The following is a 57,671-nucleotide window of genomic DNA, read 5'->3' as shown; positions in this document are numbered from 1 at the left end:
GCTGGTGTATTTCGATATCGTCAGCGAAAAGGAAACCTGTCTGGTCGAGTCCTTCAGCGCCGGGCAACTGCAAGTGTTCTTCGAGCAGCATTGCCGACTGTTTCTACACTGGGCTGAACAGGAAGAGGCTCATCGCGAAGCACGTAATGGCGCCGCCCAGCAATTGCAATTCCCCCATGCCGGTTTCCGCCCGGGCCAGCGACATCTTGCCGAGTCCGTGTTCAAGGCAGTCAGCACCGGCCGTTGCCTGATGGCCCAGGCACCGACAGGGATCGGCAAGACCGTCGGCACTTTGTTTCCGATGCTCAAGGCCCTGGCGCCGCAGCAACTGGACAAAGTGTTCTTCCTGACGGCAAAAACGCCGGGGCGCAAACTGGCCCTGGATGCCGCGCAGGTGATTCTCGACAGCGCCGATGCGCCACCCTTGCGCGTCCTGGAAATGATCGCCCGGGACAAGGCTTGTGAGCATCCAGGCAGCGCCTGTCACGGCGAATCCTGTCCGCTGGCACGGGGTTTTTATGATCGCCTGCCCGCGGCACGGCAAGCTGCCAGAGAGTTGCGTCTGCTGGATCAGAATGCGCTGCGTGAGGTCGCCCTGGCGCACCAGGTGTGTCCTTACTACTTGAGCCAGGAAATGGCGCGCTGGGCCGACGTCGTGGTGGCCGACTACAACTATTACTTCGATTTCAGCGCGTTGTTGTTCGGGCTATGCCAGGCCAACCAATTGAACGTCGCGGTATTGGTGGACGAAGCCCACAACCTGGTGGAGCGCGGTCGTCAGATGTACAGCGCCAGCCTCGACCAGGCGACGCTCAATGGCGTGCGTAAAACCGCCCCCGAGGCATTGAAAAAGCCATTGCAACGGGTCAACCGCGAATGGAATGCTCTGCACAACCAGCAACTTGGTGCTTATCAGGCTTATGACAAACCTCCGGAAAAGTTGCTCCAGGCGTTGTCATCCTGCAGCGCAAGTATCGGCGACTTTCTGAACGATCACCCGCAGGGGCTGGACAGCGCGCTACAGAGCTTTTACTTCGACATGCTGCAGTTTTGCCGTGTGGGCGAACTCTTTGACGAGCAGTACCTGTTCGACATCAGCAAGCGTGATCTCGATCGCAAACGCAACCTCTCGCAACTCTGTCTGCGCAACGTGGTGCCGGCGGGGTTCATCGGCCCCCGTTTGACGGCAGCGCGTAGCACCGTGCTGTTTTCCGCGACGCTCAGCCCCAGGCACTATTACGCCGACTTGCTGGGAACACCGGCGAGCACCGTGTGCATTGATGTTGAATCGCCGTTTCATGCCGACCAATTGCAGGTGCACATCGTCAACCGCATCTCCACCCGTTTTGTTCATCGTCAGGCGTCACTCGCACCGATCGTTGAATTGATTGCCCGGCAGTTCAGCCAGCGCCCGGGCAATTACCTGGCTTTTTTCAGCAGCTTCGATTACCTGCAGCAAGTTGCACAGCTATTGGCCGAACGCCATCCGCAGATCAATCTGTGGTCGCAATCGCGCGGGATGACAGAGGAACAACGCCAGCAATTTCTCGATCAATTCACCGCCGATGGCCAGGGTGTCGGCTTTGCCGTACTGGGCGGGGCGTTTGGCGAGGGCATCGATTTGCCGGGGGCACGCCTGATCGGCGCGTTCATCGCCACCCTTGGGCTGGCACAGCTCAATCCCGTCAATGAGCAAATGAAACGGCGCATGGCGGCGATATTTGGTGCCGGTTACGACTACACGTACCTGTTTCCCGGCGTACAAAAAGTGGTCCAGGCCGCAGGCCGGGTGATTCGCACACAACAGGATCAAGGCGTGGTGATGTTGATCGATGACCGCTTTGGCGAGGGCAAGGTCAAGCAATTGCTGCCGCGATGGTGGTCTGTGGAACCAACGCTTTTTCACCCCGGCCAGTAGGATTTTTTACCTTTAAAAACATTGACATACCTTGAAGCAAACGACGATTTGAACAATCACCGAAAGCACACTTTATTGAAATGACCGGGTATCACTCTCACCCGGTTCTTTGATAAGGAAATCAAGCCATGTCAGAAACACCAAAGTACGCCCATACGCCTGCAGACGTGTCCAAAGCACTCAACGAAATCACGGCCACACTGTTCGCCGGTAAAACCGCCGAAACCCCGCCCAAACTGTTGGTCACCGCAGGATTACAGGGCTCAGGTAAAACCTATCTGCTTGAAAAGGAACTGCTGCCTTCAGGGCAATACGCCAATTATGTTCGGCTTTACTTGCCCGAGTATCGAGAAAAGCACCCTCAATACGCGGACATGATCAAGGAAGGGGTCCTGCATGCGTATGCCCACACAGAGAAGTTTGTTCGAGAACTCAGCGGCAAAATCTTTATCGAGGCACTCACACGCAAATACAACCTCATCATGGAATGCGCCTTCGATGACATCCGCTTTTCCGATTTGTCGTCCATCGCTAATGGCTATCGTCTGGAAGCCCATGTCGTCGGTTGCAACCAGGCGTTTGCGCACGTGTCCAGCATCAAGAGGGCACTCAAAAGTCTTGAAAACAAGGAGCTGGAACGCTTTGTCAGCTATTCGGCCCTCACGGCCAGCATGAGTAACGCGCAGGCCATCCTTCTTGCGTTTGAGGCCATCGCCAAAGTGCATAGCGGTTCACAGATCCTTTTGTATGAACGCGGATTGGGGACCTTGAACGAGCGCACTTTGCGGGCTCACAGTACCTACACTAGAGATGCCAGGGACAATCTCAACGTCAGCGAGTCGACAAAGGCATACACCTACAGCGAGTACCAAGCCATCATCGACAAGAAGGTCTACACCATGGCGGAGCGTAACGAAATGGTGAAAGACTGCCATTTGGCATTGCTCAAGACTGGAGCCCACGCCAGGCAAGTGCCGGATTTTGTATATAACGACCTGTATACCTATATCGAAAAGTACGTGTACCGGTAAAATCCGCGTGGCGTCTATATGACGCAAATACTGGAGCTTTCCAATCCTGCGGTTTGTCGCATACTTCAAAGCAAGCATAAACGGGTGAGGGGTCAATGAGCGAAGATCGAACCAATACCGACGGATTCGAGGACAAGCGACTTCGTTTGTTGATCGATGCGGTGGTTGATTATGCGATCTACATGATTGATCCCGAAGGCATCATCACCAGCTGGAACGCCGGTGCCAGGCGTTTCAAGGGGTATGACGAAGACGAAATTCTTGGTCAGCACTTCTCGCGTTTTTACACCGAAGAGGATCGCCGTGCCGGGTTGCCGCAAAAGGCCCTTGATACGGCGATTCGAGAAGGGCGTTTCGAAGGTGAAGGCTGGCGCGTACGCAAGGACGGCACGTATTTCTGGTCTCACGTGGTGATCGATCCGATTCTCGATCCAACAGGCAAGTTACTGGGGTTCGCCAAGATCACCCGCGACCTGACCGATCGCAAAATGGCTGAAGAAACCCTCAAGCAAAGCGAACAGCAATTCCGCTTGCTGGTGCAAAGTGTCACCGATTACGCCATCTACATGCTCGATCCCCGCGGCCATGTGACCAACTGGAACCTGGGGGCCCAGCGCATCAAGGGCTATTTGCCGGAAGAAGTCATCGGCCAGCACTTTTCAATGTTCTACACGCCCGAAGACCGCGAGGCTGGCGAACCGCTACGCACGCTGAGCATCGCTACGAATGAAGGGCGATTCGAAAACAAGGGTTGGCGCGTTCGCAAGGACGGCACGCGTTTTCTGGCCCACGTGGTGGTCGATCCGATTTGGGGAGAAACCGGCACCTTGCTCGGTTTCGCCAAGATTACCCGTGACATCACTGAAGTCACCCAGGCGCAACAAGCCCTGGAGCAAACCCGCGAGGCATTGTTCCAGGCGCAGAAAATGCAAGCCATTGGTCAGCTCAGCGGCGGGATTGCCCATGACTTCAACAATTTGCTCACGGTGATTCTTGGCAATCTGGAGATTGTGCGCAAACGCCTGGCCAATGATCCGAAAATCGTTCGCCTGCTGGACAATGCGACCCAGGGCGCGCAGCGCGGTGTTTCACTGACTCAAAGGATGCTGGCATTTGCCAGACGCCAGGAACTGAAATCCGAGCCGGTCGAAATTCCCGTGCTGGTGCAAGGCATTTCCGGCTTGCTGCGCAGTTCGCTCGGGCCGTCAGTGGTTCTGCAAACCCGCTTTCCTCCAGAGATCGAACCGGTCATGGCGGATGTCAATCAGCTGGAACTGGCGGTGCTCAACCTGGTCACCAATGCCCGTGATGCAATGCCAAACGGCGGCACGATCATCATCAGCGCCCGTAAAGCCGATGCCCGGGATGAGCCCCGGCCTTTACCCGATGACGGGCGCTATGTCTGCCTGAGCATCAGCGACACCGGGGACGGCATGGATGAGGCAACACTGGGATCGGCGATGGATCCGTTTTTCACCACCAAAGGGCTTGGCAAAGGCACCGGGCTGGGTTTGTCGATGGTCCATGGATTTGTCGAGCAACTGGGCGGGCGGTTCATTCTCAAAAGCCAAAAGAATCACGGCACCACAGCCGAACTGTGGTTACCCGTCGCATCGGAGGGAGCGGTAGCGGTTCAGATTACCGACCCAGCCAAAACGCCAGAGACCCATCGGTTGTGTGTGTTGGTGGTCGATGACGACAGCCTGGTACTGACCAGCACGTGCCTGCTGCTCGAAGACCTCGGTCATCGGGTTATCACCGCGACGTCAGGTGCTCAGGGGCTTGAATTGTTTGAGGTCAATCCCACCATTGATCTGGTGATCACCGACATGGCAATGCCAGAAATGAACGGTGCACAACTGGCGGATGCGATCCGCGCTGTGAAACCCGACATACCGATCATTCTCGCTACCGGCTACGCCGAGCGACTGGAAGGCTTCGCTGCCAGGCTGCCACGGCTCTCAAAGCCGTTCACCCAGCTCAATCTGGTGAAATCGATTGCCTCGGCAATGAAATAACTGCGCAAAAAAAGGCCTGACGAAAGCCAGGCCTGTGTGTGTCGTTGCTCATCAGGCAGCCATGTGCGATTCGCTGAATTGCTTTTTGAGCTGGGTTTTCAGGGTTTCCATTTGTGTTCCGAGTTCTTCCAGTTCAGCTTTGCCGAGCAATTTCTTCGCTTGAGGAAACATTTCAGTCTCTTCCTCTTCAATGTGGTGCTCCAGCAACTCCTTGACCACTTTGACGCGACCGGCGAATTCAGGGGTCGACGGGTCGGTGTGTTTCAGATCCGGCAAAACCAGTGAATCAACGGTGCGGTGTTCTTCCTTGGCTTCGTAATACATGACGTCCTGTTCTTTGCCGCCGGCTTTTTTGTACGCCGGATACAGAATTTCTTCTTCGAGACGGGTGTGAATGGAAATCTCCATTTCCAGTTTGGTAAGCAGCTCTGTGCGTTTCTTTACGCCGCGCTCGGTGGATTCGCTCAATTGGCTCAAAATGCCCTTTACGCGTTCATGGTCGGCTTTCAACAGGTCGATGGCATTCATGGTCAGGTCTCTCAAATCGTCACGGATGGGGTAGGGCGCAAACGGTCTCGATGCCGAAGGTCGCTCATGGGAATGGAGCATTTGTCGTGCCGTTTCTGACTGATTTATAAAAACCTGAAACATCAGAGACATAGGATTGAGTGCTGGCAAATGGAAGTCATGCAGTGTGCATGAGTTCGAAGATTGACTCATGCAGTTCGCGGTCCTGCCACTGGCTTTTTGCGCTGCTCATAACGGGCAAGGACCGGCTGGGTGCTGATGCCGTGGATCAAAATGCTAAGCGCGACCACGGACAATGTCAGGTCAGTGCATAGCGTCGCCACCGCTGGGTTCAGCCCGTGATTGAGGACATAGAACAGGTAATAAAAGCTGCCGATCCCGCGTATGCCGAACCAGCCGATCAGCAGTCGTTGCCGACCGTCGAGCAGGTTCCCCCAAGGTATGAGCGCGACACTCATGGGACGAATCAGGCAAAACAACACCCCTGCGATGGCCAGTGCGCGCCAATCCCAATGCGCCATCAACACCACGCCGAGCAGCGTCACCAAAAAAACTTCCATGGCACGTTCCACCAGACTGCCGAAGGACAGCATGTCGCCGATCATGATCCCGGCCGCGACTTGCGTTTCCTCCAGATGCTCCACGTCGCCATGCACCGCGGCGTCAGGCTCGACGTTCTGATGGCCGACCACCGCTTGGACTAGATGCTCTGCCGGTGGTTGGGAATCTCCCGTGGATTTGACCTCCGCACCACGCAGGCCGAGGCCCGCAGCGAATACCGATAGGAACCCATAGCCGTGAATCGACTCGGCGGCGACATAAGCCAGTGCAATCAGGGCAAAAGTCAGGTAATCATTGGGGGAAACTGTGCTGTCGGCGTTTCTGATGCGCATCGACAAGGTCAGCCGGCCGATGCCACGGCCCATGCAATAACCGATCAGCAAACCGGCGGGAACTGCCCACAACAGTCGTTTGAGCGCCCATTCATCGAGCCAGGCCGCCGATGAGGCCTCACCCTGTTGAATAAACAGCAGGCCGAGGATCACAAACGGAAACGCGATCCCGTCGTTCAACCCGGCTTCGCCGGAAAGCCCGAAGCGGACAGGATCGTCATCCTTGGCATCATTGACTTGAACCAGCGATGCCAATACCGGGTCGGTCGGCGCCAGTATTGCGCCGATCAGCAGCGAAGGTCCCCACGCCAGATCGAAAACAAAATGCAGCATCAGGCAGACGCCGGTGATGCTCAGGAGCATCACCGGTCCCGCCAGCCCATAGGCCACGCGCCATTTGCGATCCTTGAGGGGCAGCCGCAACTTGAGCCCGCAGACGAACAAAGAAAAGAGCACCGCGACTTCCGTCAGGTGCTCCATCCAGAACGACGCGTCCTTGATATCCAGCCTGAGCCAACCGAGGCCTGCCGGCCCGATGGCCACGCCCAACAGCAGGCACACTGCCGATGTGGTCACCGGCATCCACCGCAGGTACGACGAGGTGAGTGCCAATGTCAGCAGCACGGCCCCCAGCACGGCGACCCAGATGATGAAGCTCATGGCTTCGGTGTTCAACCGACAGTAGCGCGCAAATACTCAGGCGTAAGCACGTTGAACCACAGCAGGATCATTTCCACCAGGATGGTCACCAGCACCAACAGCCCGACGCCCCAGACGCAAGCGGAGTTGAGCAGGCCTTGTTCCTTGCGCTCATGCATGAACGTCGGCAAGCCAACGAACAGCAGGAAGGTCGAGTAGACCGACGCCGCGCCTAACACCAGGATGGCCAGCCAGCGGCTCGGGTACAGCCCCGCAATACCGGCGAGGAAAAACGGGGTGACGGTGTAGGCGGCAAAACCGATGCATTGATTGAGAGTCGGGCGTGCGTCGAAGGTACGCGACATCCAGCGGATGAACATGCCCATTACGGCGACGCCCACGAGGATGCTGACGTAAAGCAGTATGCACAGTTGTAACGCACTGGCCGCGCTGAGCTTGACCGTTTCGTTTTCCGCCAGGCTCCAGCCTACGTAGGTGGTCCCAATGAACAGACACACCGGGGGGATCAAAGCGAGCAACAGTAAATGTGCAAGATAATGACGTGGATGCGCTTCCTCTTCCTTGCGAATATCCGTCCACGCATAGTTCGGTTGAGTAAACAGCTTGACGATAGGTGCGGACATGGCGACCTCCTGATATCCAAAGGCCCGCCTGAGGTGGGCCTATGGAGTGTTGAGCGCCGCAAGCGTCGACCGGTTCCATTTTTCGGGATCGCCGGGTATCAGAGGATAGGCTTGCCACCCGTGACACCAAAGCGCTGGCCGGTGATGTAGCTGCCTTCGTCGCTTGCCAACAGCACATAGATGGGCGCGACTTCAACCGGTTGCCCGGGGCGCCCAAGGGGGGTATTGCCACCAAAATTCTGCACCTTGTCTTCAGGCATGGTCGAAACGATCAGCGGCGTCCAGATTGGCCCAGGCGCGACGCTGTTTACCCGAATGTTCTTCGGTCCCAGCATCTGGGCAAGGCCGGCAGAAAAATTGGCAATCGCGCCCTTGGTGGTGGCGTATGCCAGCAGCGTCGGGTTAGGAAAGTCCGAGTTGACCGAACTGGTGTTGATGATCGAGCTGCCCGGCTGCATATGTTTGAGTGCTGCCTGGCAAATCCTGAAAATGGCCGTGATGTTGACGTCGAAGGTCATCACCCATTCTTCATCGGGAATGTCTTCGAGGTTTTCGTGGGTCATCTGGAAAGCGGCGTTGTTGACCAGCACATCGATGCGTCCGAAGCGCTCGACGGTTTTCTCGACCAGTGCCTGGCAATGCACTTTGTGCGCCAGGTCGCCGGGTAGCAAGAGGCATTGGCGCCCAGCCTGTTCGACCCAACGGGCGGTTTCCTCGGCATCTTCCTGTTCATCAAGGTAGGCAATGGCCACATCCGCGCCTTCACGGGCAAACGCTATCGCCACCGCACGGCCAATGCCGCTGTCGCCACCAGTGATCAGGGCAATCTTGCCGTTCAGGCGTCCCGAGCCTTTATAGCTTTGCTCGCCACAGTCCGGGTACGGATCCATTTTGCGCTGGGAGCCAGGGACGGGTTGCTGTTGTTTCGGGAAGGGTGGTTTTGGGTATTCGTTCATCATCAATCTCCGGTCTCAGGCGGGGGAGTCAAAGGGTTGACCCTGGCGTTTTGGCTTGAGTTCGGTTGGATTTTTGATGGTGGGAAAACGTTAGCATCCTGTGGCGAGGGAGCTTGTCGGATCGCCGCACCGTCCCGTTGGGCTGCGCAGCAGTCCTTTTCAGGGCCGCTTCGCGCCCGAGCGGGAGCGAGCTCCCTCGCCACAGGTACAGTGTTCGTCCTTAAGTGCGCTCCTGCCGGGGGATTTGTCAGGCCCTGAGGTTGCGCAAACTGCGCTCCATCCGCGCAATGCCTTCTTCGAGCAGCGAGCGCGGGCAGCCGAAATTCAAGCGCACGAACTGCCGGCCGTCATCACCGAAATCCAGGCCCGGGCTCAAACCGACCTTGGCCTGTTCGAGGAAGAATTGCTGTGGGTTGTCCAGCCCCAGCGCCGAGCAGTCCAGCCAGGCCAGATAAGTGCTCTGCGGCACGTTCATGCTTATGCCCGGCAAGCGGCTGCGCACGGCGTCGACCAGATAATCACGATTGCTTTGCAAATAGTCCTTCAGCGCGGCCAGCCATGGCCCGGCTTCGCTGTAAGCGACGCGCGTGGCTTCCATGCCCAGCGGGTTGACGCTGTCGACCATGCCGCAGCGGGCATGGTTGACCTTCTCGCGCAGGTGGCGATCCTGAATGATCATGAACGAGGTTTTCAGCCCGGCGATGTTATAGGCCTTGCTCGCCGACATCAGCGTAATGGTGCGCTGGGCGATTTGCGGGCTGAGGGAGGCCATCGGAATGTGCTGGCGGCCGTCGAAGCACAGTTCGGCGTGGATTTCGTCGGAGATGATCCAGGCACCGCGCTCCAGGCAGATGTCGGCGATGGCTTGCAGTTCGGCCCGAGGGAATGCTTTGCCCAATGGGTTGTGCGGGTTGCTCAGCAGCAGGGCGCCACCACCTTTCAGCGACTGGCTCAAGGCAGCCAACGGCGTGGTGTAGGTGCCGTCGGGTTGCGGGTCGAAGCTCAACTCCACCTTGTTCAGGCCCCAATGCCCTGGCGCGTGGCGCAGCGGCGGGTAGTTCGGCACTTGCACGACAACATTCTGTTGCGGCTGCACCAATGCCTTGAGGGCCATGTTGAAGCCCGATTCGACACCCGGCAGGAAGATCAGCTCTTGCGGCTCGACTCGCCAGGCGTACTTGTTCCACAAATCAGCAACGATGGCTTCGCGCAGGTCATCCTGAGCCACGCTGTAGCCAAGCAACGGATGCTCCAGACGTTTTTGCAAGGCCTGGACGATCACTGGTGGTGCCGCGAAATCCATGTCGGCAACCCACATCGGCAACACGTCGGCCGGGTAGCGGCTCCACTTGGTACTGCCGGTGTGGTGGCGGTCGAACACCTGATCAAAATCGAAAGTCATGCGCAAATCTCGTAAAGGCTGGTTAATCATGCCGGCCATGATAAGCGCCAATCCCCGGCAACACATCCCCTGTGGGAGCTGGCTTGCCAGCGATGGGGGCCGGTCAGACGGCGAAATGGTTGAATGACACGACGCTATCGCTGGCAAGCCAGCTCCCACAATGTTCTGTGGTTGTCCGCAAATGCCCGACGGTCGGTTGTCATGGTGATTTCGACAGCCTTGTCTACTATTTCAGGTGTCGGCAGCCAGACTGCCGCCACCGTGATTGTCCAGAAAAGTCCGGCAATGCACCGGATTTCCACCTGATCAGGAGTGCACGATGGACCTCAGCCGTCGTCAGTTCTTCAAGGTCGCTGGTATCGGCCTTGCTGGTTCGAGCCTGGGCGCGTTGGGCATGGCCCCGACAGCCGCTTTCGCCGAGCAGGTGCGCCACTTCAAGCTTGCCCACACTCGAGAAACCCGCAACACCTGTCCGTACTGCTCGGTCGGCTGTGGGTTGATCATGTACAGCCAGGGCGATGCAGCGAAAAATGTCGCGCAAAACATCATCCACATAGAAGGTGACGCCGACCACCCGGTCAACCGCGGCACCCTTTGCCCCAAAGGCGCAGGCCTGCTGGACTTCATTCACAGCCCCGGGCGCCTGCAATATCCGCAGGTACGCAAACCCGGCAGCTCGGAATGGACCCGCGTCTCCTGGGACGAAGCACTCGACCGCGTGGCGGACCTGATGAAGGCCGACCGCGACGCCAATTTCATCGAGAAGAATGCCCAGGGCCAAACGGTCAACCGCTGGTTGACCACCGGTTTCCTTGCGGCATCGGCGGCGTCCAACGAGGCGGGTTACATCACCCACAAGGTCATTCGCAGTCTCGGCATGCTGGGGTTCGATAACCAGGCGCGTGTCTGACACGGCCCGACGGTGGCAAGTCTTGCCCCGACGTACGGCCGTGGTGCCATGACCAACCACTGGACCGATATCGCCAACGCGAATCTGGTTCTGGTGATGGGCGGCAACGCAGCAGAAGCGCACCCGTGCGGCTTTAAATGGGTGACCGAAGCCAAGGCGCACAACAAGGCGCGCTTGATCGTGGTCGATCCGCGTTTTACCCGGACCGCCTCGGTGGCCGATTACTACGCACCGATTCGTACCGGCACCGACATCGCCTTCATGGGCGGGTTGATCAATTACTTGCTGACCGAGGACAAGATCCAGCACGAATACGTGCGTAACTACACCGACGTGTCGTTCATCGTCAAAGCCGGGTATGGCTTCGAGGACGGTATTTTCAGTGGCTACGATGTCGACAAGCGCCTGTACACCGATAAATCCGGCTGGGGCTACGAGCTCGGTGAGGACGGTTTCGTCAAGGTCGACCCGACGCTGCAAGACCCGCGTTGCGTCTATCAATTGATGAAGCAGCACTACAGCCGTTACAACATCGATCTGGCCAGCCAGATCTGTGGCATGCCGGTCGATGCCATGCAGAAAATCTGGGAGGAAATCGCCACTTGCTCGCAACCGGGCAAGACCATGACCATTCTCTATGCCTTGGGCTGGACCCAGCACTCGATTGGCGCCCAGATCATCCGTAGCGCGGCGATGGTGCAATTGCTGCTGGGCAACGTCGGCATGCCGGGCGGGGGCGTGAATGCCTTGCGCGGGCACTCCAATATCCAGGGCCTGACCGACCTGGGGCTGCTGTCCAACTCACTGCCCGGTTATCTGACCCTGCCGGGCGACGCCGAACAGGATTACGCCGCCTACATTACCAAGCGTACGCAAGTCCCCTTGCGTCCGGGGCAGTTGTCTTACTGGCAGCATTACAGCAAGTTCCATGTGAGCTTGATGAAGTCCTGGTACGGCGCCAACGCCACCGTCGAGAACAACTGGGCTTTCGATTACTTGCCGAAACTGGACATTCCTCAGTACGACATCCTCAAGGTGTTTGACCTGATGGGTCAGGGCAAGGTCAACGGCTACATGTGCCAAGGCTTCAACCCCATCGCCGCGCTGCCCGATAAAAACCGGGTGATGGTTGCGCTGGCCAAGCTCAAATGGCTGGTGGTGATGGACCCGCTGGCCACTGAAACGTCTGAGTTCTGGCAAAAAGTCGGGCCGTTCAACGACGTCAACAGCGCCGATATCCAAACTGAAGTGATACGTCTGCCCACCACCTGTTTCGCCGAAGAAGACGGTTCGCTGGTCAACAGCAGCCGCTGGCTGCAATGGCACTGGAAAGGTGCCGACGGTCCCGGCGAAGCACGCACCGACGTACAGATCATGAGTGAGCTGTTTCTGCGGTTGCGTCAGCGTTACCAGGCCAATGGCGGCAAATTCCCCGACCCGCTGCTCAAGTTGTCGTGGCCTTACAAGATCCCCGACGAACCTTCGCCCGAGGAGCTGGCCAGGGAAATCAACGGCACGGCCGTCACCGATATTACCGACGCCACGGGCGCGGCCATCAAGGCCAACGCGCAACTGGCCGGATTTGGTCAGCTCAAGGACGATGGCAGCACGGCGTCCGGTTGCTGGATTTTCTGTGGCAGCTGGACAGAGTCGGGCAATCAGATGGCTCGTCGCGACAACAATGACCCGTTCGGCATGCATCAGCATCAGGGTTGGGCGTGGGCCTGGCCGGCGAACCGGCGGATTCTCTACAACCGCGCTTCAGCGGACTTGCAGGGCAAACCGTGGGATCCGCACAAACGCCTGGTGTGGTGGAACGGCAAAGCGTGGGCCGGCACCGATGTGCCGGACTACAAGGCCGATGTGCCACCGGAAGCCGGGATGAATCCGTTCATCATGAACCCCGAGGGCGTGGCGCGTTTCTTCGCCGTCGACAAGATGAACGAAGGCCCGTTTCCCGAGCACTACGAACCGTTCGAAACGCCGATCGGCATCAATCCATTGCACCCGAGCAACAAAAAAGCCACCAGTAACCCGGCAGCGCGGATCTTCGATTCGGTGTGGGATACCCTCGGCGTTGCCAAGGATTACCCGTACGCCGCGACGAGTTACCGGTTGACTGAGCATTTCCACTTCTGGAGCAAGCACTGCAAGCTCAATGCGATTACCCAGCCTGAGCAGTTTGTGGAAATCGGCGAAGTGCTGGCCAAGGAAAAGGGGATCGTGGCCGGTGATCGGGTTCGGGTCAGCAGCAAGCGCGGGTTTATCGAAGCGGTGGCGGTGGTGACCAAACGGATTCGTCCGCTGCAGGTCAACAATCAGGTCGTGCATCAGATCGGCATCCCGCTGCACTGGGGGTTTACCGGCCTGACCCGTCACGGCTACCTGACCAACACCCTGGTGCCGTTCCTCGGCGATGGCAACACACAGACCCCGGAATCCAAGTCATTCCTGGTCAACGTGGAGAAAGTCTAAATGGCCAGCCAAGACATCATTGCCCGCTCGGCCACCACCACGCCCGCGCCATCGGTGCGTGGTGTGGAGGAAGTCGCCAAACTGATCGATACCACCAAGTGCATCGGCTGCAAGGCCTGCCAGGTCGCATGCTCGGAGTGGAACGAGCTGCGCGACGAGGTCGGCCACAACCTCGGCACCTACGACAACCCCCATGACCTGACTGCCGACACCTGGACCTTGATGCGTTTCACCGAGCATGAAACCGATGCCGGTAACCTGGAATGGCTGATCCGCAAGGACGGTTGCATGCATTGCGCCGAACCGGGTTGCCTGGCGGCATGCCCCAGCCCAGGGGCGATCATCAAACATGCCAATGGTATCGTCGATTTCGACCAGGACCATTGCATCGGCTGCGGTTACTGCATCACCGGTTGCCCGTTCAACATTCCGCGGATCTCGCAAAAAGACCACAAAGCCTACAAATGCACACTGTGTTCGGACCGTGTTTCGGTTGGCCTTGAGCCGGCCTGTGTAAAAACCTGTCCAACCGGCGCCATTGTGTTCGGTACCAAGGACGACATGAAGGAACACGCGGCTGAACGCATCGTCGACCTGAAAAGTCGTGGTTTCGACAATGCAGGTTTGTACGATCCCGAAGGGGTCGGCGGCACGCACGTCATGTACGTGCTGCATCACGCCGACACACCAAGGCTGTATGCCGGTTTACCGGATCATCCGGCGATCAGTCCCTTGGTGGGCTTGTGGAAAGGCATCAGCAAACCCTTGGCGCTGCTGGCAATGGGCGCGGCCGTGCTGGCCGGGTTCTTCCACTATGTACGCATCGGGCCGAATCGGGTCGAGGAGGATGAGTACCCGGATCCGCCGGATACTTCGGTTCATCAGGTCGATCCTGCGGTGCACACCTACGACCCACGCGGGGAGGGCAGGCCATGAACAAGACCATCCTGCGCTACACCAGCAACCAGCGCACCAACCACTGGCTGGTGGCGATTCTGTTCCTGATGGCCGGGCTGTCCGGGCTGGCGTTGTTCCACCCGGCGCTGTACTGGCTGAGCAATCTGTTTGGCGGTGGCCCCTGGACTCGCATTCTGCATCCGTTCATGGGTGTATTGATGTTCGTGTTTTTCCTTGGGCTGGTGTTCAGCTGCTGGCGTTCCAACTACTTCATTGCCAATGATCGCCTGTGGCTGAGGCGCATCAATCGGGTGATGGCCAACAATGAGGAAGAAGTGCCGCCGGTGGGCAAATACAATGCCGGGCAGAAGCTGCTGTTCTGGACTTTACTGCTGTGCATGTTGGTGTTGCTGTTCAGCGGCCTGGTGATCTGGCGAGCATATTTCAGTGCCTACTTCGGCATCACCAGCATTCGCTGGGCCATGCTGCTGCATGCGCTGGCGGGTTTTGTGCTGATCCTGAGCATCATCGTGCACATTTATGCGGGCATCTGGATCAAGGGTTCGGTCAGCGCCATGACGCACGGTTGGGTCAGTCGTGCCTGGGCCAGGAAACACCACGAACTCTGGTATCGCCAAGTGACTCACGATGAGACGCGCGACGTACCTCCCGAGCGACCGATCACCAAAAAGGGCTGACGCTTGCCAACCATACTTGAACCCGGAGAAATCGAAGCGGCGGCCAGTTCGCCGCCGTTTCTGCACCTGCCACCGCATAACCTGTTCAGCCTGCGCGCAGCACGCCTGGAGCAATTGGCTGTGGATCATCCGTTGGCCGACTATTTACGCTTAATCGCAGACCTGTGTCGGGTGCAACAGCAGATCCTGGACGATCCGCCGCTTGGCGAGCCACTCGACGCACAACGCATCGAGCTTTGCCGACACCACGGATTGCCGCCGTTCGCCGCCGACAGCCTGACTCGCGAGGACGACTGGCAAGCGTATCTGGACGCCTTGCTGCAACGCTATGTACCACCAGCGCAACCGGCGGTAAACGATGCATTGGCCACGTTGCGCACAGCCAGCCCGGGCCAGCGTCGTGCGTGGGCCGTGGCGCTGGTCAGCGGCCAATATTCGCTGGTACCGGCAGCGTTGGTACCGTTTCTCGGTGCTGCCCTGCAAGCGGCCTGGAGCCATTGGCTGCTCCGCACGCCGAACCTGCAGCTCAAACCGGGCGACAGCCTCAGCCAATGCCCGTGTTGCGGCTCGCCGGCCATGGCCGGGGTGATTCGCAATCGTGGCAAGCACAACGGTCTGCGGTATCTGGTCTGCTCGTTGTGCGCCTGTGAATGGCACGTGGTGCGGGTCAAATGTGTGTATTGCGAGCAGAGCAAGGGCCTGGAATATCTCAGCCTTGAAGACGATCGCCACGCCGCCAACCAGGCACCGCTGCGCGCCGAAATGTGCCCGAGCTGCAACAACTACCTGAAACTGCTCTACCTGGAAAACGATGCGGCCGCTGAAGCGTTGTCGGCGGATTTGAGCAGCTTGATGCTCGACATGCGCCTGGCCCAGGACGGCTATCAGCGCCTGGCACCGAATCTGTTACTGGCTCCGGGAGACGAATGACCACAGCGTCTACACTCTGGCGCGACGGTCTTTCTATTTCAGGAGCGCCCGATGTCCGCCAGCGGTGCCAGTGCCAACCTGCGATTGCCTTCCATCGACAGCCTGTTGCGTCATCCGGCGTTTCAGCCTTTGGCCGAGCGTTATGGGCGCGACGCGTTGCTGGCGACGTTGCGGCAATTGCTCGATGAATTGCGCGAACCTGTACAACAGGGTCTGCTCCAGGCGATCGAAGTCAGTCCTGAAGTGTTGGCGGGCAGGGCGGGCGAACGGCTGCAGGTGCAACACCGCAGCCATGTGCGGCGGGTGTTCAACCTCACCGGAACCGTATTGCATACGAACCTTGGGCGGGCGTTGTTGCCGCTAGAGGCGATTGACGCAGTACAAATGGCCGCACGCTACCCGCTCAATCTGGAATTCGACCTCAACAGTGGCAAACGCGGTGACCGCGACGATCTGATCGAAGGCTTGATCCGCGAACTGACCGGTGCCGAAGCAGTGACGGTGGTCAACAACAATGCCGCCGCCGTGCTGCTGACCCTCAACAGCCTGGGCGCGCGCAAGGAAGGCATCATCTCTCGGGGTGAATTGATCGAAATCGGCGGTGCCTTCCGCATTCCCGACATCATGGCCCGCGCCGGGGTAAAACTGCATGAGGTCGGCACCACCAACCGTACCCACGCCCGCGACTATGAAGCCGCCATCGGCCCGCGCAGCGGTTTGATCATGCGGGTGCACGCGAGCAACTACAGCATTCAGGGCTTCACTGCTTGCGTACCGACTGCCGAGCTCGCACAACTGGCGCACCGGCATGGGTTACCGCTGCTCGAAGACCTTGGCAGTGGCAGCCTGCTGGACCTGACGCGCTGGGGGTTGCCTGCTGAACCGACGGTGCGCCAGGCGCTGCTCGATGGTGCGGATATCGTCACCTTCAGCGGTGACAAATTGCTCGGCGGGCCGCAGGCCGGGTTGATTGTCGGGCGCAAGGAACTGATTGGCAAAATCAAGAAAAACCCGCTCAAACGCGCGTTGCGAGTCGACAAACTGACCCTGGCCGCCCTTGAAGCGGTGCTCGGCTTGTACCGCAATCCGGATCGACTGGCCGAACGTCTGCCAAGTCTGCGCTTTCTGACCCGGCCACAGGCCGACATCCTCGCCCAGTCCGAGCGCCTGCAACCGGCCTTGGCCAAACAATTGGGCGAAGGCTGGAATGTCAGCGCGACGGCGGCGTTGGGGATGATCGGCAGCGGCAGCCAACCGGTGGCGAGATTACCGAGCGCCGCGCTGTGCCTGCGCCCGAACACCAGCAAGCGACTGCGCGGACGCTCGCTGATGGCGCTGGAATCTGCTTTGCGGGCATTGCCGATTCCAGTGCTCGGGCGCATCGATGACGACGCCCTGTGGCTCGACTTGCGGCAACTCGATGATGAACCGACGTGGCTGGCGCAGCTCGATCAATTGAAAGTGGAGGACCGGGCAGGGTGATTGTCGGCACGGCGGGGCACATCGACCATGGCAAGACTGCGTTGCTCCAGGCCCTGACCGGGCAGGCGGGCGACCGGCGCCGGGAAGAGCGCGAGCGCGGCATGACCATCGACCTTGGCTATCTCTACGCCGAACTGGTGCCCGGCGCACCGCTGACAGGTTTCATTGATGTGCCGGGTCATGAGCGCTTCACCCACAACATGCTGGCCGGGGCGCAGGGCATCGATCTGGTGTTGCTGGTGGTGGCCGCCGATGACGGCGTGATGCCGCAAACCCGCGAACATCTGGCCATCGTCGAACTGCTTGGCATCGCCCGTTGCATTGTGGCGATCACCAAGTGCGACCGGGTCGAACCTTCCCGAGTGAACATCGTGCGCGAGCAGGTCAGCGCATTGTTGGCACCTGGGCCTTATGCGGCAGCGCCATTGATTGCGCTGTCGAGCGTCACCGGGCAGGGCGTAGACACCTTGCGCGAGGCGCTGCTGCAAGCGCAAAACCAGGTCGCGCAACACGGAATCGACGGTGGTTTTCGGCTGTCCATCGACCGGGCATTCAGTATCGCCGGCGCCGGTATCGTGGTGACCGGTACGGCCGTGTCCGGCCAGGTCGCGGTGGCCGATACCCTGATGCTCGGCCCGCTCGGCAAAACCGTGCGCGTGCGCGGCTTGCATGCGCAAAATCAGGCGGCCGATGTGGCGGTGGCCGGGCAGCGTGTTGCGTTGAACATCAGCGGCGAACGCCTGGCGCTGGAGCACATGCATCGCGGTCAGTGGCTGGTGTCAGAGTGGCTGTACGCGCCGACTCAGCGCCTGGACATCGACTTTCAGTTACTCCCCGCTGAGCCACGCGCGTTTGAGCATTTTCAGCCGGTTCACGTACACATCGGCACTCATGACGTTACCGGGCGCGTGGCATTGCTGGAGGGCGCGAGCGTGGCACCGGGCGAGCGGATGTTGGCGCAGATCCTGCTCAATTCGCCGGTGCAAGCCGTGAAGGGCGATCCACTGATCGTACGTGACCAGAGCGCGCAACGGACCCTCGGCGGTGGACGCGTACTTGACCCGTTCGCCCCCAGCCGACATCGCCGCAGCCCGGAGCGACTGGCGCAGTTGCAGGCGTTGGCCGCGAGTAATCGCCTGGAAGATGCCCTGCCGGTGTTACTGGCCAACAGCGCTACCGGGTTCGATCCGCAACGTCTGGAGCGCCAGTTCAACCAGCTTCGAGCGAACTGGTCACTGCCCGATGACGTGCGCCTGATCGAATCACGGCAGTCTACCGTGTTGTTCAGCACCACCCGGTGGCAGACATTGCAGGATGAGCTGTTGCAACACCTGACACGCTTTCATCAAATGGAACCCGATCAAATGGGGCCGGACCGCGATCGCTTGCGTCGATTCGCCGGTTTTGCCCTCGACCGCTCGACATTCATGAGCCTGCTCGACCATCTACTCAGCCATGGCGCCATCACTGCGAGTGGGCCGTGGCTGCATTTGCCCGACCACCAGGTGCGCCTGAGCGCGGCGGATGAAGCGCTGTGGCTGCAATTGCAGCCGCTGTTCGACGCGGCGGGTTTCGATCCGCCATGGATACGCGAGCTGGGCCACGACGAAGCCGCTGTGCGATTGCTGCTGCGCAAAATGGCCAGGCTTGGGCGGGTGCATCAGATCGTGCGTGACTTGTTTTACACCGACGCAACGCTCCATCGTCTGGCGGCTATGCTGTTGCAACTGGCCGATGAGAATCCGGTGATCCAGGTCTCGGCATTTCGTGATGCCGTGGGGCTGGGCCGCAAGCGCAGCATTCAGATTCTCGAATACTTCGATCGGCTGGGCCTGACGCGACGCGTTGGCGATCGTCGCCAGATTCGTCCGGACAACGCCCTGGCCCGGCGAACCGGGCACTGAATTGAGGAAGGTAATCGCGCCCGGTGGCGCGGCCGGGCTTCAAACCCGGTTGGGGACGGCATCCGTTCCCGGGCAGGTTCGACTCCGGCTACCTTCCGCCACTTTCCTGCGCTGATTATCGACAGTTATACATTCATCACATTTGCCGATGAGCAACTATGCTGGGCATACCGACACTCTATCTTTCCAGTGCACTGCCAGGAGATATCCATGGTGCCCCTACCGCTTTCAGAGAAGGCCTTGTCCCGCGGCTTGCTGGATGTCCTGATCCGCGCAGGACTGATTGTTGTGCTGGTGTTGTTCTGTTTCGAGATTTTCAGGCCGTTCCGCGATTTGATGTTGTGGTCGGTGATCCTGGCGATCACGTTGTATCCGCTGCAAAAGCGTCTCAGAGGCCCGTTGGGGCACAAGGACGGGCGCATTGCGACGTTCATCGTGCTCGTGGCAATCATCATTCTGATGGTGCCGATTTACCTGCTGGGAACCTCGATTGCCGACTCAGTGGAAAATGCCATCAGCGTCGTCAAGGACGAGGGCGTGCATATTCCGGCGCCGGCGGCATCCGTGGCGCAATGGCCGCTGGTGGGTGACCGGGTGTTTGCGCTATGGCAGCAAGCGGCAACTGACCTTCCCGGGCTAACCGCCAAATACATCCCGCAAATCAAGGGCGTCAGCCTGGGCCTGCTGGGCAAACTGGCCGGTGTGGGCATGGGTTTTCTGACCTTTATTTTCGCGCTGATCATTGCCGGGATTTTCATGGCCTACGGCGAAGCCGGCAGCCGTGCTTCTGTGCAGATTGCCTCGCGCATCAACGGGCCGGAGAAGGGCGCCAGTGTCGCCGCCTTATGCACGGCAACCATCCGTGCCGTGGCGCTGGGTGTCGTCGGTATCGCTTTCATTCAGATGTTGCTGGTCGGGCTCGGCTTTGTCCTCAAGGGCGTGCCGGGTGCGGGCCTGCTGGCCCTGGCGGTGCTGTTGCTGGGGATCATGCAATTGCCCGCGACGCTGATTACCGTGCCGGTGATCGCCTATGTATTTGCCACGGAAGGCCCCAGCACGGTCACCATCATCTTTGCGATTTACGTCTTCGTTGCCGGCCTGGTGGACAACGTCCTCAAGCCATTGTTGTTGGGGCGTGGGGTGGACGTACCCATGCCGGTGGTACTGATCGGCGCCTTGGGCGGCATGGTCACCAGCGGCATCATCGGTTTGTTCATTGGTCCGGTGGTGTTGGCGGTCGGGTATCAGCTTTTCTGGCAGTGGGTGCGCGATTCACCGGCATGAACTTCAGCCCGTCGGTTCAGCCGTACAGGTCAATATTCCCGAGCCCGGTTTCTGGAACAGGACGCCATTGCCGTCCTGCCGGAAACTGTAGGTTCCCTGCAAATCCATGCCAATGTATTGAGTACCAACGTCACTCGGCACCTGGTTCAAGGTGATCGAGCTATTGGCCCACGCCAGGTAAACGACACCTGGCTGGGTGGTGAAGAAAGTCGCGGAAACCAGTGCGTTCAGCCCGTTACAGCGAAATGCCAGAGGGCCTTCGGTGAGTCGGTATGGGTCTTTGGTCCTGACGATTGCCGAACCTTGGCGCAGCTGGTGCGCGCGCTGGGCATAACTGCTGATCGTGCATGCCCGGGGGTCAGGCCTGGAGGCACATTGGTTACGGGCATCGACCCAGAACTGCTGGTCGATCAGTACTTTATCCGGGCGCGGAACTGAATGTTCATCCGTCAGCGCCAGGCGATAAAGACGCATCAATTCGACATCCATCTGCGCCAGTTGCGCGTCGCGACAGATCAGCTTCTCGACCGTAGCCGTTGCCTTGGTGCAATCGTAACTGGTGGCAAAGGATGCGGCTTGGGTGCAGGGGACCGTCACCAGGCAAACGCTGGCAGCGGACACAGCGGCCAAGCAGGCTATGAGCGTTTTCATGTTGGCGTCACCCAGATCACCGGATTGCCTTGGGACCCATCGATCCGTTGAGTAGTCATTGGAACGCGGCTGTATCGCAGTGTAAGTCAGTGTTCAGAACTTGCCACGCCGACTGACGGCTGGGTGCGCGCAAAGGGCTGGCGCAGAGCAGCCACAAAAACTGCACTAAGCCACCTTGGGGGACATGTTCACGCGCAATCCGCCGACCTCTTTCGGCCGGCCTGACTATCCTTCAAAGGTCGGATACAGGTCCGCAGTAGCGCGGCGACCATTGGCTGGAGCGGGAGATGCCCGATGTTGTCCTTGTTCTCTGAAAGTCCCTTGATGGGCGGCCTGCTCCTGATCCTCATTGATATGGTGATGTGGCGTGTGGTCGGTTCCCACCGGTACAACTGGAAAGTACTTGCGCGGGTGGTGATTTTTACCTTGTACAGCGCGCTGTTGTTCCATCAAGGCTTGAGCCCATGGGAGCCGGGGCCTGCGGTCGATGACGCGACGCTGCAGTTCGCGACCACCGTGCTGCAGATCATGTGGTGGCTGTTCGGCGCACGCACCCTGACAGTCATCATCGGTGCGGTGATGATGTACCGGGTAGGGCACACCGGGCGCTTGCTCCAGGATCTTCTCGGCGCAGTGATTTTCCTGGTAGCGGTCATCGCCGCCCTGGCGTATGTGCTCAATCTGCCGGTCAAGGGCGTTCTGGCAACGTCCGGCGCCTTGGCGATCATTGTCGGTCTGGCCCTGCAAAGCACCCTCAGCGATGTGTTCTCCGGGATCGTCCTGAACACCACCAAGCCTTATCAAATCGATGACTGGATCGCCATCGACGGCACCGAAGGCCGGGTGACCGATATCGACTGGCGTGCCACGTTCCTGCAAACCTCTCAGGGCAACATGATCGTGATCCCCAACTCGATGGCGGCCAAGGCCAAGATCACCAATTTCAGTCGGCCCAGCGATATGTTCGGGGTCTCGATCAGCTTGCTGATCAGCCCCCTTGTGCGCCCGAACCGGGTGTTCGATGCCCTTGAACGCGCGGCGCAAGGCTGCCGCATCCTGTTGACCAAACCGGCACCGAAAGTGACGATCAAGAGTACCGGTAGCAATGGCGTGGAATACGAAGTCAGCGGCTTCGTGGTGTCGATGGATCAGAAGCGCAATGTGCGCAACCAGCTCTACGATCTGGCGTATCGGCATTTGCAGGCGGCCGGTATCAACTGGCTGTCGACTGTCGAAACCAGTTTGCCCCCGGTGCAATCAAAAGCCCGGGGCTTGCTGGACAACGCGAGCATTTTCGCGACAACGTTGAGTGAGGAAGAAAAAGACGACGTCAGCCAGGCCATGACCCGGCAGATTTTTCAGCCGGGAGAAGTGATTTTGCCGGCCAACCAGGTCAGCGATCACTTGTATATCATCGAATCGGGCGTAGTGACGGTGGCCTTGAGCCGCGCCGGAGTGAAGTTCGAAGCCGGGCGCATGGGCCCCGGCGAAGTGATTGGCGAAGGCGGGATCGTCTCGGGTACGGCGCTGCCAGCGGAATTTGCCGCACTGACGTTCTGCAACCTGTACCGGATCGACAAGGAATTCTTCAGGCCGTGCGTTGAGGCCCGCCATGACATCGGTGAAGCGATGAAAGCGTTGCTGGATTTCCGCTTGCAGATCGCCCACACCATGACCCAGGAAGAGCCGAAGGCCATCGAGAAAAAAGGCTTTTTGCAATGGTTGCGTAGACGGGGGTGATGGGCAGGATGGCTTACTCATCGGCCTGGCCTGCGAGTGTTTTTCCCGCTATGTAGGCGAAGGTCATGCCAGGCCCGAGGGTGATACCACCGCTGGGGTAATAACCGTTCATGATGCTGTTCATGTCATTGCCCACGGCAAACAATCCCGCAATCGGCGTTTGATCGTTGCCCAGCACTCGAGCGCAGGCATCAGTCTTGAGTCCGGCGAAAGTGCCGAGGCTGCCGGCAACCAGCTTCACAGCATAGAACGGGCCGTGACGCAGGCTGCCCAGGGATGGATTGGGACCATGCAGCATTTCACCCTGGTTTTTGTTGTACAGCGATTCGCCGCGCCGAAACGCCGGATCGCAGCCTTTCTCGGCAAATCGATTGAATGCACTGACCGTGGCATGCAGTTGCTGCGCATCAATCCCGCATTGGCTGGCAAGTCCCGCTAAAGTCGAATCCTTGAACAGATAGCCCATGCGAACATAGGACTGCGTCGGGAATGGAAAGGGTTTGGACCAGCCCAGGCCATAGCGCCGCTGCGCACGATGATCGCAAATCAGCCAGGATACCGGTGGTTCTTCCGGTCCGCAGGCATCGAACAGTGCTGACATGAAGTCATGGTAAGAGTCAGCCTCGTTGACGAAGCGCCGCCCATCCGGACGCACTGCGAGAAATCCCGGTTTAGCCCGTTCCATCAAGTGCGGGAAGCCACTGAAACCACCGTCCTCCCGTGGCACCCGAGAGACTGGAGCCCACGCTGCGGCATGCGCCAGGTCGGACGCCATGCCAGCCCCGACACTTTCACCCAGCCGCAGGCCGTCGCCGGTATTGCCCTTGGGGGCAGCGCTCAAGTGTTCGGTGCCGACAGGTGCGTGGGCGAAGTGGTGGGCGATTCGCTGCCGGTCGTGGGGAAAACCGCCACAGGCCAGCACCACACCACGTCGTGCCCGGATGTCGCTCAGGCGTCCGCTGTGCTCGAAGCGTGCACCGACCACACGCTGATCCTCTAACAGCAGATTCTGTACCGGCGATTCGGTCAACAAGCGCACGTTACGGTCCACTGCGCTTTTGAGCAGCCTGGCTACCAGTGCATTGCCGTTCACCAGGTGCATGCTGCGGCCGTGGCATATCACGTCACGGACGTGGCGCAGCAGGCGTTTGCCGCTATACAGCAGTGATCGTGCAGATCGGCTCGCATTGAGGAAATGATTGAGATCGGCACCACCGGCAATGCCCATTCCGGCGAGACTGATGATGTCGAGCGGCCGCCGTAATTTATTGATCCAGGGTCCCAGGCGACGGCCATCGAATGGCAGGGCACAGATCGAACGGCCGCCGCTGGCGAAGCCTTCGCTGGCATGAAAGTCAGGCATCTTGCTGCCGGAGAAAAACCGGACGTCGGTATGGCTGTGAAAGAACTCGACCATCTTCGGGCCTACTTCGAGGAACTTCTCCACTCGCGGGTCGAGTACGTCGCTGTGCAGTTCATTGCGCAGGTAGATCCGCGCCTGTTCGAGGTCCTCCATAAACCCTTCGGCGACGGCCAACGGGTTGCGGGGAATCCACAGCCAACCGCCCGACCAGGCGCTGGTGCCGCCGAGCACAGGCTCTTTTTCGACGACGATGACTTCGAGGCCCAGCTCGGCACAGGTGACCGCAGTCGCCAGGCCGGACGCACCGGATCCGATGACCAGGACATCACAGATAAGGTCGTCGACAGCTATCGACGGCAAGGCGCGCATGGCGATCTCCTTTGTTGTCTTTATCGGCGAGGCTAGCCGCTCTCAGGTGAAAGCGGCTCAACCGGCGATGGTTATGTCAACGGTGAAAAGTCAGTCGGACGCAGCAGGCGCGATTCCAGGGTCACCACGGCGTCGAGTTCCTTGTTCTGCCGGGCAAAATCCTGCCAACGAGGATCGGCCGCCATGGCATTGCGCCGGGCCATTCGATCGTCGAGGCTGGAGTAGGCCCAGATGTGCACGACCTGGTTGACCTCGCCAATTTCGGTGGTGAAGAAGCCGACCAGATTGCCCAGGTGCTCCTGCTGTACGGTCAGCGCCGCGTTTTTGTACAGGGCCAGCCAGTCGCCGAGGCGGGTCGGTTTAATCGTGTAGGTGCGCAGTTCGTAGTACATGCTGTTCTCCAGTGCGAGGGTCTTCGGTTGCATTGCGGTCAAGACGGGCGGCGATGTCAGTGGCTGCGAGATAACCAAAAGTGATGCCAGGGCCGAGGGTGATGCCGGGACCCGGGTAGGTGCCGTCCATGATCGAATTCATTTCATTGCCCGCCGCATAGAGGCCGGGGATCGGCGCGCCACTGCGGTCGAGTACGTTGGCCTGGCCATTGGTGACCAGTCCGCGGGCGGAGCCAAGGTCACCGGTAAACAGTCGAACGGCATAAAACGGCGGCTTGCGCAGCGGTTTCAGGCACGGATTGGGACCGTGCAGCGGGTCGCCCATGTAGCGGTTGTAGGCGCTGCTGCCTTTGCCGAATTGACGGTCGACGCCTTGGGCGGCATCGGCGTTGAACTGTGCGATAGTCTGCTCCAGCGCATTGGCATCGATGTCTGTCAGCAGCGCCAATTCGGCGATGCTGTCTGCGCGCAATAGATAACCGGCGTCGATCAAGGCACTGTTATCGACCGGTCGCGGACGGGCCAGGCCCATGCCGTAGCGGTTTAGAGCTTGGTTGTCGCAGACCAGCCAGCAGGGCGCGTTGGCACCGCCGTTGGCGAACATGCCTTCGACAAAGCAGTGATAGGAGTCCGACTCATTGACGAAGCGTCGTCCGGCGCGGTTGACCGCAATCACTCCGGGCTTGGCGCGATCGGTCACCAGGTGCGCAAAGCGCTCGACGCTGCCATCGACTCTGCGCAGCACCGAAACCGGTGCCCAAAAGAAGTTCGACGAAAGGTTGGAACCGATAACTGCATCGGCCGTAGCGGCCAATCGCAGTCCGTCTCCGATGTTGGTGGGCGGTGACATGCTCCAGTGTTCAGAGTCCGAAACGGGCCGTTGTTCGGCGGCCTGAGCACCGGCGGCGAACCCGCCCGTGGCTAATATCACGCCGCCTTTGGCCAACACCTTGCGGGTTTGTCCACGCCAAGATATTTGCACGCCTTTTACTGTTCCCTGTTCCATCAACAGAGATTCGGGCGATGCTTGGAGCCACAAGTCGACGCCATTGTTGAACGCCGTAGTGGCAAGGCGCGCGATCAAGGCATTGCCTACCGTCAAACGCGTGCCGCGGGGGTGATTGAGGCGGTCGATGGCATAGCGTCCCATCAGTTTCAGGCAGTGCCAGAGGGATTTTGGCGAGCGCTTGAAGCTGAGAAAATGTTGGATATCGACCCGATTGACCATCATGCCGCCGAACAGCAACATGCCATCTGGCGGGCGCTTCAGGTCCTTGAAGTGCTCACCAAGCTTGCGTGCGTCGTACTCATCGATCTCCAATGCACGGCCGGTCTGCGTGCCACCGGGCAAGTCCGGGTAATAATCGGGCGACAGTGGCCGCAGGCTGTATCGGAGTTCGCTGTGGGCCTCCAGGTAACGCAGGGCTTCGCGGCCATTGTCGATGAAGGCATCGACCAGCGTCGGGTTGTAGCCGGCACCGATCACTTGCTTGAGATAGCGGCGCATTTGTTCGGCGCTCAGGTGATGCCCAGCGGCTCGCGCCTGATCGGTGTCGTGCAGCCAGACCGCACCGCCGGAAATCGCCGAGGTACCGCCGAAGGCGTCGGCCTTTTCCACCAGCAAAACCTTCAGGCCGCGGCAACTGGCGGTCACCGCTGCGGCAAAACCGGCGGCACCACTACCGAGGATGACCACGTCGTAGTGCAAGTCGGCACCGGTAGGCGGTTGGGTAGTCGTGTTGTTCATTGTCTTTCACCTCTCGAGGACATGGACGCAAAGTCAGATCTGCAGCGGCGTCACGCCCATGAAGTGGCCGAGATTGCCCAGTTGTGCCACGGCCATTTCCGGCCCGGTCTGGATGCGGCAACCCCGATTCAGAGCGAAGGCGAGAAACGGTGTTACGACCGGCGACGTCACGACATCGGCGACCAGCGTCGAGCTTTTGAGCGATTGCATCAGGGTCGGCGCCAGCGGCATCGGGCCTTCATCGCTGGTGGCAGCCATGCCGACGGGCGAGGCATTGACCAGCAGATCGAAGTGCTCGAGCGAGGCGGGATCAGTGCTGATTACGGTATCCGCAAAGGCACCGCGCAACAGTTCGCTGAGCACCTGCACCCGCTCCGCGCTCAAATCAGTGATTACCAAATGGCTGACACCGGCCTGACACAGCGCATAGGCAATCGCGCTGCCGACACCTCCGGTACCGATGACCAGCGCCTGTTTGCCTTGCGGGTTGAAACCCTGCTGGCGTGCAGCACTGAGGAAGCCTTCGCCGTCGACGATATCGCCCACCAGTCGACCATCGTTCTCGCGTCGAATGACGTTGACCGAGCCCAGCACTGCCGAACGTTCACTGACGCTGTCGAGACGGCCAGCGAGTAGTTGTTTGTAGGGAACAGTGACCACACAACCGCGCAGGTTTTGCCAGCCGCGCAGGGTCTCGATGAAGTTTTGCAGGGCGCTCGGGGCAAGATCGATCGCCAGCATGGCAATGTTTTGCTGGCGGTCGGCAAACCAGCGGTTGAAGTTTTCCGGCGATTTCACCTGGGCAACAGGTGAGCCGACGATGGCGACCAGTTCAGTCGAACCCTGAATCATGTGATGCTCCCGCTTATTGGCTGTGTTGTGAGCCAGATACTGCGGGGGGAGTGGGCGCTGAACAATCGAAGGCAAGGGCGAATACGTTGATAAACGCAGCGTGACTGCGATAATCGCACTCTTCGCTCAATAAAGAGTTCAGCCGATGAAGCAGCCCACCATCCATCAACGGGATCTGATCGTTGGCCTGCAAAAAGGCCTGGCGTTACTTCAGCTGTTTTCCCAGGAACACCCGCGTCTTAGCGTGCCCGATGCGGCACGAATGACCGGCATGACCCAGAGCGCTGCCCGGCGCTTTCTGCTGACGCTGGTGCACGATGATTTCGCGCAGACCGATGGCCGTGAGTACTGGCTGACGGCCAAGACCCTGCGTATCGGCCAGGCGTATGTCGACTCGGCAGTGCTGCCGCGCATGCTGCGACCGATCGTCGAACAGGTGGCACGAACCACTCAAGAGCATGTTTCGGTTGGCGTTCGCGATGGTGACGACATCGTGCATATCGTGCGTAGTCGCTACAGCCACATAACGTCGATGTCGATCCGCCCGGGATCTCGGGTACCGATGTATTGCACGGGCAGTGGTCGCCTGTGGCTGGCGAGCCTTTCGGCGCAGGAACTCGACGCCTATTTCGACCGTAACCCTCCACAAGCCATTACGCCTTACACATTCACCGATGAAACGCGGATTCGCAGTGAAATCGTCTTGGCGGCGCAGCGGGGCTATGTGCTGGTGGATCAGGAATACGAAGTGGGCATGCGAGTGTTGAGTGTGCCGCTGATTGATCGGGCAGGGCAGTTGCAGGCGACCTTGACGCTGACCACTCATGCATCGCGCATGAGCATCGAACAAATGCGCGAACGCTATCTGTCGGCGTTGTATGAAGGGCAGGCGTTGCTTAGGCCGATCATGACGCTGTGACACCTGAGTGTTGATGGCCGAAAGCTGTCCATCACAAGCGACAGTCTCGGCCCGCAACGTGTTACTTGAGTCGCATCACAACAACGAAATCGGATAGCTGACAAAGATCCGGTTTTCGTCGAATTCGTTGGTGCTGAAGTCTCTGCGAATGCTGGAGTTACGCCACTTGACGCTGAGGTTTTTCAAGGCACCCGACTGGATCACATACGCCAGCTCGGATTCGCGGCCCCACTCTTTGCCATCCGTGATTGCCCCCGTGTGCACATTGTCGCCGCTCAAGTAGCGGTTCATCATCGTCAGCCCCGGGATACCGACGGCGACGAAATTGAAGTCGTGGCGTACCTGCCAGGAGCGCTCCTGTGCATTATCGAAACTGGAGTTGTAGCTGTCGTTGGCCAGCGTGCCGCCACTCGCACCATTGACCCGCATCCAGGCGGTATCGCCGGTTAGCTTTTGCAGGCCCACATAAAACGTGTTGCCACCCAATTTTGCGGAGAACAGGCCGAAAGCGGTCTTGTTGTCCATGTCGCCGGCCAGGCTGGCACCGTTTTCCTTGCCGGTGAAAAAGCCCATGTTGGCGCCCAGCGTCCAGTCGCCCACCGGTTGGCTGTGGCTGAGACTGAAGTACTGTTGTTGATAGATATCTTTGAGTTCGTCGTACCAGAGCCCAACTGTCGTGCGCTTGTCATTGAAGGTGTACTCACCTCCACCAAAGTTGAACCGGTCGGAAGTGAACGCGGCTTTGCCGTTCATGGACATGTCTTCCATGCTGGCATCGTTACGCGGGCTGTTTTGACGAATTTGGCCACCATACAACGTCAGCCCACCGATTTCCTGGGAGGTGATCTGCGCGCCACGAAAAGTCTGCGGTAACGAACGGCCATCGTCCGAGCGCAGGATCGGCAGGGTACTGACCCACTCGCCGACTTTCACCACCGTTTTTGAAACCTTGGCCTTGGCGGCAACCCCCAGGCGTCCGAAGTTGTCGGCGGGGCGCCCATCGTCGTGGATGGGCAGCAGTTGCGTACCGCCAGTGCCTTTTCCACCATCGAGTTTCTGTGAATACAGCCCCAGCACATCCACGCCGAACCCGATTGGACCCTGGGTGTAGCCGGAGCGGGCGTCGAGGATAAAGTTCTGCGTCCATTCCTCGGCTTTGTTCTGCGGTGCGGCGCTGTTCGGGTAGGCGGGATTGACGAAGTTGCGATTGATGTAGGCGTTGCGCAAATTCAGGGTCGCGGTAGCGCCTTCGATAAAACCGCTGTTTTCATCGGCATGAACAATACTTGCCGACCCAGCGCTAATTGCCAGGGTCAGGCCGATGAGGGCGTGGTGCGCAAACTCATTACGGCAAAACAAGGTGTGGCGCATGGTTGTGCTCTCGCAGTGAATTATTATTTTTTTCAAGTTTTAAACTGACGCCTGAATTTCGGGCGCAGGCGGCCCTGGCAACCCGTGCCAAGGGACCGCCGGAGAAGCGTTTAGCGATTAAGCGTTGGGCGCCTGGCGACGAAGCAGGTCGTCAATGGCCCTGAGTGCGAGGGGGTAACCGTCGGCGCCCATGCCGCAGATCACCGAATTGACCACGCCGGACATGATGGAGTGACGATGCAATTCGTCGCGAGCATGGATGTTCGACAGGTGCAGCTCGATCAGCGGAGCGTCGATCAACTTCAGGGCATCCAGTACGGGAATCGAGTGAAACGAAAGACCGGCCGGGTTGATGATCACGGCAGCGCCCTGTTCGAAGGCTTCTTGAATCCAGTCGACCATCACGCCTTCGTGATTGGTCTGACGAAAGTCGCAGACCAGGTCAAGTTCCTCGGCCAGTCGTTCACTGCGTTGACGAATCTGATCGAGCGTGGTGTGACCGTAGATGTGCGGCTCACGACGACCCAGCAGGTTCAAGTTCGGGCCATTAAGGATGAAGACGGTGCGGTTCATGGTCGTCCTGTTGCGTTATTTGGAGAGAAGGGCTGAAGCACGAGAGTCGACGGCGTCGTCTTCAGCGAAGGCGTTGAGGTCGATGCCGCGGGTTTCCGGACCGATGACGATCATTGCCAGCGAGATCAGGTTGATCACGGCGCACAGCGTCACCAGAGGCCATGGCGAGTTGTTCGACTGGCTCATTAGCCACACGGCGATCATTGGCATCGGACCACCGATCACCAGGTTAGCGCCGGTGTAGGCCAGTGCCGAGCCCGAATAGCGGACCTGGGTCGGGAATGCTTCGGCGAATGCCACCGGTTGAATGCCGCTTTGAAACTGGGTGAAGCCCAGAAACAGCCCCATGATTGCCATGATGGCGGCGACGTTCAGGGTGTTGAGGATTGGAAAATAGACGAACAGGATCAGCAGGGTCATGCACGAACCGAACGCCAGAGCCTTTTTACGGCCCCATCGATCCGACAGATAGCCACCGGCCAGCGCACCGAAAATGGCACAAATGTTAGCCACCATCAGCGACATGAAACCGGTGGACTGGCTGAAGCCCAGATGTTTGGTCAGGTAGCTGAGGGAGAAAATCACGATCAGATAGAACAGCGCAGCGGGCGAGCAGAAGAACAGCATCAAACGCAGGATGGTTTTGTAGTGGCTGCCCACTGCGGATTTGAGCGGACTTTTTTCCTGCTTGACCGGGGTCTTTTTCAAAGCAACAAAGGCGGGGGTTTCATCGACTTTCAAACGAATGTAGATCGCGACCACCACCAGTACGAAGCTCATCAGGAAGGGGATTCGCCAGCCAAAGCTTTCGAACTGTTCGCTTGAAAGCGTCGCAGCCAGGCCCATCAACACACCGTTGGCCAATATCTGGCTCAACGGTGAGCACAAACCGAGCATGCCGGAGTAACGCCCGCGGCGGTCGGGGGACGCGTGCTCCAGCGCCATCAGTTGCGCACCGGTAGACTCACCGCCCAGCGCAAAGCCCTGAATAATCCGCAGCAGCACCAGCATGATCGGCGCCCAGATTCCCACCTGGCCATAGGTGGGTAACAACCCCATCAGTACCGAAGCCAGACCCATTAAGGTCACGGTGGCCAGCATCAGGTTGCGACGGCCCAGTTTGTCGCCCAGGTAACCACAGGTAATGGCACCCAAAGGTCGAGCGGCCAGGCCGACGCCGAATGTTGCCAGCGAGGCGAGTAGGCCGGCCGTTGGCTCCATGGCCGGGAAAAACAGTTTTGGCAGGATGGTCGCCGACACGGCGCCATACAGGGTGAAGTCAAACCATTCCAGGGCGGTGCCAATGGTCGCGGCGGTCACCGCTTTGCGAGGCATGCGCGAATCATGAGTCTCGTGACTGGTTGTGCTCATTGAGGTGCTCGTCATTGTTTTTATGGTTACGGGGTACCCATACGATTCCGTTCGAGCTCAGGCGCGAGCAGGAAACGTCGAAGTGGGTAGACATTAGCGCATCCCCCCTACAGAATAATTATCGAAATCAAGACAAATAGATAAGCCAGCCTTATGGGTGAGATTCATGGAATTGCGTCATCTGAAAGCTTTTGTCGTCGCGGCCGACTTGCAGCACTTCAGCCGGGCGGCTGAACAACTGGGCATTGCGCAACCGGCGTTGAGCCAATTAATGCGCACGCTTGAGTCGGAGCTGGGCCTGGCACTGTTTCGTCGGGAAAACCGCGGCGTTGCGTTGACCGCCGCTGGCGAGGCTTTCTTGCCGCATGCGCGTCAGTCCATCGAGTCCAGTGAACTGGCGACTGCCGCTGCGCGCCGTGCCCGGCGCGGTGAAGTTGGCGAGATAAACATCGGTTTTCACTCGGCGTTGTTCGAGGCCAATCTGCCGCGACTGTTGCGGCATTACTTCAGAACGTTCCCGGAAGTCAAAGTGTCGCTGGTGGACGCGGGGATCCGCGCGCAGTTCGATATGTTGCTGGATCATAAACTCGACCTGGCTTTTGCCAGGGTGTTTAAAGATCACTTGCCGGATCGTCTGCGTACCCATCATTTCAGTCTGTCCAGGCTCGTCCTGATGATCCCGGATAACCATGAACTTTCGGACAGTTTCAGCGGAGACCTGGCCACTCTGCGCCACGAGAAATTTGTGTTTTTGCAGGATAGCGCCGGCATTGGCCTGACCTCACACACCCTCCAGGCATGCCGGCAAAACCAACTGCACCCCGAAAACATCATGTATGTACCGTCACTGATGAGCATTCCCGGTTTGGTGGCTGCCGGCATCGGCCTGAGCATTGTGCCGGAAACGATGAGCCGGTTGACCATGCCGGGCATTCGGATCGTGCCGCTGTCTCAACCGGAAATGGTCAGTGAGCTGTCACTCATTTCACGTATTGATGAGCGTTCCAGTGCGGTGCTGCACTTTATTGAAGAAGCCCATGGGTGGGGATGAACGCCGTGCGTTCGAGCCAAAGCATGTTCGGTATCCTGGCTTCATTCCGGTCACGAACCTGACGGCCGCTCGCCAATGATCAAGCCGCGAATGGCGTTGATCGCTCGTTCGCGGGCGCTTTGCAGCGCTTGTGGAGACAGCAGCGGCGGCTGCAGAGGGCCTTGTGACAAGGGCATCACGCCGAGTGCGAGGTGCGCCTGTTCGAATTGGCGTTCCCGCCTGATCAAGCCGCCCGACACGAGTTTGAAATAGAACCTGCTGAATCCCTCCTGCTGCTTGGGCGTGCCACGCACCCCCGTTGTCCGGTCAATCACTCCCAGGCGCTGTTCCAGTGCGTGGCGAAGTCGGGCTTTGCGGTTGCGTTGGATCGGCAACGGAAAAACCGCGACCGGGCGTCCGGTCATGCAGGCTTCCGTCAGCATTGAAAGGCTGTCGCCGGTGACGATAAAACCATCGGCCAGGGCCAGAAACGCAGGATAAGGATTGTCTTGGGTCTCACCGAATCGATACGACCAGCATGGAACGTCAATGACCGACAGCAAGGTATCGGTGGTCGTTGCGGATGAGCGCGGGCTGGTCGATAACAAAATCGAGCCACCCATGGCTTTGACCGCTGCATTGGCTTCAACACCGAGTCGTTGCACTGCCTGCGTGTCCATGCAGTAGGGAGAGGCGCTGGCTCCCACGAGTACGGCGATCCAGGGGCGCGGCAGTGAAGCGAAACGCTGTCGCCATTGCTCCAGTTGCGCCTGATCGAGAGCACGCGGGTTCATGTATGGCGCAGGGAGGTCGACAACGTTATCCGCCAGGGCCAACCCATATTGCGGGGTGGACAGGACCAGGTCGAATCGCCACAACGGAACCTGGGCACGTCCCACATGCACCAGTTGTGTCGTGCCTTTGGAGCGATGTTTGATCCATTGGGCAATCTGGGCGCTGCGTCGCCCCGAACTGAAGACCAGGTCTGGCCAAGGTGCGTTCAGGCCAGGAATTGGCCGTCTGGGCAGCTTGCTTCCCAGCAGGGCGTCGAGCAGATAAGAACGCGGTGGAATGGTGATCCGTTTGCATTCGTAAGGCCAGCCCAAGGCGTCCGCCATGGCCATCAGCTGCGCATTGTCACCGGCATGATTGCTCAGCAGCACCCATACCTTAGGACTTTCGGCGGTATTGAGCCGCAGCGCATAGTCAGCGACGAAGCGCTGCGTGTGCCCCTTTTCATCGACGCAATCGAGCTGCCAGCACCGATCGGGATAACGCCGCGCGATGCGTCGCAGAAGCCGGCGCCAACCGCTGACAGAACTGATCATCGAGCCATCGCCACTGAGCCTGGCCTTGACGTACAGCATTCGCGTGGCCAGTGCGAACAGGCGATCCACGACCCAAGGCAGGTCTTCCGGTGCCAGCTTTTCAAGATCATGCGCAGCGATGAAATCCTGAGCAGGTAAATCGACCTGGCGCAGCTGTTCCACATCGAGTTGCCGAACAGCAGGGCCGAATGCCGGCGTTTGTTGCCACGGCCCGATCAGCCCGAACTTCGCACACTGCAGGTTACGGCTGCGCAGCATGACATCCTCTGGCATCAGCGCCGGTTGTGCAGTGGCTTCGCGCTTGAGCTGGAAGAATCGCGGACTGGGTTCGGCTGCCGTGTAGAGCTCATACCCGGTTGCGTCTGCCGCTTCTTCAAGGCTGAGGAAAATTTCGGCATAGGGATGGATTTGATAGCTGTATTGGGCAGGCAGCGGTCGCCAGGGTTGTAGATGCAGCGTCGTGTAATGCAACAACCGGGATTCGCCGTGTTTGTATTCCAGGTCCCGGGCGTGCCAGATGGCATCCAGTATTCCGAAGTTCCCCGGAATGTCTGACGCAGCTGCATGCAGCTTTTTCTTACTGATCGTGGTGGCTGCTTTCATATTCCAGCAACGCTGCATCCGCTCGCAATCGATGAGCATGACTGCCGTTTCTCTGGGCGCGAGCGCCAGATAGCCGTGTTCACCCATCGGTTGGTCGAACAGCTCGGCCGGGTCGGCGGTGTAGAGCTGATCGACGTCGTTGTACAACGCGCGGCCGTGGCGCCCGGCCAGGTCCGGAATAGCGAAGCGATAATTGGTGAAACCGGTACGCCAGCCGGTCTGATCGAAACCGGGCAGGCCAGTCATGCGGTAAATTTCGTAGCGCCGATCCGGGTTTCGCACTTGCGCCAGCGCAAAGACAAAAATGCGTTCGGCACGGTACTGCGCAGGCTCGGTCCCAAGGAATATACGCACGGCGGGGGCTTGCGGTGCGCCGGCCCTGGCCGCCAGGACTATCGGCTCGATGCGGGGAATCGCCACGGGTTGCCCACTGTTCGTTTCGACGATGGGGTCGAGGGTGTCAATGCTTGAGGATGGCTGTACTGAACCCTCCAAGCGCATGGGCGTTTCCTCCGAAAATTGGTTTTCAGAAGCATAGAGCGAAAATCCGAGGCGTCGAGAATAAAACTTCGTCGCGATACTGATTGAATTGAGCCGATGGGCGGGCGTCCTCAGTCCAATCATTGATCTAGTCTACCAAGCACGCCCTCACTGATCGAAGGGTGCTAGTGGTTCAGATCCTGGACTTGGGGAGCCTGGAAATATGGGGTTATTCGAACAACGCACCCGTACAACCGCAATTATTTTGAGTGCCGGACAAGGACGACGGCTACTTCCATATACAGCGAATTCTCCCAAATGCCTGATCGAAGTCGGCGGGCTGCGGGTCATTGAATGGCAGATTGATGCGTTGTTGGCTGCCGGAATAAGCCGGATCACCGCCGTGATTGGCTACGGGGCAGGCCAGGTTGAACAGGTTCTGAACGAGCGCTATGGGCCGGGCGTCATCTCGACGATCTACAATCCGTTCTTCGAGGTCGCCGACAATCTGGCCAGTTGCTGGATGGCTCGCCATGTCATGCATGATGATTTCATCTTGCTCAATGGCGATACGTTGTTCGAACAGCCGGTGCTGGAGAGGCTGCTGGAGGCGCCTGTCAGACCGATTACACTCGCGATCGACAAGAAGTCGGCTTATGACAGCGACGATATGAAGATCCAGCTCGCCGGTGAACGGATCAGTGCTGTCAGCAAGCAGATTGCGCTCGATAAGGTCGACGGGGAATCCATCGGCATGATGCATTTCCAGGCGGGCGGAGGACCGTTGTTTCGCAATGCGCTGGAAGAAAGTATGCGCCGTCCCGAAGCCCTGCAAATGTGGTACTTGAGCATTATCGATTACCTCGCAGCGACGACAGGGCAGGTGTTCGCGCAATCCATCGAAGGACTGGACTGGAATGAGCTGGACTTTCCCGCCGACCTCCAGGCTGCGCAGGCAATGGTCGAGTTTTGGGCGGGCCGCAAATATGGCACGGCCTTCTCCCTCGCTGAGGAAGCGAAGGAGAGTTCCTGACGGTGACGCAACCCCGTTAATTTGCGCTCGCAACCCCGGGCAACAGACAGTCGCAGCGAATTTCTTCGCAGCGCTCGAATGCGCTTTGCAAGGAAGAGTATTCCCAGCGCTCAACGTTAACTTGCCTTGTCAGTTTATCCAGATGGATTCGATTGAATGAGTTAGGGGCATTGCCACGCAGGCGTGACGAGAGCGTGGTGCCGGCCTGCACCCCCCAGATTTCCTTGGACAGCCCGGCATATTGCGTGCTGAGTGCCAGCACATAGGGCAGATGGATATGCCCTCCCATCACCACATCGAGCCCCGACGAAGCCCAACGCTCCAGTGCAGCCCGTGCACCGATCTGCAAATTGCGCCGGTCGGACGCGACGATAGCGCCGAACGGTTGATGAGCGACAACGATGCGCAACTTTTGCCGATCGCACCTCTGCAGTCGCTCAGACACTTCCTCGACTTGTCGGGCAGTGACCTTGCCTGCCTTGCGCCGTGAAGGATGCGTTGTGTTCAAGCCGATGATCAATGCATCGTCATTTTCGAAAATGGGTGCCAGATTGCTGTCGATGTACCGGTGATAATTCCCATAGGGTGAAAACACGCGCGCGAGCAGGTTGTACAGGGGGATATCGTGATTGCCGGGAATCGTCAGCACCTGAGGTATTCCGTAATCCTTGATGCGCTGGATGAATGCCTGCGCCGAGGCGAACTGAGCGCGTCTGGCGCGTTGCGTAATGTCCCCTGAAAACAGCACCAGGTCGGCGCCATGCGCCTTGACGTGCGATTCAAAGGCTTGCATGACGAGGGGCAGTTCCGTGCCGAAATGCGTGTCGGAGATATGCAGAAGACTGGTCATCGTTGTTGGAAATCCTCTGTGCCGGGGCGTGCTGGGTGCTTACTGAGGGACCCGTGGGCGTCGCTATGGTTCAAGACCAAGCTCCCAGGCACGGTGGTTGCGGCGCGCGTCCTGAATGAACGGCGACCAGCGAATCAGCCGGAGCACAATCCTGTTGAGCAACGTACCCCGCGCATTGAGCGGTCGTTCGACGTCGAGAAACAGAACCACGCGAGTCCCGGTCGTATCGTTCCAGACTTGATGCCGGTAGGTGTCATCGAATATCAGGCATTTGCCACTTTCCCAATGGCGGATCTGATCGCCGACCTGGATTCGGCATCGTTCCCGGGGCTCAGGCACCACCAGCCCCAGGTGCACGCGCAGCAGCCCGTTGTAAGGGCCTCGGTGCAGGGGAATATGTTTGCCCGGGGCCAGGATCGAAAAGAACGCGGTAAACATGCCCGGTATGGCTTCGACGATTCTCGTGGTGTCAGGGCAGCGGGCGCAGTTCTTGTCCATCTTGTAGCCATAGCCGTAGAGGAAATAAGTTTTCCACTTGTCGTCCTGGGTAATGTTGCGTTGATCTTTAGAAATGTCTTGAAAATTGGGCAACCGGTCGCGGTCATCCAGGACGACTTCGAGCTCCTTGAGAATGCTTGGCCAGTTCGCTTCCAGCTCCGTCACCCAGGCAAACTGTCGGGGCTCGAAGAAAGGGCTGTCGCCCACCGTGGAGTTTCGCAGGATTGTCTTTTCCAGGCGCTTGATGATCCACAAACCGAACGCCACGCTGGGGCGATGTTTGCGCTTGGTGGGTGGGGTGCTGACGCGTACGTTGTCTCTATCCATGGTCGCCCTCTGTTGTTCGAGTCGGCAAGGCGCATTTCTTAGCGTAGCCGGCGGCTTTTGAGCAGGCGCCAGAGCAGGGGCCAGCCAAAGACCAGTGGAAAACGACGCAACCGATGAGTCACGACGATGGGCTCACCCAAGTGACGCTCCAGCTTCCAGACAAGGTAGTCGACACCGTTTTCGAAGGTAAAAAACGATTTGACCAAGCGTGCCACGTTCAAGGTTCGTCCCTGAATCCGCCGCAACTTCCACAGTCGCTCATGACGGCGGCGTGCTGCCGGCGGACAGAGGTTGCGATAGCGATCCGTTGCGTGCGCACAGACGGCCATTTGCTTCACCGCAGGCGCTGCGGCTTGAGTGATGCGCGAGTAATAATTCATGTCATGCCTGACCAGCTGCCTGGGCCGATCGGCTGATTCCGGGCGCAACTCGGTCCGGTAGGTCAGCGAAAGGGATTGTTCCCAAAGCGTAAAACTGTCGAATTGATCCGGTAAATGAGCGATGCAGCGCCCCAGCAGCGTCATCACCGCTTGAGCCAACGCAAAGTGGATACGCCTTTGCGTTTCCCCGTCCTTGAAATAAACCAGTCGGCACGGTTGGGCGAAACGGCCCCAGAGGTAGCTTTGGAACCACGAACGAGTGCCTGTCTCGAAGTCCTGCAGCGAGAGAATGGCGCATTTTGCGTGGAGCATCCGGCCATCGGGCGTTGCAGCGCTGATGACGACTACCGTAGGCGGAAGCCATGCATTGGCCAGTTGTTGCAAGCGTTTGGGATGAGCATGCGCGTAACTGTCAACCAGCGCATACAAATCGACCATGCCATCACTCAGATCGCCATTGCGCAGACAAGAACCGTAGACCAGCAACCCAACCAATGCACCGCCCAGGCGTGCATGCACGGCCTGGGCGATGCCGTCCAGATCAGCGGGCATCGGCTGCGTGCATTGCGCCCTGACCTGTTCGAGCAAGGCCACGGGCGGCGGTAGGCAATCAAAGGCTCGCATCGGCTCTCAGGGGTCCTAAAAGGTCATGAAGCGGATCGGGGCCGTGGCGGCCAGGGTGATCGTGCCTTGTGCTGGAAAAATTTCACCGTCGAGCACGTATTCGTCAGCGCCACCGAGATCCATCCGGGTGAAATTGTGGCTGAAGTAGCCATCTTGCTCCTTGATCAGCGAGACGGCCCGGCCCCAGAGCAAGAGCGGCAGGACCAGGGCCAGGCGCCGGGGCCGATGCGCGATGGCGGTCAGATGTATGGGCTGCGGTTCGGTGCCCCAATAGGGTCTGCTTCCGGCAAGAAGACGGTCCAGGGTGGTGGCAAACACCACCAGCCAGTCACGTTCCCAGACACCACGATGAGTGCCCAGGCGGGCGGGCAACGCGCAAAACAGGTCGTGTGGCAGGTTGTGCAGCGCAGAAAACAGCATTCGACCCAAGGCCAGTGTCGGCCCCAGCGCCCCGGGTACGCGCTTGGGCCGCAGCGTTCGATGGTAGTAACGCACGCCGTTCACGACTGCGCCGACGCCGAAGAACATTCCGAATTGCGCCGCATGTTGCAACCCGCTATCAACGCGAAGCGCAGCACGCGATACGACTTTTGCGGCGGTTGCATCGCCAGCGAGCCAGGCGGATAAGCCCGTCAAGGCCTTTTCGGCGCTCAGGCGCGCCCCCAGATCGATCGCGCTCATATTGGTGGTGCCACCCGGAATGACCAGTACGGTTGGCAGGCACGCAGGTTCTTGGCTCAGCAGAAAGGAGATCGCGGCCTGCAAGGTCCCGTCGCCACCCACAACGACCAGCAGGTCACTCTCCCGGAGCTGGAAGTCGCTCACGGCATGGGCGATCTCATCGGCCGAGGTGGCTTCGAGCACAGAGGCGCCGGGGACGTCGCGGGCGAGCAGACGAAACCTGGGCAAGGCACGTCGCAGGGTGCCGCTGCAAGGGTTGAGCAAGATGCCGATTTTCTGCGGCCGCGGACAAGCGTCACGCATCATTGAGGCCCGAGCGCGGCGCAAACATTCGCACGATCAGGCGGTCGCGTTCGGCGGCCATGTCGATTCGGCTGAGCCAGGGCTGCGGCGGGTGGCCCCGGTGTTTCAAGACAATGGCGGACACTGTGCGAACCCCCAGCACCAGTGTCGAAACACAGGTCCAGACGGCCACCCAAATCAATCCCGTGTCATGGGCATCCACCGCCCACAGACAGGTCAGTATCAGTAGATTGGGATTACGCCGCGCAGTGACAAGCCTGTTGAGCGAGTCGAACGGGCGCCACAGAAACATTGAAAAGGGCGCGGCGAACTTGAACGCACCTTCGCACAACCGACCTGCGACATAGCCCAGGAAAATGGCCCAGAGCACGGGGTTGAGCGGTATGTCCGAGTCCCAGGTCGCCGCATAGCCCATTCCCCAGGCGATATACCAGAGCGGCGGGTGAATCAGGTCCAGGCCATGGTCGAAAATATTGCCGAAGCGGGTGGAGGTGACAGTGACACGTGCCAGTTTGCCGTCGACCGTATCGAGAAACGTCATCAGCCAGCCGGCCACCAGGCCCGCACCGAAATGCCCGTGCCAGAACAGCACACCCGCCAGAATGGCCAGCACATAGCTGGCTGCCGTGACCTGGTTGGGGCTGAGCCCAAGCCGCACGCACCAGACGGTGGCCCAGCGCGCCGGGACAGGCCAGATCGCTCGGGTTATGAAGTCGGTGACACCTTTGTAGGATCCGTTGAACAGCGACTTTTCAAGGTGCGCTTGATTGCTGTCGGTGATTTGCGCGACCCACGGAGGATCGAACTTGCGCAGTTGGGTCTGCATGGCGGTGGCCACGGTAGCGGGAACCACTTTACGCAATCCGCCGACGGCGTCGGTATCCAGGCTGGGCAGGTGCGCGAGTCGCTCCACGCTGGCATGGGCGGCGACGATGGCGCCGGTCTTGGGGTCTTGCAGGGCGACCTCAGGCGTTTTCAACAACCCCCGCAACACCCGATCATCGTAAAGGTAATCTTCGCGCAGCAGCACGACCTCGCCTTGTGCCGGCAATGGCTCGCCTGCATCGCAGAGGTGGGCGTCGGGAAACTTTGCGAGCATACGGCCCACTCGTTCTCTGGAGGTGAGGCCCCACAGACGCACCGGGCTGCTACAGGTCAGGTATACGGGAGTCTTCATTGTTCAGCGCCCTGTTCATTGAAATAGCGTGGGCAGTCTCAGCGACTGCCCCGGTCCATGTAACCCACCATCCCGATCGCCACCGCGAGCAAGACCAGTGCCGGCCCCAAGGTAGTGATCAGTGTGTTCATCTTTAGCAGAAGACCAAGGTTTACGATGATCTGATTACTTACATAGACCATTAACCCGACCAGCGCACCCAACGCCAGCCGCGCCCCCAGGTTGGGTGAGCGCGGTTGTGCGAAGGCAAACGGGATGGCGAACAGGATCATCGCCAGGGTCAGGATCGGCCGCCCGAGTTTTTGCCACATCGCCATTTCATATTGCGCCGAGGGCTGGCCCGAACCTTTGAGGTAGGCGATGTAACGATAGAGTTGGCGCACGGACAGGCTTTCAGTCGGCAGGGTAATGTCGCCCAGTCGCGCTCCGCCAAAAATCGAATGCCAAACCATATGATCGAGTTGCTGTGTCGTTTCGGTGCCCTGATCCCACTGTTTGACCTGGACGTTGTTCAAACGCCATTGGCCTGCGTCCTGTATGTCCGCCGACTCTGCAAAGAGGTAGGACACCAGTGAGTGGTCGTTGTCGAACCGGAAGATTTCGATATTGACCGGCAGCCGTTTGTGCTGAAGATTGCCCACCCGCACGATTTGGTCGTCCTGGCGAGCCCAGACGCTTCCCTGGTCGTTGCTGGCCTGAGCACCGGCGGACATGGCTTCGTTGCGCAACTCCAGGCCATTTTGCTGCAGGGGAGAGGCCACCCATTCATCCAGCGCCGCCCATGCCAACGCCAGCGCGAGCCCGGCCAGCGTCGCCGTGAACCCGATGCGGGCAATCGACAGGCCAGTGGCGCGCATGACAGTCAGTTCCTGGGTGGCGGCCAACTGCCCGAGCGCGGCGATGCCGCCGAGCAGGGCGATGAACGGGCCCAGCTCGACGATACGACGGGGCAGGGTCATGAAGACGACTTCGATGGCCTGGCTCAATCGGTAGCCGTCAGCAGTCACATCATCGAGTTCGCCCACCAGGTCGAGGGTGGTGAACAACGGCAGCAACAGCGCTGCGGCAGCGGCGAAACCGAAGAACACATGACGGGTGATGTAGCGATCGAGGATTTTCATCGCAGGCCGAACCGAAAGAGTGCCAGATCCCGCGCCAGGAAAATCAGCAGCGCCAGACTCATCAACAGCGGCACGATCCACAACCCCGGGTAAAGGGGCAAGGTGCTGTTGCCCACCATTGTCTTGCAGATGTCCGCTGCGTAATAAATCAGGGCGAACGCGACTGTTACGGGCAGCAGGGTGGCGAATCGTCCCTGTCTGGGCCGGGTGCGGCTCAACGGAATGGCGAGTAATGCAAGGATGGTCGCGCTCACGCCCCGCGTCTGGCGCCACTGCAGTTCGGCCTTGTCCAACGGTGCGCTGGAAGCCTCCAGCACCTGGTTGGGAGCCGCCTTGCGCTTACCTTCGGCAGCCCTTTCGATGGGCAGCAAGTGCAGCCGCATGTGCTCGAATTTTTCTGAAATATCCTTTGAGGTGCTGTGCTTGAGCAAGTAGGAATGGCCTTGCGTCAGTTCCACGACCGGATCGTCTGGATCGGGATCCAGAATGCGCGCTTGTGCGGAACGAAACACACGGGTTTTCGAGTCGCCCGGGTCATAGATCAGTACATCGTGGAGCCGGCCATCGGTGCGATCGATCCGCTCTGCCAGAATCATCCTGCCGTTTTCGTTATTCAGGTTGAAGCGTTGCGCTTGCAGATGATTGACGTCCAGATCTGTTCGCGACTGCTGTTCCAGTACATAGGCCTGCGTATAGGCCCAGGGGCGCCCGTAAAGCGAGAGCATGGCCACCGCCAGCGAGATCGGTATTGCCAATAACAGGACAGCCCGATAGATGCGCAGCGGGTTTGCCCCCGAGGCCGATATCGCAATGATTTCGGAATCGTGGCACAGGCGCCCGACCGCCAGGGTCACCGAGGCATACAACGCCACCGGCACCAGCATTTCCAGCGCAATCAGTACCTTGTAGAACACCATTTGCAGCACGGCCTGCAAAGCGAGGGTTCCCTGTACCGCGTCAGACAGGTAGCGCTCTGCGGAGTAACTGGCAAAGATGAACACCAGGATGCTGACCATCACCAACACCGGTCGACGGATCTCGGCGATCACATAGCGTTCGATCAGAAACATAATCCGGACCCTGCCAACGCTCGCGAAACCGCGGAGCGTTGCCATCCAGATCCATCAGGAACCGCTCGGTATCGACTGATTTTTCTGCGCATGAAACCGCTCCACCATTTGATAATCCAGCGGCGAATCGACATCGATAGCGGCCTCCGCAAAGGGCATGATCACCGCGCCGATACTCACCCCCAACTTGCTGGAAAGCTGTTGTAGCGCTTGTTCCAGGGTCAACCGGCCCATCAGGTAGCGCAAAACGCCTGTAAAGCCCAGCGCACCGGCAATGACGCGTCGCGGGTTTTTGCGGTCCTGTTCGACCCGTTGCCAGAAGCTGGCGAGCCGGCGGGCGTCCTCGGTCATGAACGCAAACAAATTGCTGCCGCAATACGGGCCGCCGCGCAGCCGGATGCCGGTGCGCCGGGTGCCTGGAAAGCGCGCCAGAACCGTGTCCAGGGGCGTCACCGCCACCACAAAATCATGCCCGCCCGAGGCCGCGTGCTGTAGAAAGTAGTCGACCATCTCCCGGCAAAGCAGTGCGTGGTCCGCGGTTGTCACCAACACCGGTCTGTCTGCGGGCTGAAGCGCCAGGGCTTGTGCGGCGCTAACACTGGGCGAGTTGGCGGGTTCCAGCCAACCGACACCGGCGCTGTCGAGCAGTTGCGTCATTGAGGCATCTTGCGCGAGTAAGTTTTGCGCAGGACCTACCAGTACGATTCGATCAATCCACTCGCTGTCCTGCAACGCCCCGACCACCCGACAGACCATGGGTATCCCGGCCACCGGCACCAAGGCCTTGCAGCTGGTCCCGGCCATTGCGGCAACCGGATCGGCCGAGCCCCTGTCCGCTGCCAGCACCAGCGCAGTGAACTGTTTCGCCTCAGATGTGCTTTTCATAGATCCGGTAGCGCTTGTAAGGGGTGGCACCGATCTGGACGAGGATTTTGCGCATCACCGCGTTTGATTCCAGGATCCAGGACATCTCCAACGCTTCAATGCCCCGTTTGACGAAGGGTGGCTTGAGCGCTTCGATCAACAGCAGGGCGAGTGTTGGTCCCAAACGGCTGAACTGGTAACGCTGCTTGACGCCCATCAGGGGCACGCGTGCGGTGCGCGTGCCCTTGCCATAAAGCCGCCACAACAGCCGCAGCCAGCCAAAGGGCAGCAATTGTCCTTTGAGAGAGGCGATCGCCTCGTTGATGTTAGGGATGGCCACGATAAAAGCGCAGGGGTCGCCATCGACTTCAGCGATGTACAACAGGTCTTTGGGGACCAACAACCTCAACTGGCTGCCAAGCTCGAAAAATTCGGATTCGGTGAAAGGTACAAACCCCCAATTACGGCTCCAGGCGTCATTGAATATTTCACGCAGGATGCGCATGTCGCGCCGGAACTGACGGGTGTCCAGAGGCCTGACCACCACGCGCTTTCGCTCGCGCGCCATCATCGCCGACAAGGCCGGCGGAAAGTGCAATTGGTCGGTGCGCATCCAGTAGGCCAGCAGGTCCGTGGCTTGCCGATAGCCGATGGCGGTGAGCCTTTGATCATAGTAGGGCTGTCCGTGTCCCATCATCGCAGAGGGGGGATGATCGAATCCTTCCACCAATAACCCGCTTTCCTGGTTAATGGTCAGATTGAACGGACCGGTGATACGCGCGGCGCCACGTTCGCGCAACCAGGCCTCAGCTGCCGCGAACAGGCTGTCGACTACGGCCGGGTCATCCACGGCTTCAAACATCCCGAAGTGCCCGGAATCATTGCCGTGCAATTGCCGGTGAAGGCTGTCGATCTGTGCCGTGATACGCCCCACGACTTCCGTTCCCGACCAGGCCAGCCACGCCTGCCACGTTAAATGGGACGACGCCGGGTTCTTTTTGGAAAGGAGTTCCTGGCGCTCGTAATGGATCGGCTCGATCCAGCAAGGATCGTTGCGATAAAGAGTGCCGGGGAAGCTGATGAATGTCTTGAGTTCCAAACGTGTAAGGACGGGTCGCGTAATGATTGGCAACTTCTTATTGATCATCGTTGGCCCAAAAGTCGGTAGCAGTTGAACTAGCTTCTCTTCGGATTTGCCGTCAGAGCGTAGCTGAACTTTTGGCGTCGGGCGCGCGTGATCTAAATATTGGCGTGAATGCGCCTCTAAGGCTTAAATACCCTGTACTTTTCGATGGCTGTCGCATTTGAGAACGAGGTGCTACAGCTACATGCGATGTTCGCCGGTCGTCGCTCATCCGGGAAAAAATTTGCGATCACCCAGATGCCGATTAGTATTGCGTTAGGCTTTGTAAATACTTGAAAAAGCCGAAAGATCTTCTGCGAGCCGGTTATCCCTGGAGCTTGGACTCCATGGAAACGGCAACGGGGCAGTAAAACGACAAGTGTTTTACTGGCGCAGGGGGTCGACCCGCTATTTGACTTATCCTTACTCGGGCTAAATGGATGGGTGTTTCCTTATGTCTGCAACCGTTGCAAAACAGGCACTCACTCAACGTCTCGCGGACTTTTCCACGCTAGTGGAAGCACTCGATTATGCCGCGTCTGGTCAGACCGGGATGAACTTCTACGACAGGCATTGCCACTTGATTGCAGCGGTTGAATACGCTGAGCTCAAAAGCAATGCTGTCGCGCTGGCTAAACGTCTACTTGGGCTCAAGTTGAAGAAGGGTGATCGGGTCGCACTCATCGCCGATACGCACCAAAGCTTTATCGAGTCGTTTTTCGCCTGCCAATACGCGGGCCTGATCGCCGTTCCTCTTTTGGTGCCATCCAGTTTGGGAAGCCATCATTCCTACGTGGAAAAGCTGAAAGGACTGTTCGCCAATTGCACGCCGGCAGCCGTCCTCGGACAGGAGGAATGGCTTCCCTATGCACGGGAAGCGCTGGGGACCTCGCTACAGGCGTTCGTCGGGACTGTCCAGCAATTGAGCGATTTACCGCCCGTGCAGACGCTTCCCCGCGTGTTGCCGGAGGACATCGCCTACCTGCAATACACATCCGGCAGTACCCGATTTCCTCGTGGCGTGATTATTACCCAGCGTGCGGTGATGGCCAACATCAGAGGCATCGTCGTGAGCGGTATCGGCGTTCGTCCGGGGGACCGATGTGCGTCATGGCTGCCCTTTTATCATGACATGGGGCTGGTGGGCTTTGTCCTGGCGCCCATGGCGGCACAATTGACAGTCGACTACTTGCACACCCGGGATTTCGCCACGCGACCCGGGCAATGGCTCAAACTGATAAGCCAGAATCGGGTGAATGTTTCGGTTGCCCCGCCGTTTGGCTATGACCTCTGCACCCGGCGAGTCCGGGACCCGGAAAAAACCGTATTGGATCTCTCCTGCTGGCGTGTCGCGGGGATTGGGGCAGAGCCCATTCGGGCATCGGTGTTACGCCGTTTCGCGGATTGTTTTCTCGACACGGGATTCAATGCGGCTGCATTCACGCCTTGCTACGGTCTGGCGGAGAGCACCCTGGCCGTCTGCTTCGCCCGCCGCGGGGCAGGGGTGCTGGTGGATCATGTCGCTCGCCAGGCATTGGAACATCAGCTCAAGGCGCAGAAATGTGCTGCCGATGATCCGGGAAGCTGTGCGTTTACCAATTGTGGTGCGCCATTGCCAGGGCATCGCGTGGAAATTCGCAACGCGGCGGGGCGGGTGGTCGCAGAGCGCGAGGTAGGCCAGATATTCGTCTGGGGGCCCAGCGTCATGTCGGGTTATTTCAATGATCCCCAAAATACCCAGGCAGCCTTGAAAGATGGCTGGCTCGACACCGGTGACCTGGGCTATCTGTCCGGGGGCGAGCTGCATATCACTGGCCGGCGCAAGGATTTGCTCATAGTCCGGGGCCGAAACATCTGGCCGCAGGATATCGAATACCTGGTGGAGTCCGAACCCGATCTGAGGCCTGGCGATGCCATCGTGTTTGTCGTGCCCGGCGATGATGAGCCTCAGGTCGTGGTCCAGGTTCAATGCCGGGTCCGTGAGCCGGAAATCCGCGAGCAATTGGTCCGGACTCTGCTGGCCAAGATCATCAGTGAGTTCGGCCTTGCTGCCGACGTACACCTTGTGCCACCTCATTCATTGCCACGAACCTCTTCGGGCAAACCCTCTCGCGCCGAAGCCCTCGAACGGTTCATGGCCCAGGCCAACGCTGTTCTTCCCTGTCCGGCACTGGAGACGACGTGAGCGCTCGCGTGGTTGCGCTGACTGGCGCCACTGGCTTCATCGGCAGCGTCCTGCGCGAACGACTTGTTGCCCGAGGCGTGGAGGTACGAGCGTTGGCTCGCTCCGGGAGCGGTACGGCAGAGGATGGAACGAAGTGGATCAAGGGAACACTGGAAGATGAGCCGGCCCTTGCCGAGCTTACCCGGGGCGCAGATGCGGTTATTCACTGCGCAGGCAAGGTCAGAGGCCGGGCTGCCCGGGATTTCGACTCGGTCAACGTGCAGGGCAGCAAACACTTGATGGAGGCGACACGCCTTAACGGCAGTTGCGAGCGTTTTCTGCTGATCTCGTCCCTTGCGGCGCGCCATCCGACATTGTCCTGGTACGCCGCTTCCAAATTCGAAGGTGAACGCCAGGTAAAGGCCGCTGCCGGAGCGATTCCCGTGTGTATTTTCAGGCCGACCGCCGTATACGGTCCCGGTGACCGCGAGTTGCGTCCGCTGTTCGACTGGCTCTTGCGCGGCTGGCTGGTAACCCTCGGTCGAGACGATTCACAGTTCAGCTTTCTGCATGTGGACGATTTGGTCAGTGCCGTCATGCAGTGGTTGGACGCACCTGTCGTGCAATCGCAGACCTTTGAGTTGTGTGATGGTCAGTTGCAAGGGTACGACTGGGCAAGCCTGGCCGGCATCGCTTGCGATATCCGCCATGCGCCGGTACGGCAAGCCGCAGTGCCTGCCGGGGTACTGAAAGGCCTTGCACGAGCGAACCTGGTGCTGTCCCGGTTCACCCGCCGGGCACCCATGCTGACCCCCGGCAAAGTCAATGAACTGATGCACCCGGACTGGACCTGCAGCAATGCGCGCATCAGCGCGTCATTGGGCTGGGAGCCGCAGATACTGTTAAGGCAAGCGTTGCGCAATCACATGTTCTGAGCGGGCAAAGAGCCACTGAACTCAAGGAAACCCACGATGATCACACAAGAAGCGATACTCGAACGGGTGATAATGCTCATCGGGCGGCTTGCACCTCCCGGGACGCCAATCTACCCGGATACCGATTTGGCCCAGGACCTGGGGATGGAGTCGATAAAGGTAATGGACATGCTGATGGAGCTGGAGGACGAATTCGACATCTCGATCCACCTCAACATCCTGATGGATGTGCGAACGCCTGCACAGCTGTCCCACGCGATTCTCAACTTGATGGAGCATGCCGATGGGACTGTTTGACAAGTTCGGCAAACTGGCGGCGGAACGCGCCAGCCTCTCGGATTCGCATCCTTTTGGAATTCGCATCGACGAGATGTACTCCCCGACCGAGGGCAGTATCCAGGGGAAGAGAGTCATACTGGCGGGTACCAATAATTATCTCGGGCTGACATTCGATCCCGACGGCATCAAGGCGGCGCAGCGCTCGCTGGAGCTTGAGGGGACCGGCACCACCGGTTCTCGTATGGCCAATGGCAGTTACGCCGGGCACAGCGCGTTGGAGGAGGAACTTGTCGATTTTCTCGGGCGGCGTTCCGTCATTGTGTTCTCCACAGGCTATGTCGCCAATCTGGGTGTCATCGGGACCCTGGCGAGCGCGCGCGAGGTGGTATTGCTTGACGCCGATTGCCACGCGAGCATCTACGACGCTTGCAAGCTGGGTGGTGCAGAGATCATCCGCTTTCGCCATAACGATGTCGCTGATCTGGAGCGGCGCATGGTCCGGCTCGGCGACCGCGCGCGCGAAGCGATTATCCTGGTGGAAGGCATCTACAGCATGCTGGGTGATCAGGCTCCGCTCAGAGAAATAGTCGAGGTCAAGCGTCGACTCGGAGGTTACCTGCTGGTAGACGAGGCGCATTCCTTCGGTGTGCTGGGTGCCAAGGGGCGAGGGCTGGCCGAAGAGTTGGGGGTGGACTCGGAAGTCGACATTCTGTTGGGCACGTTCAGCAAGAGCCTGGGCGCGGTCGGTGGCTTCGCTGCTTGTCACGATGCGCAAATGGACCTGCTTCGCTACGCCAGCAGGCCCTATATCTTTACCGCTTCACCCGCGCCCTCGGCCATTGCCTCCGTGAGGTCAGCGCTCAAGGCCATCAAGGAACGTCCGGAGCTGCGGCGTCAGCTGTGGACGAATGCCCGGCGGCTTTATCAGGGGTTGGCAGAGTCAGGCTACCAATTGGGGCCACAAGCCAGTCCGGTGATTGCCGTGATGCTGAAGTCGCCACACGAGGGGCTGGCCTTCTGGCGGGCGCTGATAGAGAAGGGCGTCTATGTCAATCTGGTCCTGCCTCCAGCGACGCCCGGTGCCGTCACCCTGATACGTTGCAGCGTCAGCGCGGCCCATACACCCGAGCAAATAGACCAGATCATCGAGGCCTTCGCGTCATTGCGTAGCCCGGTGGACCTCGTCACAGTGGGCGCTTGAACAGTGTCGCGTGCTGTCGGTGAGCTAATCTTTACCTACGTCATAGTGAACGACACTCATGCGGATTATTTTTGCCTTTGGCCGCTCTTATCCGGCCCGTACCGTCCTGATGCTCCTGAGTTTGCTGCTGGCAGGGGTGGTCGAAAGCGTCAGCCTGAGCACAATGCTGCCACTGATATCGGCGGTGCTTGAAGACCAGCCGCATTCAAACCTGGCGGTTCAGGTCTTCGCCGTCATGGACACGCTCGGCCTTGAGCCCTCGATCCCCAACATGCTGGTGATTATTGTCGTGGGCATGACGCTGAGTAACCTGCTGATATTGCTGGGCAATCGGCAGGTTGGCTACACGGTGGCACATGTGGCGACCGACCTGCGCATCGACCTGATCAAAGCCTCTCTGGGCAGTCGCTGGGAATATTATCTGCGCCAGCCTGCCGGGGCACTGGCCAATGCCGTGGCAACGGAAGCCTACCGCGCTTCCACCGCTTATGAGCATGCGGCCAATATGCTGGCGCTGGGCATCCAGGCAGCGGCCTATGCAATCATCGCGCTTTTCGTCTCCTGGCAGGCAGCGTTCCTCTCATTGCTGATCGGTTTTGTCCTGCTGGTGGCCGTGCGGGGGCTGGTCAAGACGTCACGGCGCGTGGGCAAAAGCCAGACCCGCTTGATGCGTGAGCTGCTGGTCTACCTGACGGATACGCTGGCTTCGGTTAAACCGCTCAAGGCCATGGCCCGGGATGACATTGCCGATTCCTTGCTGCGCGGTCACGCCGGCGAGCTCAACACCGCATTGGAGCGCGAAGTGATGAGCCGCGAAACATTGCGGGCCTTGCAGGAACCCATGCTGGCAATCCTTGCCGCCGCGGGACTCTACGCCGGGCTTGTCATCGGCGGACTGCCGCTGTCTTCGGTGATGGTGCTCATATTCGTGGTGGTGCGCATGCTGGGATTGCTGCACAAAGCGCAACAGCGCTATCACCGGATGGCCGCGCAAGAGAGCGCCTATTGGGCCATCAACGAAGCAATCGACAATGCCGTGGCCGATGCCGAGCCGGTTGGAGGGAACTGCGTTCCTGCCTTGAAGCGCCATATCGTTTTTGAAAACATCAGCTTTGGCTACGGCGGACGGCAAGTGCTCGACGGCGTGTCGATGAGTTTTCCGGTCGGTTCATTCACCACCATGATCGGTCCTTCCGGTGCAGGCAAAACCACCGTGCTCGACCTGATCTGTTCGCTGCTCGCGCCTCAATCCGGACGCATCAGGGTAGACGACTGTGACTTGCACGACCTGGACCGCAGGGCCTGGCGGCGGATGATCGGCTACGTTACACAGGAAACCTTGCTGCTGCACGACAGCATACTGGCGAACGTCACCTTGGGGGACAGGTCGTTGAATGCCGACGATGCAGAGCGTGCGCTACGTCAGGCCGGCGCGTGGCAGTTTGTGCAGGAATGTCCAGGCGGGCTGCAATCGATCGTCGGCGAGCGAGGTGCCAAACTGTCCGGCGGCCAGAGGCAGCGTATCGTCATCGCACGTGCCTTGGCCCATCGCCCCAAGCTTCTGATCCTGGACGAAGCAACCAGCGCGCTCGATCCGGAATCGGAGACCGAAATATGCCAGGTACTGAAAAGCCTGACCCCCGGCATAACCGTCATCGCGGTGTCCCATCGGCCCGCCATGATCCGCATTGCAGACCAGATTCTTGAAGTGCGCGAGGGCAGGGTGTTGCCAGTACCCAATGCCGCCGATCGTGATGGCACAATCACGCAAGAAGCGAAAGCCTGAGGTGCCGTCATGCCACTACGATGCCGGGACTCCAGGCACATCCATATTGATTTTGCGCCAGGCGGCTTCGGAAAAACTGTAAACCGAAAAGGCGATCAAGCCCAAAGCCATCACCATCAGAATCACGCTTCCCGCTGGCAGATTCTGCAGCGCATCAAGCGCTTCCTTCATGCCCGGGGGATCCTTGACTTGATAACGTGAGCCGCCGATTACCAGCAACACCGCTATCTCGATAAACACGACGCCTCGGGCCATGAGTCCGAACCGAGATACGGGACGTATGTAGCGCATCACCTCTTCGTCGGCCTCGAAGTACTTCTCGAATGTTGCCTTCCACCCCTTGATGAGGTGAGCAATGCCTACACCCAGTGGGATCAGCGCCACCAGGTAGATCAACACGTTTGAGTGATCCCACGACAAAAGATGCGCCAGCAGATCCCGGGTATTCCCGCCGCCTGAATTGCTTGAGCTTCTGATACCACTGATGAGCAGGCCCAAGGCAAAAAACGCCAGTGCGCCATTGATCAAACCACCCGCGAACAACCCTGCACGAATGACCAGACCCTTGAGCGACGTACCGTGATGATCGACGTCGCGAATGGCCTGCAACACTCGCCAGCCTGCGAATGCGAGTAAACCAGCCACCACCAGCCCGACCAGGACGTAACCAAAAGGCTGGCTTAGCAAAGCCTCCAGGCTTTTGTGGCTGTCCTTGGGTTTTGTCGAGTCTTGTGCCGCCAGCAGAGCGAAGATACCGATGATCAGGTACAGGACACCTCGAGCGGCATATCCGCCCCGAGCGAGCACGACAAGGGTGTGTTGCGCGGACATTGGCTTCATTCCCGAGGAGTTATAAAGATGCAGACCTGTCGCTCGGGAAGGGGTTCGATAAAGGGCGAATATTCGGTGAGGAGGGGCGCCCAATCGCGGGGTGGGCGCCAACCGGCTTTACCGAATCAGTGGCACGCCACTGAGCGTTTGCAATGCCTCAAAACTGATATCGGCAAAAATTTCTCTGACCTGCAAGCCTTTTGGAGTGACGTCCAGGATAGCCAGGTCGGTATAAATCCGGGTCACGCAGCCAATGCCGGTCAGCGGGTAGGTACATTGCGGCACTAATTTGCTTTCGCCCGTCTTGGTCAGGTGATCCATCATTACGAACACTTGGCGCGCGCCGGTTGCGAGATCCATCGCGCCACCCACAGCCGGAATGGAACCTTCGGCTCCGGTGTGCCAGTTGGCCAGGTCGCCGTTGACCGAGACCTGGAAAGCGCCCAGCACGGCAATGTCGATGTGCCCGCCACGCATCATCGAGAACGAATCGGCGTGGTGAAAAAAGGCTCCGCCACGCAGCAGTGTCACATGCTGTTTGCCCGCGTTGATCAGGTCATCGTCTTCCTCACCCGGCGCAGGGCTCGGGCCCATGCCCAGCACACCGTTTTCACTGTGCAGGAACACTTCTTTGTCACCCAGGTAATTGGCCACCAGCGTAGGCACGCCAATACCCAGGTTTACGTAAGAGCCCTCGAGAATGTCGTCGGCCACACGTTGCGCCATTTCGCTACGCGATAGTTTATTCATGACAGTCATGGCGAACCTCAGTTGACGTTGGCTTTCGTGAAAGGGGAGCGGGGCACTGCGACCACGCGCTGAACGAAGATTCCCGGCGTAATGATGTGTTCGGGGTCCAGTTCTCCCAACTCCACGATCCGATTGACCTGGGCGATTGTCGTTTTCGCGGCCATCGCCATGATCGGTCCAAAGTTACGCGCGGCTTTACGGTAAGTGAGATTGCCCCAGCGATCGCCATTTTCGGCCTTGATCAGTGCGACATCGGCATGCAACGGCATTTCCAGCACGTAGTTGCGACCGTCGATCACGCGGGTTTCCTTACCTTCGGCCAGCAAAGTGCCGTAGCCGGTCGGTGAATAGAAAGCACCGATACCAGAACCTGCCGCGCGAATACGTTCGGCCAGGTTGCCTTGTGGCACCACTTCGAGCTGAACCTTTCCTGCCAGGTAGAGCTCGTCGAAGACATAGGAATCGGATTGGCGTGGAAACGAGCAGATGACCTTGGCAACACGCCCGGCCTTGAGCAATGCGGCCAGACCGATTTCACCATTGCCGGCATTGTTGCTGATGATGGTCAGCTCGCGAGCGCCCGAAGCAATGACGCCGTCGACCAACTCCGACGGCATCCCGGCAGTGCCGAATCCACCCACCATGAGGACCGAACCATCGGCAATGCCGTCTAGTGCAGCCGCGACTGATTCAAATGTTTTATTGATCAAGGAATACTCCTGTTTTTATGTTGGCTGAACAGAATGATCCGACGGCAAGCCGCGTGAATCACGGTGATTGCCAAGGTGTGTATAGCGTGCCAAGAAATGAGTTGAGGCGGGGGGCTCGGCAGGCGATGTCGTGCGATTAACGAACAGAACCATGGCGGGCAGCGCGATGAATTGCGTTGGGGTATCGAACAATGAGAACTCATGATTGCTTCGAAAAAGCATTTATTTTTATTCGCACGCATAGCCTGAGGACTCACAGGCTAAGTTCGAAGGCAATCGGGGTCTAATATCATTTGAGTGCTGTACGATACCGTTGAGGTATGGTCGGCAAAAAGGTCTCGTCGCTCAAGACGGCTAGGTTTCCTAACATTGAGGATATCAAGGTCATCGGTATTGACCTTATCAAGCGTTGAAACCTTTGGCAGGTCTGAGTGAATCTGTTCGCGCTAAAAGCGATAGAGGCGTGCGTTCCCAGTCCACCGAAAACGCACTTCACAAAGCAGAGTACAAGTGCCTATTGTCCAGGTTTTGCCGGCGGCTGCCCTTGCATGTAGTTCTGATGCTTCATCATGTTATCCATCATCATCTGTTGCATCCCCGTATACCTGTCCATCATGTATTGGCGTTGACTCTGTTGCTCAGGGGTCATGTTCGCGTAGTCATGCCACCCCATCTTGTGGCTACCACCCATCATGTGTCCTCTGCCCATCATTCCCGGCCCCCACATACCGTTCATCATGCTCATTGCATTCTGCATCGCACTCCAATGCTCTTGAAGAAGCTTCTGCCTTTGCTGGGGATCCTGGGTTTGCTGAATTTTCTCCATCTGTGCCTGCATTTTCTTGAAGGTATCTTGCGCCTGAACCATCTGTTTATCGAACTCGGCAACATTTGGAGCTTGTTGTTGCGTCTGCGTCACTTGAGCTTGCTCTGCTGCAAATGTCCCTGTGGGGGCTAACGATGCAGTAAACAAGAGCATGGCCAGTCTGCTGTATTTCATGTCTAGCTGCCTTTTTTAGTGGGGGGAGCTGAGCCAGGGTTTTGAATGAACATTGCTGTTTGCGTCAGATCACTTTGCCAACATCAAAAACCACAGCCCGACCACCTAGTAATTAGCAGCACTGTCACAACGCACCTTGATATATATCAGATGCCGTATTGATACACCGGGGTCCTCATTTGCGTGGGGAACGAAACATTGCCAACGAGACCATGCAGCCATCGATGAAGAAATCAACGGTGTCCACTGTTCCCAAAGAGAAATTCCAAGGCCAGTTGCAGCACGCATCAAACGGTGGGGTGGGCGAAAAGGCGAGGGCCTATGGTTCGAGTGTCCGTTTTTATGGCGATTTCCCCTTCATTGGTTTCGTCGGGCCTGCAGCACAGTAAACAAGCACATGCCGGTCAGCATGGCCAGCATGAACACGATCCCTTGCCAGCGTCCTGTCAGCAGAATTGCCACTGCGGGGCCGGGGCAAATGCCTGCTAATCCCCAGCCGACTCCAAACACCAGACTCCCGCCGATCAAACGGGTATCCAACTCCCGTTTGACCGGTAGCTGCATTGGCCTTCCCAGCAGCGAACGGGATTGTTGGCGTGCCCAGGCTAGCGGCCCCACGGCGATGCCAATGGCCCCGATCATGACCAAAGCCAAGGAGGGGTCCCATGCACCGGCTACATCCAGGAAGGCCAGTACTTTCACCGGATTGGTCATGCCAGCCAGGAGCAGGCCGATGCCGAACAGCAAGCCCGCAATGAATGCACTCAGTTTGATCACGTTCACCCCCCGAGCAGATGACGCACGATAAACACCGTGGCGAAACCACTGAACATGAAGCACGCGGTAGCGACCATCGATCGTGGCGAGAGACGCGATAGGCCGCAAACGCCATGTCCACTGGTGCAACCCGAGCCGTATCGTGTACCGATGCCCACCATCAAGCCGGCCAAGGAAAGTCCAAACCAGCCGCTCTTGAACTCAATTGGCGGCAGCGAGGAAAACAAACGCCATACAAGCGGGGCAATGGCCAGGCCCAGGAGAAAAAGTGCTTTCTCACTCACGCCCTCACTCCCACGCTGCAAAAGACTGCCAATCAGACCACTGATACCGGCGATACGCCCGTTGAAGATAACGAAAAGACTGGCAGCCAGACCAATCAATGCGCCTCCTGCAAGAGACGACCAAGGAGTGAAGTTCAGCCAGTCGACGTTCATGAAGCCTCTCCGGAGCAAAGAGCGATTGAACAGAGGTGACACATCTGCGCCAGGTGATCGGTTGATCCGTTAGCCACGGCGGAAGTCTTCCAACAAGCCTGCAGAGGTTAGGGGCGGCAGGTTTGATCTTTGTCAAAAATAGTCGATCGAACGAAGCCTGACATGCAGTTGTGTGGACATCGCCCGATAACGAAATTATTGACCATGATCAATCTTTTGCCGGTCTCTACGGTGCAGTCTTGAGGATGTGCAGCGCACGGCTTTTTCACTGAAGGAGCAATAGCCGTCAAGGAGGTCGCGATAAAGCCGGAAGGCTTTGCGTGCTGTTTCTCAAAGCAATACGGAGGTCTTTATGATCATTGATATCACGGAGCAACCGGCAAGCCATTGCTGGGTCGTGTGCATGGATGCCTTGCAAGTGAACTTCAACAGTCTGTGCCAAGCACAGGCATTTGTGGGTCTACTCAAGGCACGTATCGAGGCCCCGCATATCTGGCCCAGTGTCGCTGACCTGGCAAAAGAACCCATTCGGATGCCTGAGCGGCAAATGGCTCGCGCCCATAACAAAGATATCAATGAGCAGGCATGGGGATTTCCTGACGGACATCGCGTGCGTAACTGACAAATATCAAATGACCGGAACAGGCATTGATCAATCTGTGACTCTGGTTCTGGATTGTAATGGCCGCGTGCCGAGGTGCCCCATGCCGCAGACTCAACGTTTACTCTTGATCGCCCCTCCAGCCATGACTCGTACCCCGTCCTTCGACAGGGCTGCAGCGTTGGCGCTGGCGATGCAATTACCCTTGCACATCGTGGCGTTCGACTATTCACAGGCCCTGTCGGTGGCAGGGCTGTTCGCCCCTGAGCAATTCGATTTGGCTCGAGACGGCTATCTGCACACCCATCGCCAATGGCTCGCCGACCAGGCCGCATTGATGAGGAAACATGGGGTGCAGGTCACTACCGAGGTGATGTGGGTGCAAGATCCCTACGAGGAGATCCTGACCTTTATCAACGAGATGCCGCTGAAACTCATCATCAAGGATGCTCAGGAAGAATCGGCGTTCAAGCGCGTATTTTTTACCCCGCTGGATTGGCAGTTGCTGCGTGACTGTCCTGTACCGGTGCATCTGGTGACCACGCCGCTCAATGCTCGACCGCATAAGGTACTGGCCATCATTGATGTGTTTCGCGATGAGGATCAGGGCCATGTGCTTAACGACCAGATTATCGACGCAGCCTCGAAACTGGCGGCGATCTGCGATGCCAGCCTTGACCTGCTGCACGTTTATGACTGGACGTCCGCATACGTTCACGACATGGGTTTTGGCGCGTTGCCTTTGGCAACC

50 protein-coding genes and 1 tRNA gene (2 of these 51 running past the window's edge) are annotated in these 57,671 nt (G+C 58.8%); 22 read left to right on the top strand and 29 right to left on the bottom strand.

The window, feature by feature from the left end:
* The 3 genes from D8U73_RS14620 to D8U73_RS14610 all read left to right on the top strand — a co-directional run.
* Positions 1-1,918 carry the 3' portion of an ATP-dependent DNA helicase gene (locus D8U73_RS14620; RefSeq protein ID WP_130904877.1) on the top strand. 362 nt of this gene lie to the left of the window's left edge, so only the last 1,918 of its 2,280 coding nucleotides appear in the window; the start codon falls outside the window, past its left edge; its stop codon occupies positions 1,916-1,918.
* Positions 1,919-2,046: 128 nt separating this feature from the next.
* On the top strand, positions 2,047-2,949 hold the full coding sequence (locus tag D8U73_RS14615; RefSeq protein WP_130904876.1) for a zeta toxin family protein: 903 nt from the start codon (positions 2,047-2,049) through the stop codon (positions 2,947-2,949).
* 95 nt (positions 2,950-3,044) lie between these two features.
* Complete coding sequence (locus tag D8U73_RS14610; protein WP_130904875.1) at positions 3,045-4,967, top strand: PAS domain-containing sensor histidine kinase; 1,923 nt, start codon at positions 3,045-3,047, stop codon at positions 4,965-4,967.
* A gap of 51 nt (positions 4,968-5,018) precedes the next feature.
* Here D8U73_RS14610 and D8U73_RS14605 read toward each other — a convergent pair whose 3' ends face one another.
* From D8U73_RS14605 to D8U73_RS14585, 5 genes are all read right to left on the bottom strand, one after another.
* Positions 5,019-5,495 carry a hemerythrin domain-containing protein gene (locus tag D8U73_RS14605; protein ID WP_130904874.1) on the bottom strand — a complete coding sequence of 159 codons (477 nt, stop codon included), beginning with the start codon at positions 5,493-5,495 and terminating at the stop codon, positions 5,019-5,021.
* A gap of 188 nt (positions 5,496-5,683) precedes the next feature.
* Entirely contained in the window at positions 5,684-7,048 is a 1,365-nt protein-coding gene (locus D8U73_RS14600) for a sodium:proton antiporter (protein WP_130904873.1), read from the bottom strand.
* An 11-nt stretch (positions 7,049-7,059) separates the two neighbouring features.
* Positions 7,060-7,671 carry a Yip1 family protein gene (locus D8U73_RS14595; RefSeq protein WP_056855378.1) on the bottom strand — a complete coding sequence of 204 codons (612 nt, stop codon included), beginning with the start codon at positions 7,669-7,671 and terminating at the stop codon, positions 7,060-7,062.
* 98 nt (positions 7,672-7,769) lie between these two features.
* Positions 7,770-8,627 carry an SDR family oxidoreductase gene (locus D8U73_RS14590; protein WP_130904872.1) on the bottom strand — a complete coding sequence of 286 codons (858 nt, stop codon included), beginning with the start codon at positions 8,625-8,627 and terminating at the stop codon, positions 7,770-7,772.
* 247 nt (positions 8,628-8,874) lie between these two features.
* Complete coding sequence (locus D8U73_RS14585) at positions 8,875-10,029, bottom strand: PatB family C-S lyase (RefSeq protein WP_130904871.1); 1,155 nt, start codon at positions 10,027-10,029, stop codon at positions 8,875-8,877.
* 319 nt (positions 10,030-10,348) lie between these two features.
* Here D8U73_RS14585 and fdnG point away from each other — a divergent pair, with 319 nt between their 5' ends.
* The 8 genes from fdnG (at position 10,349) to D8U73_RS14540 (ending at position 20,609) form a co-directional block, all read left to right on the top strand.
* Positions 10,349-13,414, top strand: coding sequence for a formate dehydrogenase-N subunit alpha (gene fdnG, locus D8U73_RS14575; protein ID WP_153188973.1), 3,066 nt, complete (start codon positions 10,349-10,351; stop codon positions 13,412-13,414).
* Positions 13,415-14,350, top strand: coding sequence for a formate dehydrogenase subunit beta (gene fdxH / locus D8U73_RS14570; RefSeq protein WP_130904869.1), 936 nt, complete (start codon positions 13,415-13,417; stop codon positions 14,348-14,350). It begins immediately after the preceding gene.
* Positions 14,347-15,009: a formate dehydrogenase subunit gamma gene (locus tag D8U73_RS14565; protein WP_130904868.1), complete on the top strand. Its 663-nt coding sequence runs from the start codon at positions 14,347-14,349 to the stop codon at positions 15,007-15,009. Before fdxH ends, D8U73_RS14565 begins: the two co-directional genes overlap by 4 nt.
* 3 nt (positions 15,010-15,012) lie before the next feature.
* The gene (gene fdhE / locus D8U73_RS14560; protein WP_130904867.1) at positions 15,013-15,939 is read left to right on the top strand and encodes a formate dehydrogenase accessory protein FdhE; all 927 of its coding nucleotides are present in this window, start codon (positions 15,013-15,015) and stop codon (positions 15,937-15,939) included.
* Positions 15,940-15,990: 51 nt separating this feature from the next.
* The gene (gene selA, locus D8U73_RS14555) at positions 15,991-17,421 is read left to right on the top strand and encodes an L-seryl-tRNA(Sec) selenium transferase (protein ID WP_130904866.1); all 1,431 of its coding nucleotides are present in this window, start codon (positions 15,991-15,993) and stop codon (positions 17,419-17,421) included.
* Positions 17,418-19,325, top strand: a complete 1,908-nt coding sequence (gene selB, locus D8U73_RS14550; RefSeq protein WP_130904865.1) for a selenocysteine-specific translation elongation factor — start codon at positions 17,418-17,420, stop codon at positions 19,323-19,325. Before selA ends, selB begins: the two co-directional genes overlap by 4 nt.
* A gap of 5 nt (positions 19,326-19,330) precedes the next feature.
* Positions 19,331-19,426, top strand: a tRNA-Sec gene (locus tag D8U73_RS14545).
* A 109-nt stretch (positions 19,427-19,535) separates the two neighbouring features.
* Positions 19,536-20,609: an AI-2E family transporter gene (locus tag D8U73_RS14540; protein ID WP_056855368.1), complete on the top strand. Its 1,074-nt coding sequence runs from the start codon at positions 19,536-19,538 to the stop codon at positions 20,607-20,609.
* Positions 20,610-20,612: 3 nt separating this feature from the next.
* Here the strand turns inward: D8U73_RS14540 and D8U73_RS14535 are convergent, their stop codons facing one another.
* Positions 20,613-21,260 (bottom strand): MliC family protein, encoded by a 648-nt coding sequence (locus D8U73_RS14535; protein ID WP_130904864.1) that lies wholly within the window; start codon positions 21,258-21,260, stop codon positions 20,613-20,615.
* 294 nt (positions 21,261-21,554) lie between these two features.
* Here D8U73_RS14535 and D8U73_RS14530 point away from each other — a divergent pair, with 294 nt between their 5' ends.
* The gene (locus D8U73_RS14530) at positions 21,555-23,000 is read left to right on the top strand and encodes a mechanosensitive ion channel family protein (protein WP_056855366.1); all 1,446 of its coding nucleotides are present in this window, start codon (positions 21,555-21,557) and stop codon (positions 22,998-23,000) included.
* A 13-nt stretch (positions 23,001-23,013) separates the two neighbouring features.
* On the opposite strand, the gene D8U73_RS14525 is transcribed toward D8U73_RS14530, so the two are convergent.
* From D8U73_RS14525 to D8U73_RS14510, 4 genes are all read right to left on the bottom strand, one after another.
* Positions 23,014-24,732 carry an FAD-dependent oxidoreductase gene (locus D8U73_RS14525; RefSeq protein ID WP_130904863.1) on the bottom strand — a complete coding sequence of 573 codons (1,719 nt, stop codon included), beginning with the start codon at positions 24,730-24,732 and terminating at the stop codon, positions 23,014-23,016.
* Positions 24,733-24,803: 71 nt separating this feature from the next.
* Positions 24,804-25,124, bottom strand: a complete 321-nt coding sequence (locus tag D8U73_RS14520) for an NIPSNAP family protein (RefSeq protein ID WP_130904862.1) — start codon at positions 25,122-25,124, stop codon at positions 24,804-24,806.
* Positions 25,093-26,871, bottom strand: a complete 1,779-nt coding sequence (locus D8U73_RS14515; RefSeq protein ID WP_130904861.1) for an FAD-dependent oxidoreductase — start codon at positions 26,869-26,871, stop codon at positions 25,093-25,095. Before D8U73_RS14515 ends, D8U73_RS14520 begins: the two co-directional genes overlap by 32 nt.
* A 33-nt stretch (positions 26,872-26,904) precedes the next feature.
* Entirely contained in the window at positions 26,905-27,723 is an 819-nt protein-coding gene (locus D8U73_RS14510; RefSeq protein WP_130904860.1) for a shikimate dehydrogenase, read from the bottom strand.
* Positions 27,724-27,868: 145 nt separating this feature from the next.
* Between D8U73_RS14510 and D8U73_RS14505 the strand changes: the two genes are divergently transcribed.
* A complete protein-coding gene (locus D8U73_RS14505; RefSeq protein ID WP_130904859.1) occupies positions 27,869-28,642 on the top strand; it encodes an IclR family transcriptional regulator C-terminal domain-containing protein in 774 nt (257 codons plus the stop codon).
* 75 nt (positions 28,643-28,717) lie between these two features.
* Here the strand turns inward: D8U73_RS14505 and D8U73_RS14500 are convergent, their stop codons facing one another.
* From D8U73_RS14500 to D8U73_RS14490, 3 genes are all read right to left on the bottom strand, one after another.
* On the bottom strand, positions 28,718-30,013 hold the full coding sequence (locus tag D8U73_RS14500) for an OprD family porin (protein ID WP_130904858.1): 1,296 nt from the start codon (positions 30,011-30,013) through the stop codon (positions 28,718-28,720).
* Positions 30,014-30,130: 117 nt separating this feature from the next.
* Positions 30,131-30,586: a type II 3-dehydroquinate dehydratase gene (locus D8U73_RS14495; protein WP_130904857.1), complete on the bottom strand. Its 456-nt coding sequence runs from the start codon at positions 30,584-30,586 to the stop codon at positions 30,131-30,133.
* 15 nt (positions 30,587-30,601) lie between these two features.
* On the bottom strand, positions 30,602-31,957 hold the full coding sequence (locus D8U73_RS14490; protein ID WP_130904856.1) for an MFS transporter: 1,356 nt from the start codon (positions 31,955-31,957) through the stop codon (positions 30,602-30,604).
* Positions 31,958-32,123: 166 nt separating this feature from the next.
* On the opposite strand from D8U73_RS14490, the gene D8U73_RS14485 reads away from it, so the two are divergent.
* On the top strand, positions 32,124-33,008 hold the full coding sequence (locus D8U73_RS14485; protein ID WP_130904855.1) for a LysR family transcriptional regulator: 885 nt from the start codon (positions 32,124-32,126) through the stop codon (positions 33,006-33,008).
* 50 nt (positions 33,009-33,058) lie between these two features.
* Here the strand turns inward: D8U73_RS14485 and D8U73_RS14480 are convergent, their stop codons facing one another.
* Positions 33,059-35,338, bottom strand: a complete 2,280-nt coding sequence (locus D8U73_RS14480; protein WP_241668524.1) for an ELM1/GtrOC1 family putative glycosyltransferase — start codon at positions 35,336-35,338, stop codon at positions 33,059-33,061.
* 283 nt (positions 35,339-35,621) lie between these two features.
* On the opposite strand from D8U73_RS14480, the gene D8U73_RS14475 reads away from it, so the two are divergent.
* The gene (locus D8U73_RS14475) at positions 35,622-36,431 is read left to right on the top strand and encodes a phosphocholine cytidylyltransferase family protein (RefSeq protein WP_177435525.1); all 810 of its coding nucleotides are present in this window, start codon (positions 35,622-35,624) and stop codon (positions 36,429-36,431) included.
* A gap of 16 nt (positions 36,432-36,447) precedes the next feature.
* Here the strand turns inward: D8U73_RS14475 and D8U73_RS14470 are convergent, their stop codons facing one another.
* The 9 genes from D8U73_RS14470 to D8U73_RS14430 form a co-directional block, all read right to left on the bottom strand.
* Positions 36,448-37,281, bottom strand: coding sequence for a metallophosphoesterase (locus tag D8U73_RS14470; protein WP_130904853.1), 834 nt, complete (start codon positions 37,279-37,281; stop codon positions 36,448-36,450).
* A gap of 63 nt (positions 37,282-37,344) precedes the next feature.
* Positions 37,345-38,106, bottom strand: coding sequence for an aspartyl/asparaginyl beta-hydroxylase domain-containing protein (locus tag D8U73_RS14465; protein WP_130904852.1), 762 nt, complete (start codon positions 38,104-38,106; stop codon positions 37,345-37,347).
* Positions 38,107-38,144: 38 nt separating this feature from the next.
* On the bottom strand, positions 38,145-39,110 hold the full coding sequence (locus D8U73_RS14460) for a hypothetical protein (RefSeq protein ID WP_056855361.1): 966 nt from the start codon (positions 39,108-39,110) through the stop codon (positions 38,145-38,147).
* Between the two features lie 15 nt (positions 39,111-39,125).
* Positions 39,126-40,097 (bottom strand): acylglycerol kinase family protein, encoded by a 972-nt coding sequence (locus tag D8U73_RS14455; protein ID WP_241668523.1) that lies wholly within the window; start codon positions 40,095-40,097, stop codon positions 39,126-39,128.
* The gene (locus D8U73_RS14450; RefSeq protein ID WP_241668522.1) at positions 40,087-41,193 is read right to left on the bottom strand and encodes a CDP-alcohol phosphatidyltransferase family protein; all 1,107 of its coding nucleotides are present in this window, start codon (positions 41,191-41,193) and stop codon (positions 40,087-40,089) included. Before D8U73_RS14450 ends, D8U73_RS14455 begins: the two co-directional genes overlap by 11 nt.
* Before the next feature lie 116 nt (positions 41,194-41,309).
* A complete protein-coding gene (lptG, locus tag D8U73_RS14445; RefSeq protein ID WP_130904850.1) occupies positions 41,310-42,392 on the bottom strand; it encodes an LPS export ABC transporter permease LptG in 1,083 nt (360 codons plus the stop codon).
* Entirely contained in the window at positions 42,389-43,462 is a 1,074-nt protein-coding gene (lptF, locus tag D8U73_RS14440; protein ID WP_130904849.1) for an LPS export ABC transporter permease LptF, read from the bottom strand. The genes lptG and lptF overlap by 4 nt, the downstream gene beginning before the upstream one ends.
* 54 nt (positions 43,463-43,516) lie before the next feature.
* Positions 43,517-44,347, bottom strand: coding sequence for a nucleotidyltransferase family protein (locus D8U73_RS14435; protein ID WP_130904848.1), 831 nt, complete (start codon positions 44,345-44,347; stop codon positions 43,517-43,519).
* Positions 44,331-45,473 carry a hypothetical protein gene (locus D8U73_RS14430; RefSeq protein WP_056855356.1) on the bottom strand — a complete coding sequence of 381 codons (1,143 nt, stop codon included), beginning with the start codon at positions 45,471-45,473 and terminating at the stop codon, positions 44,331-44,333. Before D8U73_RS14430 ends, D8U73_RS14435 begins: the two co-directional genes overlap by 17 nt.
* Positions 45,474-45,903: 430 nt before the next feature.
* Between D8U73_RS14430 and D8U73_RS14425 the strand changes: the two genes are divergently transcribed.
* From D8U73_RS14425 to D8U73_RS14405, 5 genes are read left to right on the top strand one after another with little or no spacing between them, the layout of a single operon-like run.
* A complete protein-coding gene (locus D8U73_RS14425; protein ID WP_130904847.1) occupies positions 45,904-47,634 on the top strand; it encodes a fatty acyl-AMP ligase in 1,731 nt (576 codons plus the stop codon).
* Positions 47,631-48,548 carry an NAD(P)-dependent oxidoreductase gene (locus tag D8U73_RS14420; RefSeq protein WP_177435524.1) on the top strand — a complete coding sequence of 306 codons (918 nt, stop codon included), beginning with the start codon at positions 47,631-47,633 and terminating at the stop codon, positions 48,546-48,548. The genes D8U73_RS14425 and D8U73_RS14420 overlap by 4 nt, the downstream gene beginning before the upstream one ends.
* 36 nt (positions 48,549-48,584) lie before the next feature.
* On the top strand, positions 48,585-48,845 hold the full coding sequence (locus D8U73_RS14415; protein ID WP_056855353.1) for an acyl carrier protein: 261 nt from the start codon (positions 48,585-48,587) through the stop codon (positions 48,843-48,845).
* Positions 48,832-50,028 (top strand): aminotransferase class I/II-fold pyridoxal phosphate-dependent enzyme, encoded by a 1,197-nt coding sequence (locus tag D8U73_RS14410; RefSeq protein ID WP_056855352.1) that lies wholly within the window; start codon positions 48,832-48,834, stop codon positions 50,026-50,028. Before D8U73_RS14415 ends, D8U73_RS14410 begins: the two co-directional genes overlap by 14 nt.
* Positions 50,029-50,086: 58 nt before the next feature.
* The gene (locus D8U73_RS14405; RefSeq protein WP_056855351.1) at positions 50,087-51,814 is read left to right on the top strand and encodes an ABC transporter ATP-binding protein; all 1,728 of its coding nucleotides are present in this window, start codon (positions 50,087-50,089) and stop codon (positions 51,812-51,814) included.
* 15 nt (positions 51,815-51,829) lie between these two features.
* Here the strand turns inward: D8U73_RS14405 and D8U73_RS14400 are convergent, their stop codons facing one another.
* The 6 genes from D8U73_RS14400 to D8U73_RS14375 form a co-directional block, all read right to left on the bottom strand.
* Positions 51,830-52,645 (bottom strand): DUF1206 domain-containing protein, encoded by an 816-nt coding sequence (locus D8U73_RS14400; RefSeq protein WP_130904924.1) that lies wholly within the window; start codon positions 52,643-52,645, stop codon positions 51,830-51,832.
* Positions 52,646-52,762: 117 nt separating this feature from the next.
* Positions 52,763-53,404 carry a 3-oxoacid CoA-transferase subunit B gene (locus D8U73_RS14395; RefSeq protein ID WP_056855349.1) on the bottom strand — a complete coding sequence of 214 codons (642 nt, stop codon included), beginning with the start codon at positions 53,402-53,404 and terminating at the stop codon, positions 52,763-52,765.
* 8 nt (positions 53,405-53,412) lie between these two features.
* The gene (locus tag D8U73_RS14390) at positions 53,413-54,105 is read right to left on the bottom strand and encodes a 3-oxoacid CoA-transferase subunit A (protein WP_056855348.1); all 693 of its coding nucleotides are present in this window, start codon (positions 54,103-54,105) and stop codon (positions 53,413-53,415) included.
* Positions 54,106-54,619: 514 nt separating this feature from the next.
* Positions 54,620-55,105 carry a hypothetical protein gene (locus D8U73_RS14385; RefSeq protein ID WP_056855347.1) on the bottom strand — a complete coding sequence of 162 codons (486 nt, stop codon included), beginning with the start codon at positions 55,103-55,105 and terminating at the stop codon, positions 54,620-54,622.
* A 357-nt stretch (positions 55,106-55,462) separates the two neighbouring features.
* Positions 55,463-55,882, bottom strand: a complete 420-nt coding sequence (locus tag D8U73_RS14380; protein WP_056855589.1) for a DUF6691 family protein — start codon at positions 55,880-55,882, stop codon at positions 55,463-55,465.
* Between the two features lie 2 nt (positions 55,883-55,884).
* On the bottom strand, positions 55,885-56,319 hold the full coding sequence (locus tag D8U73_RS14375) for a YeeE/YedE family protein (protein ID WP_056855346.1): 435 nt from the start codon (positions 56,317-56,319) through the stop codon (positions 55,885-55,887).
* Between the two features lie 352 nt (positions 56,320-56,671).
* Here D8U73_RS14375 and D8U73_RS14370 point away from each other — a divergent pair, with 352 nt between their 5' ends.
* Together D8U73_RS14370 and D8U73_RS14365 are read left to right on the top strand one after the other, a co-directional pair.
* Positions 56,672-56,941 (top strand): hypothetical protein, encoded by a 270-nt coding sequence (locus D8U73_RS14370; RefSeq protein ID WP_130904846.1) that lies wholly within the window; start codon positions 56,672-56,674, stop codon positions 56,939-56,941.
* An 82-nt stretch (positions 56,942-57,023) separates the two neighbouring features.
* Positions 57,024-57,671, top strand: partial view of a universal stress protein gene (locus tag D8U73_RS14365; protein ID WP_130904845.1) — the 5' portion only. Its footprint extends 276 nt past the window's final position; the window shows 648 of its 924 coding nt (coding positions 1-648); the start codon lies at positions 57,024-57,026; its stop codon lies beyond the right edge, outside the window.

The sequence above is a fragment of the Pseudomonas sp. Sample_22 genome (assembly GCF_004307635.1).
Taxonomy (GTDB): Bacteria; Pseudomonadota; Gammaproteobacteria; order Pseudomonadales; family Pseudomonadaceae; genus Aquipseudomonas.
The sequence above is the reverse complement of the archived record's forward strand: the minus strand, read 5'-3'. Positions and strand labels throughout refer to the sequence as shown.

Excerpts from the sequence above, each read along its gene's own strand:
- D8U73_RS14615 (WP_130904876.1), top strand. The coding sequence starts at position 2,047 with ATGTCAGAAACACCAAAGTACGCCCATACGCCTGCAGACGTGTCCAAA.
- D8U73_RS14610 (WP_130904875.1), top strand. The coding sequence starts at position 3,045 with ATGAGCGAAGATCGAACCAATACCGACGGATTCGAGGACAAGCGACTT.
- D8U73_RS14605 (WP_130904874.1), bottom strand. The coding sequence starts at position 5,495 with ATGAATGCCATCGACCTGTTGAAAGCCGACCATGAACGCGTAAAGGGC.
- D8U73_RS14600 (WP_130904873.1), bottom strand. The coding sequence starts at position 7,048 with ATGAGCTTCATCATCTGGGTCGCCGTGCTGGGGGCCGTGCTGCTGACA.
- D8U73_RS14595 (WP_056855378.1), bottom strand. The coding sequence starts at position 7,671 with ATGTCCGCACCTATCGTCAAGCTGTTTACTCAACCGAACTATGCGTGG.
- D8U73_RS14590 (WP_130904872.1), bottom strand. The coding sequence starts at position 8,627 with ATGAACGAATACCCAAAACCACCCTTCCCGAAACAACAGCAACCCGTC.
- D8U73_RS14585 (WP_130904871.1), bottom strand. The coding sequence starts at position 10,029 with ATGACTTTCGATTTTGATCAGGTGTTCGACCGCCACCACACCGGCAGT.
- fdxH (WP_130904869.1), top strand. The coding sequence starts at position 13,415 with ATGGCCAGCCAAGACATCATTGCCCGCTCGGCCACCACCACGCCCGCG.
- D8U73_RS14565 (WP_130904868.1), top strand. The coding sequence starts at position 14,347 with ATGAACAAGACCATCCTGCGCTACACCAGCAACCAGCGCACCAACCAC.
- selA (WP_130904866.1), top strand. The coding sequence starts at position 15,991 with ATGTCCGCCAGCGGTGCCAGTGCCAACCTGCGATTGCCTTCCATCGAC.
- D8U73_RS14540 (WP_056855368.1), top strand. The coding sequence starts at position 19,536 with ATGGTGCCCCTACCGCTTTCAGAGAAGGCCTTGTCCCGCGGCTTGCTG.
- D8U73_RS14535 (WP_130904864.1), bottom strand. The coding sequence starts at position 21,260 with ATGAAAACGCTCATAGCCTGCTTGGCCGCTGTGTCCGCTGCCAGCGTT.
- D8U73_RS14530 (WP_056855366.1), top strand. The coding sequence starts at position 21,555 with ATGTTGTCCTTGTTCTCTGAAAGTCCCTTGATGGGCGGCCTGCTCCTG.
- D8U73_RS14525 (WP_130904863.1), bottom strand. The coding sequence starts at position 24,732 with ATGCGCGCCTTGCCGTCGATAGCTGTCGACGACCTTATCTGTGATGTC.
- D8U73_RS14520 (WP_130904862.1), bottom strand. The coding sequence starts at position 25,124 with ATGTACTACGAACTGCGCACCTACACGATTAAACCGACCCGCCTCGGC.
- D8U73_RS14515 (WP_130904861.1), bottom strand. The coding sequence starts at position 26,871 with ATGAACAACACGACTACCCAACCGCCTACCGGTGCCGACTTGCACTAC.
- D8U73_RS14510 (WP_130904860.1), bottom strand. The coding sequence starts at position 27,723 with ATGATTCAGGGTTCGACTGAACTGGTCGCCATCGTCGGCTCACCTGTT.
- D8U73_RS14505 (WP_130904859.1), top strand. The coding sequence starts at position 27,869 with ATGAAGCAGCCCACCATCCATCAACGGGATCTGATCGTTGGCCTGCAA.
- D8U73_RS14500 (WP_130904858.1), bottom strand. The coding sequence starts at position 30,013 with ATGCGCCACACCTTGTTTTGCCGTAATGAGTTTGCGCACCACGCCCTC.
- D8U73_RS14495 (WP_130904857.1), bottom strand. The coding sequence starts at position 30,586 with ATGAACCGCACCGTCTTCATCCTTAATGGCCCGAACTTGAACCTGCTG.
- D8U73_RS14490 (WP_130904856.1), bottom strand. The coding sequence starts at position 31,957 with ATGAGCACAACCAGTCACGAGACTCATGATTCGCGCATGCCTCGCAAA.
- D8U73_RS14485 (WP_130904855.1), top strand. The coding sequence starts at position 32,124 with ATGGAATTGCGTCATCTGAAAGCTTTTGTCGTCGCGGCCGACTTGCAG.
- D8U73_RS14475 (WP_177435525.1), top strand. The coding sequence starts at position 35,622 with ATGGGGTTATTCGAACAACGCACCCGTACAACCGCAATTATTTTGAGT.
- D8U73_RS14470 (WP_130904853.1), bottom strand. The coding sequence starts at position 37,281 with ATGACCAGTCTTCTGCATATCTCCGACACGCATTTCGGCACGGAACTG.
- D8U73_RS14465 (WP_130904852.1), bottom strand. The coding sequence starts at position 38,106 with ATGGATAGAGACAACGTACGCGTCAGCACCCCACCCACCAAGCGCAAA.
- D8U73_RS14460 (WP_056855361.1), bottom strand. The coding sequence starts at position 39,110 with ATGCGAGCCTTTGATTGCCTACCGCCGCCCGTGGCCTTGCTCGAACAG.
- D8U73_RS14455 (WP_241668523.1), bottom strand. The coding sequence starts at position 40,097 with ATGATGCGTGACGCTTGTCCGCGGCCGCAGAAAATCGGCATCTTGCTC.
- D8U73_RS14450 (WP_241668522.1), bottom strand. The coding sequence starts at position 41,193 with ATGCTCGCAAAGTTTCCCGACGCCCACCTCTGCGATGCAGGCGAGCCA.
- lptG (WP_130904850.1), bottom strand. The coding sequence starts at position 42,392 with ATGAAAATCCTCGATCGCTACATCACCCGTCATGTGTTCTTCGGTTTC.
- lptF (WP_130904849.1), bottom strand. The coding sequence starts at position 43,462 with ATGTTTCTGATCGAACGCTATGTGATCGCCGAGATCCGTCGACCGGTG.
- D8U73_RS14435 (WP_130904848.1), bottom strand. The coding sequence starts at position 44,347 with ATGAAAAGCACATCTGAGGCGAAACAGTTCACTGCGCTGGTGCTGGCA.
- D8U73_RS14430 (WP_056855356.1), bottom strand. The coding sequence starts at position 45,473 with ATGATCAATAAGAAGTTGCCAATCATTACGCGACCCGTCCTTACACGT.
- D8U73_RS14425 (WP_130904847.1), top strand. The coding sequence starts at position 45,904 with ATGTCTGCAACCGTTGCAAAACAGGCACTCACTCAACGTCTCGCGGAC.
- D8U73_RS14415 (WP_056855353.1), top strand. The coding sequence starts at position 48,585 with ATGATCACACAAGAAGCGATACTCGAACGGGTGATAATGCTCATCGGG.
- D8U73_RS14410 (WP_056855352.1), top strand. The coding sequence starts at position 48,832 with ATGGGACTGTTTGACAAGTTCGGCAAACTGGCGGCGGAACGCGCCAGC.
- D8U73_RS14405 (WP_056855351.1), top strand. The coding sequence starts at position 50,087 with ATGCGGATTATTTTTGCCTTTGGCCGCTCTTATCCGGCCCGTACCGTC.
- D8U73_RS14400 (WP_130904924.1), bottom strand. The coding sequence starts at position 52,645 with ATGTCCGCGCAACACACCCTTGTCGTGCTCGCTCGGGGCGGATATGCC.
- D8U73_RS14395 (WP_056855349.1), bottom strand. The coding sequence starts at position 53,404 with ATGACTGTCATGAATAAACTATCGCGTAGCGAAATGGCGCAACGTGTG.
- D8U73_RS14385 (WP_056855347.1), bottom strand. The coding sequence starts at position 55,105 with ATGAAATACAGCAGACTGGCCATGCTCTTGTTTACTGCATCGTTAGCC.
- D8U73_RS14375 (WP_056855346.1), bottom strand. The coding sequence starts at position 56,319 with ATGAACGTCGACTGGCTGAACTTCACTCCTTGGTCGTCTCTTGCAGGA.
- D8U73_RS14370 (WP_130904846.1), top strand. The coding sequence starts at position 56,672 with ATGATCATTGATATCACGGAGCAACCGGCAAGCCATTGCTGGGTCGTG.